This window comes from Simplicispira piscis, from assembly GCF_054783455.1.
In genome coordinates this window covers 63785-117787 of sequence record NZ_BAAGQN010000014.1, presented here as the reverse complement: position 1 = coordinate 117787, position 54003 = coordinate 63785, and the positions used below count along the sequence as shown (strand labels likewise).

General features: G+C 63.5%; 55 protein-coding genes (1 of these 55 running past the window's edge). 45 read left to right on the top strand and 10 right to left on the bottom strand.

Features of this window, described 5'->3' with window-relative positions:
• From ACYVOC_RS08990 to ACYVOC_RS08970, 5 genes are all read left to right on the top strand, one after another.
• A partial coding sequence (locus tag ACYVOC_RS08990; RefSeq protein ID WP_461161565.1) for a phage capsid family protein occupies positions 1 to 257 on the top strand: 257 nt, incomplete at its 5' end.
• Positions 258 to 348: 91 nt separating this feature from the next.
• A complete protein-coding gene (locus ACYVOC_RS08985) occupies positions 349 to 762 on the top strand; it encodes a hypothetical protein (RefSeq protein ID WP_461161564.1) in 414 nt (137 codons plus the stop codon).
• Positions 763 to 842: 80 nt separating this feature from the next.
• Positions 843 to 1205 carry a hypothetical protein gene (locus tag ACYVOC_RS08980; RefSeq protein ID WP_461161563.1) on the top strand — a complete coding sequence of 121 codons (363 nt, stop codon included), beginning with the start codon at positions 843 to 845 and terminating at the stop codon, positions 1203 to 1205.
• Positions 1206 to 1210: 5 nt separating this feature from the next.
• Positions 1211 to 1870 (top strand): phage adaptor protein, encoded by a 660-nt coding sequence (locus ACYVOC_RS08975; RefSeq protein WP_461161562.1) that lies wholly within the window; start codon positions 1211 to 1213, stop codon positions 1868 to 1870.
• Between the two features lie 12 nt (positions 1871 to 1882).
• Entirely contained in the window at positions 1883 to 3034 is a 1152-nt protein-coding gene (locus ACYVOC_RS08970) for a hypothetical protein (protein ID WP_461161561.1), read from the top strand.
• On the opposite strand, the gene ACYVOC_RS08965 is transcribed toward ACYVOC_RS08970, so the two are convergent.
• From ACYVOC_RS08965 to ACYVOC_RS08955, 3 genes are all read right to left on the bottom strand, one after another.
• The gene (locus ACYVOC_RS08965; RefSeq protein ID WP_461161560.1) at positions 3031 to 3384 is read right to left on the bottom strand and encodes a hypothetical protein; all 354 of its coding nucleotides are present in this window, start codon (positions 3382 to 3384) and stop codon (positions 3031 to 3033) included. The two genes, ACYVOC_RS08970 and ACYVOC_RS08965, sit on opposite strands and share 4 nt — an antisense overlap.
• A gap of 53 nt (positions 3385 to 3437) precedes the next feature.
• On the bottom strand, positions 3438 to 3890 hold the full coding sequence (locus ACYVOC_RS08960) for a hypothetical protein (RefSeq protein ID WP_461161559.1): 453 nt from the start codon (positions 3888 to 3890) through the stop codon (positions 3438 to 3440).
• Positions 3891 to 4418: 528 nt separating this feature from the next.
• Positions 4419 to 4967 (bottom strand): Arc family DNA-binding protein, encoded by a 549-nt coding sequence (locus tag ACYVOC_RS08955; protein WP_461161661.1) that lies wholly within the window; start codon positions 4965 to 4967, stop codon positions 4419 to 4421.
• Positions 4968 to 5115: 148 nt separating this feature from the next.
• Between ACYVOC_RS08955 and ACYVOC_RS08950 the strand changes: the two genes are divergently transcribed.
• From ACYVOC_RS08950 to ACYVOC_RS08935, 4 genes are all read left to right on the top strand, one after another.
• Entirely contained in the window at positions 5116 to 5283 is a 168-nt protein-coding gene (locus ACYVOC_RS08950; RefSeq protein ID WP_461161558.1) for an Arc family DNA-binding protein, read from the top strand.
• A complete protein-coding gene (locus tag ACYVOC_RS08945; protein ID WP_461161557.1) occupies positions 5280 to 5555 on the top strand; it encodes a hypothetical protein in 276 nt (91 codons plus the stop codon). Before ACYVOC_RS08950 ends, ACYVOC_RS08945 begins: the two co-directional genes overlap by 4 nt.
• Entirely contained in the window at positions 5552 to 6274 is a 723-nt protein-coding gene (locus ACYVOC_RS08940; protein WP_461161556.1) for a hypothetical protein, read from the top strand. Before ACYVOC_RS08945 ends, ACYVOC_RS08940 begins: the two co-directional genes overlap by 4 nt.
• 158 nt (positions 6275 to 6432) lie before the next feature.
• Positions 6433 to 6819 (top strand): hypothetical protein, encoded by a 387-nt coding sequence (locus tag ACYVOC_RS08935; RefSeq protein ID WP_461161555.1) that lies wholly within the window; start codon positions 6433 to 6435, stop codon positions 6817 to 6819.
• A gap of 14 nt (positions 6820 to 6833) precedes the next feature.
• Here the strand turns inward: ACYVOC_RS08935 and ACYVOC_RS08930 are convergent, their stop codons facing one another.
• A complete protein-coding gene (locus ACYVOC_RS08930; RefSeq protein ID WP_461161554.1) occupies positions 6834 to 7130 on the bottom strand; it encodes a hypothetical protein in 297 nt (98 codons plus the stop codon).
• Between the two features lie 158 nt (positions 7131 to 7288).
• On the opposite strand from ACYVOC_RS08930, the gene ACYVOC_RS08925 reads away from it, so the two are divergent.
• The 3 genes from ACYVOC_RS08925 to ACYVOC_RS08915 all read left to right on the top strand — a co-directional run bounded on the left by ACYVOC_RS08925 (position 7289) and on the right by ACYVOC_RS08915 (position 15104).
• Positions 7289 to 7585 carry an ADP-ribosyl-(dinitrogen reductase) hydrolase gene (locus ACYVOC_RS08925; protein WP_461161553.1) on the top strand — a complete coding sequence of 99 codons (297 nt, stop codon included), beginning with the start codon at positions 7289 to 7291 and terminating at the stop codon, positions 7583 to 7585.
• A 5-nt stretch (positions 7586 to 7590) separates the two neighbouring features.
• Positions 7591 to 7980: a hypothetical protein gene (locus ACYVOC_RS08920; RefSeq protein ID WP_461161552.1), complete on the top strand. Its 390-nt coding sequence runs from the start codon at positions 7591 to 7593 to the stop codon at positions 7978 to 7980.
• Between the two features lie 107 nt (positions 7981 to 8087).
• Positions 8088 to 15104, top strand: a complete 7017-nt coding sequence (locus tag ACYVOC_RS08915; RefSeq protein ID WP_461161551.1) for an LPD38 domain-containing protein — start codon at positions 8088 to 8090, stop codon at positions 15102 to 15104.
• Here the strand turns inward: ACYVOC_RS08915 and ACYVOC_RS08910 are convergent.
• Positions 15094 to 15264 carry a hypothetical protein gene (locus tag ACYVOC_RS08910; RefSeq protein ID WP_461161550.1) on the bottom strand — a complete coding sequence of 57 codons (171 nt, stop codon included), beginning with the start codon at positions 15262 to 15264 and terminating at the stop codon, positions 15094 to 15096. The genes ACYVOC_RS08915 and ACYVOC_RS08910 overlap by 11 nt on opposite strands.
• A gap of 104 nt (positions 15265 to 15368) precedes the next feature.
• On the opposite strand from ACYVOC_RS08910, the gene ACYVOC_RS08905 reads away from it, so the two are divergent.
• From ACYVOC_RS08905 to ACYVOC_RS08815, 19 genes are all read left to right on the top strand, one after another.
• Positions 15369 to 16325 (top strand): hypothetical protein, encoded by a 957-nt coding sequence (locus ACYVOC_RS08905; RefSeq protein ID WP_461161549.1) that lies wholly within the window; start codon positions 15369 to 15371, stop codon positions 16323 to 16325.
• Between the two features lie 2 nt (positions 16326 to 16327).
• A complete protein-coding gene (locus ACYVOC_RS08900) occupies positions 16328 to 16831 on the top strand; it encodes a hypothetical protein (protein WP_461161548.1) in 504 nt (167 codons plus the stop codon).
• Positions 16832 to 16843: 12 nt separating this feature from the next.
• Positions 16844 to 17296 (top strand): hypothetical protein, encoded by a 453-nt coding sequence (locus tag ACYVOC_RS08895; RefSeq protein ID WP_461161547.1) that lies wholly within the window; start codon positions 16844 to 16846, stop codon positions 17294 to 17296.
• A 4-nt stretch (positions 17297 to 17300) separates the two neighbouring features.
• Positions 17301 to 17828, top strand: a complete 528-nt coding sequence (locus tag ACYVOC_RS08890; protein ID WP_461161546.1) for a hypothetical protein — start codon at positions 17301 to 17303, stop codon at positions 17826 to 17828.
• Positions 17828 to 19876, top strand: a complete 2049-nt coding sequence (locus tag ACYVOC_RS08885; protein WP_461161545.1) for a sialidase family protein — start codon at positions 17828 to 17830, stop codon at positions 19874 to 19876. The genes ACYVOC_RS08890 and ACYVOC_RS08885 overlap by 1 nt, the downstream gene beginning before the upstream one ends.
• On the top strand, positions 19869 to 20177 hold the full coding sequence (locus ACYVOC_RS08880; protein WP_461161544.1) for a hypothetical protein: 309 nt from the start codon (positions 19869 to 19871) through the stop codon (positions 20175 to 20177). The genes ACYVOC_RS08885 and ACYVOC_RS08880 overlap by 8 nt, the downstream gene beginning before the upstream one ends.
• A gap of 13 nt (positions 20178 to 20190) precedes the next feature.
• On the top strand, positions 20191 to 22095 hold the full coding sequence (locus ACYVOC_RS08875) for a hypothetical protein (protein WP_461161543.1): 1905 nt from the start codon (positions 20191 to 20193) through the stop codon (positions 22093 to 22095).
• A 1-nt stretch (position 22096) separates the two neighbouring features.
• Positions 22097 to 23089: a hypothetical protein gene (locus tag ACYVOC_RS08870; protein WP_461161542.1), complete on the top strand. Its 993-nt coding sequence runs from the start codon at positions 22097 to 22099 to the stop codon at positions 23087 to 23089.
• Between the two features lie 5 nt (positions 23090 to 23094).
• The gene (locus tag ACYVOC_RS08865) at positions 23095 to 24144 is read left to right on the top strand and encodes a type IV pilus modification PilV family protein (protein WP_461161541.1); all 1050 of its coding nucleotides are present in this window, start codon (positions 23095 to 23097) and stop codon (positions 24142 to 24144) included.
• Positions 24145 to 24193: 49 nt separating this feature from the next.
• On the top strand, positions 24194 to 24553 hold the full coding sequence (locus tag ACYVOC_RS08860; RefSeq protein WP_461161540.1) for a hypothetical protein: 360 nt from the start codon (positions 24194 to 24196) through the stop codon (positions 24551 to 24553).
• Positions 24546 to 25046: a hypothetical protein gene (locus tag ACYVOC_RS08855; RefSeq protein ID WP_461161539.1), complete on the top strand. Its 501-nt coding sequence runs from the start codon at positions 24546 to 24548 to the stop codon at positions 25044 to 25046. The genes ACYVOC_RS08860 and ACYVOC_RS08855 overlap by 8 nt, the downstream gene beginning before the upstream one ends.
• A gap of 12 nt (positions 25047 to 25058) precedes the next feature.
• Entirely contained in the window at positions 25059 to 25568 is a 510-nt protein-coding gene (locus tag ACYVOC_RS08850) for a hypothetical protein (RefSeq protein ID WP_461161538.1), read from the top strand.
• 9 nt (positions 25569 to 25577) lie between these two features.
• Positions 25578 to 26585, top strand: a complete 1008-nt coding sequence (locus tag ACYVOC_RS08845) for a hypothetical protein (protein WP_461161537.1) — start codon at positions 25578 to 25580, stop codon at positions 26583 to 26585.
• Between the two features lie 216 nt (positions 26586 to 26801).
• Positions 26802 to 27041, top strand: a complete 240-nt coding sequence (locus ACYVOC_RS08840) for a hypothetical protein (protein ID WP_461161536.1) — start codon at positions 26802 to 26804, stop codon at positions 27039 to 27041.
• Between the two features lie 3 nt (positions 27042 to 27044).
• The gene (locus tag ACYVOC_RS08835) at positions 27045 to 27395 is read left to right on the top strand and encodes a hypothetical protein (RefSeq protein ID WP_461161535.1); all 351 of its coding nucleotides are present in this window, start codon (positions 27045 to 27047) and stop codon (positions 27393 to 27395) included.
• Positions 27396 to 27484: 89 nt separating this feature from the next.
• Complete coding sequence (locus ACYVOC_RS08830) at positions 27485 to 27757, top strand: holin (protein ID WP_461161534.1); 273 nt, start codon at positions 27485 to 27487, stop codon at positions 27755 to 27757.
• On the top strand, positions 27754 to 28374 hold the full coding sequence (locus ACYVOC_RS08825) for a glycoside hydrolase family 108 protein (RefSeq protein WP_461161533.1): 621 nt from the start codon (positions 27754 to 27756) through the stop codon (positions 28372 to 28374). The genes ACYVOC_RS08830 and ACYVOC_RS08825 overlap by 4 nt, the downstream gene beginning before the upstream one ends.
• Entirely contained in the window at positions 28371 to 28631 is a 261-nt protein-coding gene (locus ACYVOC_RS08820) for a hypothetical protein (protein ID WP_461161532.1), read from the top strand. The genes ACYVOC_RS08825 and ACYVOC_RS08820 overlap by 4 nt, the downstream gene beginning before the upstream one ends.
• A gap of 19 nt (positions 28632 to 28650) precedes the next feature.
• Complete coding sequence (locus ACYVOC_RS08815) at positions 28651 to 29190, top strand: hypothetical protein (protein ID WP_461161531.1); 540 nt, start codon at positions 28651 to 28653, stop codon at positions 29188 to 29190.
• Positions 29191 to 29192: 2 nt separating this feature from the next.
• Here ACYVOC_RS08815 and ACYVOC_RS08810 read toward each other — a convergent pair whose 3' ends face one another.
• Positions 29193 to 30299, bottom strand: coding sequence for a site-specific integrase (locus ACYVOC_RS08810; protein ID WP_461161530.1), 1107 nt, complete (start codon positions 30297 to 30299; stop codon positions 29193 to 29195).
• 99 nt (positions 30300 to 30398) lie between these two features.
• Here ACYVOC_RS08810 and ACYVOC_RS08805 point away from each other — a divergent pair, with 99 nt between their 5' ends.
• Entirely contained in the window at positions 30399 to 31148 is a 750-nt protein-coding gene (locus ACYVOC_RS08805; RefSeq protein WP_461161660.1) for a class I SAM-dependent methyltransferase, read from the top strand.
• Positions 31149 to 31164: 16 nt separating this feature from the next.
• A complete protein-coding gene (gene rnhA / locus ACYVOC_RS08800; protein WP_116003366.1) occupies positions 31165 to 31614 on the top strand; it encodes a ribonuclease HI in 450 nt (149 codons plus the stop codon).
• Between the two features lie 220 nt (positions 31615 to 31834).
• Here rnhA and ACYVOC_RS08795 read toward each other — a convergent pair whose 3' ends face one another.
• The gene (locus tag ACYVOC_RS08795; protein WP_461161529.1) at positions 31835 to 33616 is read right to left on the bottom strand and encodes a PHA/PHB synthase family protein; all 1782 of its coding nucleotides are present in this window, start codon (positions 33614 to 33616) and stop codon (positions 31835 to 31837) included.
• A 136-nt stretch (positions 33617 to 33752) separates the two neighbouring features.
• On the opposite strand from ACYVOC_RS08795, the gene ACYVOC_RS08790 reads away from it, so the two are divergent.
• Together ACYVOC_RS08790 and ACYVOC_RS08785 are read left to right on the top strand one after the other, a co-directional pair.
• Entirely contained in the window at positions 33753 to 34400 is a 648-nt protein-coding gene (locus ACYVOC_RS08790; RefSeq protein WP_116003368.1) for a SagB/ThcOx family dehydrogenase, read from the top strand.
• Complete coding sequence (locus ACYVOC_RS08785) at positions 34397 to 35797, top strand: phenylacetate--CoA ligase family protein (protein WP_461161528.1); 1401 nt, start codon at positions 34397 to 34399, stop codon at positions 35795 to 35797. The genes ACYVOC_RS08790 and ACYVOC_RS08785 overlap by 4 nt, the downstream gene beginning before the upstream one ends.
• A gap of 109 nt (positions 35798 to 35906) precedes the next feature.
• On the opposite strand, the gene ACYVOC_RS08780 is transcribed toward ACYVOC_RS08785, so the two are convergent.
• Positions 35907 to 36614 carry a Crp/Fnr family transcriptional regulator gene (locus ACYVOC_RS08780; protein ID WP_461161527.1) on the bottom strand — a complete coding sequence of 236 codons (708 nt, stop codon included), beginning with the start codon at positions 36612 to 36614 and terminating at the stop codon, positions 35907 to 35909.
• A 63-nt stretch (positions 36615 to 36677) separates the two neighbouring features.
• Here ACYVOC_RS08780 and ACYVOC_RS08775 point away from each other — a divergent pair, with 63 nt between their 5' ends.
• The 9 genes from ACYVOC_RS08775 (at position 36678) to ACYVOC_RS08735 (ending at position 49994) form a co-directional block, all read left to right on the top strand.
• Positions 36678 to 38804 carry a TonB-dependent receptor family protein gene (locus ACYVOC_RS08775; RefSeq protein ID WP_461161526.1) on the top strand — a complete coding sequence of 709 codons (2127 nt, stop codon included), beginning with the start codon at positions 36678 to 36680 and terminating at the stop codon, positions 38802 to 38804.
• Between the two features lie 9 nt (positions 38805 to 38813).
• A complete protein-coding gene (locus ACYVOC_RS08770; protein WP_461161525.1) occupies positions 38814 to 39830 on the top strand; it encodes an ABC transporter substrate-binding protein in 1017 nt (338 codons plus the stop codon).
• Between the two features lie 107 nt (positions 39831 to 39937).
• Complete coding sequence (locus tag ACYVOC_RS08765) at positions 39938 to 41974, top strand: TonB-dependent receptor plug domain-containing protein (RefSeq protein ID WP_461161524.1); 2037 nt, start codon at positions 39938 to 39940, stop codon at positions 41972 to 41974.
• A 135-nt stretch (positions 41975 to 42109) separates the two neighbouring features.
• Positions 42110 to 46234, top strand: coding sequence for a cobaltochelatase subunit CobN (gene cobN / locus ACYVOC_RS08760; protein ID WP_461161523.1), 4125 nt, complete (start codon positions 42110 to 42112; stop codon positions 46232 to 46234).
• On the top strand, positions 46231 to 46767 hold the full coding sequence (locus ACYVOC_RS08755) for a MotA/TolQ/ExbB proton channel family protein (RefSeq protein WP_461161522.1): 537 nt from the start codon (positions 46231 to 46233) through the stop codon (positions 46765 to 46767). Before cobN ends, ACYVOC_RS08755 begins: the two co-directional genes overlap by 4 nt.
• A complete protein-coding gene (locus ACYVOC_RS08750) occupies positions 46764 to 47114 on the top strand; it encodes a DUF2149 domain-containing protein (protein WP_116003376.1) in 351 nt (116 codons plus the stop codon). The genes ACYVOC_RS08755 and ACYVOC_RS08750 overlap by 4 nt, the downstream gene beginning before the upstream one ends.
• A complete protein-coding gene (locus ACYVOC_RS08745) occupies positions 47114 to 47908 on the top strand; it encodes an ABC transporter permease (protein ID WP_461161521.1) in 795 nt (264 codons plus the stop codon). The genes ACYVOC_RS08750 and ACYVOC_RS08745 overlap by 1 nt, the downstream gene beginning before the upstream one ends.
• On the top strand, positions 47905 to 48771 hold the full coding sequence (locus tag ACYVOC_RS08740; protein ID WP_461161520.1) for an ABC transporter ATP-binding protein: 867 nt from the start codon (positions 47905 to 47907) through the stop codon (positions 48769 to 48771). Before ACYVOC_RS08745 ends, ACYVOC_RS08740 begins: the two co-directional genes overlap by 4 nt.
• A complete protein-coding gene (locus ACYVOC_RS08735; RefSeq protein WP_461161519.1) occupies positions 48768 to 49994 on the top strand; it encodes an NnrS family protein in 1227 nt (408 codons plus the stop codon). Before ACYVOC_RS08740 ends, ACYVOC_RS08735 begins: the two co-directional genes overlap by 4 nt.
• 340 nt (positions 49995 to 50334) lie before the next feature.
• Here the strand turns inward: ACYVOC_RS08735 and ACYVOC_RS08730 are convergent, their stop codons facing one another.
• A complete protein-coding gene (locus ACYVOC_RS08730; protein WP_116005714.1) occupies positions 50335 to 52899 on the bottom strand; it encodes a midcut-by-XrtH protein in 2565 nt (854 codons plus the stop codon).
• Between the two features lie 698 nt (positions 52900 to 53597).
• Positions 53598 to 53816, bottom strand: a complete 219-nt coding sequence (locus ACYVOC_RS08725) for a hypothetical protein (RefSeq protein WP_461161518.1) — start codon at positions 53814 to 53816, stop codon at positions 53598 to 53600.
• On the opposite strand from ACYVOC_RS08725, the gene ACYVOC_RS08720 reads away from it, so the two are divergent.
• A protein-coding gene (locus ACYVOC_RS08720) for a hypothetical protein (protein WP_116003387.1) crosses the window boundary here: on the top strand, positions 53815 to 54003 show its 5' portion. The gene runs 33 nt beyond the window's last position; the window shows 189 of its 222 coding nt (coding positions 1-189); it begins with the start codon at positions 53815 to 53817; its stop codon lies beyond the right edge, outside the window. The two genes, ACYVOC_RS08725 and ACYVOC_RS08720, sit on opposite strands and share 2 nt — an antisense overlap.

Genomic DNA, 54003 nt, shown 5'->3' with positions numbered 1-54003 from the left:
AGGGCGCTGCTTCTGGCTCCAAGTGGGGCGCTGGTGGCCTGGTGAACGGAACGCGTTCTGTGTTGTGCGGTGCGCAGGCCTTGGCCATGGCCGACATCGGCCCCGCCGAGTGGGACGAGAAGACGTTCCAGTACGGCAGCCAGCAGGGTATCAACATCGACAAGATGTTCGGCCTGCTCAAGCCCAAGTTCTATTCGATCTACGACAAGTCGGTCGAGGACTTCAGCACCGTCACATTGGATCACTACATCCAGTGACGCCTGCAGCGGGGCCGCTGGTCCCGCTGCGTTCTCTCTTCCGGCAGCGCTCCGCTAGCCATCGTTTTCCCCTGTTGTTGAAGGAACCATCATGACCATTACCAAGAAACCCGGCCGTCAGGAAGTCATCGCGGCAACGGCCGACTTCACCTTTGCCGATGTGACCAGCGGCACCTATGCGGGCGCTGTCGATGTGCCTGCTGGCGCCATCGTCGTCGGCGGCCACCTGGCCATCACCACGATCTTCAATTCGGGCACGGACGACAAGTTCTCCATTGGCGATCAGGTCGGCGTGGCTGCAGCCTCCGCTGCCACCTACGCCGCCCAGTCTTCCGACATCACTGCGCCTAGCGCCGTGGAGATCGTGCCCACCGGAAAGAAGTACGCAGAACCCAGCACTGTGGGCGTTGTCTGGACCGGAACTGGCGCAGCGCCCAGCGCCGGGGTCGCCCGCTTGACCGTCCTTTACATCGTGGACGGCCGCGCCGCGTTCAGCCACGGCTGATCGATGTTCTCTGTGGTCCGGCCCTTCGGGGCCTTTTACCCGGCGACCCAGCGCTGCCGGGCCTTTTGAGGAAACCCATCATGAAGTTCTATTCCCCATCCGATGAGCCACTGCAGGTCGGCCTGACTTCTGGCCACATGGCCGTCATTCCACGCGAAGGCACCGAGCTGGCGCCCATGTTTCACCGTGAGGCCGTGGCCAATGGCGCGATCCCCGAGACGATCTTCAACGCGGACGGCGCGAGCACGCAAGGCGACGGTAAGCCCATGGTGCGCGAAGCCGAGATTCGCCTGGCCATCACTGCCATGCTCGACGGCGACGACGAAGGCGACTTCAACGAGGACGGCAAGCCGAACCTGAACCGGCTCAAGGCCAAGCTGGGCTTCAGCGTCACGCGCGAAGAAGCCGATGCGGCCTTCGAGGAACTCACCAAGGCAGATTGATCGCCATGAAGGTAGAAGACTTCATCTCCCGATTCCGGGCAGCGGTGTTCGATGTCGTCGTTCCACCGTTCTGGTCGGGAGAAGAAATCGTCTCCTACCTGAACGAGGCGGTGCAGGAAGCCTGCGAGCGGGCCCAGCTGATCGAGGACCGCTCCATGGCGCTCACGCTGGCGCCTGGCCAGGACACCTACGACCTGCACCCCAGTGTTTTCGAGATCAAGCGCCTGGCCTTCCGGGGCCGACCGCTTGATGAAACCAGCGTTGAAGCGCTGGACGCCGAATGCCAGGGCTGGGAAGCACGAACCGGTCTGCCGCGCTACTTCCTGTTTGAACAGGCCAGTGGCGTCCAGCCGCCCAAGGTTCGCCTGGTACCGACGCCGACCGTCGCAGAGGCAGCCTCGATCACGGTCTATCGCGGCGCCTTGAAGCCGCTCAGCGCCGATATCGACACCGCCCGCCCAGAGATACCCGAGCGCTTTCACGAGCGCCTGATGGACTGGGTGATGCACCGTGCGTACCTCAAGCAGGACGCAGACACCTTCGACCCCAACAAGGCAGCAGTGTCCCTGGGTTTGTTCGTTCAGGCGTTCGGCGACCGTCCCGATGCCAACGTGCAGCGCAAGCAGCGTGACAAGCGCCCGCCCGTCGTTCGCATGTCCTTTTGAAAGGAATCCACCGTGGCCTCCGCCGATCAGATTTTGAATACCTTGCAGCGGGCGCGTTCTGGGCAACCTGACGGGAGCACTGGCGCGCAGGATCTGGACCGTCAGATTGCAAACCGGCAGTCTGCCTTGACCATTCCTGAAACTCTGGCAGCGCCCTTTTCCAAGCCGAAGGCGCCCACCAACGCGCGGGCCGTACTCTCCGCTGTGCCGTCGAATCCAACGGATCAGCGTCTGGCGGCCGGCACGCAGACCACACCTCTCGCTGCGCCGGCCACGGGTCAGGAACCAGTATCAGCTGCTTCCACGCCAGACAGCAGCGGCAATGTGACCCGCGTGGGAAACAGCTATTCCGGCGGCAATATCTCTGGCGACATCACCGTCAATGGGAGGGCGCCAGGCGGTGGTTTTATGGTGGCCGATGGGCGGCCGCAAGGCCTCGCGGCTGCGGCTGGCATCGTGCCTGGCAGCGGAGTGGCGGGGGTGCAATCTCCCACAGTTCGCCACAGTGGGAACGACTGGCAGGCGCGCAATGATCTGCGCAATGCCATGGTCAGCGCATCGAGCATCATGAACGATGGCGGCAAGTGGGACAAGCACGGCAAAGGTGTTGTATCGCCCGAGCGCGCCTATGCTGCGCAGCTCGCAGGAGCAGATGCCCAACTCCGAGGCGCACAGCCTGGCGTGGATGTGGCCGTCATGCGCGAGAACGCTGGAATTCAACGCACTGGCATGCAGGAGACTGGTGCAAACCAGCGTTCTCTGGTGCAACGGATGCTGGAGCAGCAAAAGATCAACCAGGCGGGAGAGACGCAGGGAATCGCCAACCGGGGTGCAAGCCTCATCCAAGGGATGCGAGAACAGGTGGCAGCAGAGCAAGACCCCGCCAAGCGTAAGTCCCTTGTGCAGCGGCTGCGGGAGGCCCAGGGACAGACGGATCAGGCAGATCCCTACCTCGTAGTGCCAGGCGGCCAGCAGGTCGATGAAAACGGCAAGCCCTACAACATGCCCTCCAGCGTGTTCAACCGGCAGACTCAGCAGTTTGTGCAGCAGCCAAGGCAGGGCGGGGCGGCAGGGGCTACGGTCTCGTCGCCAGCGCAGCTGGCGGCATTACCTTCTGGGAGCGTGTACGTTGGCCCTGACGGGAAGCAATACCGGAAGAACTAGTTGATTGGGGTGGCGTTCTTCTTCCACCAGTCCGCCTCGTCATACAGCTTCCGACAAGCCACCCCGATCATGTGCGCCGCCTGGTTGCTCCGGGTGTCGCCCGCTTTCTTGGCTGTGCACTCGGCGCCGGACTTGAAGCTGAACATTCCGCGCCCTGAGCCTTGAGGCACGGAGTTGATGGTGCCTGGGTACTCGGACTTGCACATTTGGTACACGGCGGTGGCTGCCGTGTCGTTCGCCACGCCGGGCATCTTGTCGATGATGCACTCCGCGTAGTTCCCGGCAAAGGCTGGGGAGGCGAAGGCAAACGCCAGAGCCAAGCCCAGCGCTGATCTTGGAATCGGTCCCATGGTGTCCCTCCTGTCTCCACTGTAGCAGGTGGCTTACGCGCTTATGGGCGTGATCATGGCTTCGGAATCGTCAAAGGAACTGGCTGTTGCTGTGTGGCATTGATTGAATGGGGTTTAAACACTCCCCACGCTTCCTTGGCGATGAAGCCTGCGACTGCCAAAACACCTGCTGAAGCAACACCAACCATCCAAGCTACCACCTTTGCCGTGTGGCGAATTTGCTTGAATTCAGAAACATCCGAATCAATCTTGGATAGCTTGCTACCCAGCTTTTCTTCGAGTTTTTCTGTTTTGTCGCTCAGTTTTTCGTCCACCTTTTCAATCGCGGAGGTGTGTTGCTGCAGGGTCGCCTGAATGGCGCCAAGTGACTTCTGAATATCGGAAAGCTGCTGCCAAACGAAGCCAGCATCCAACCCGCTGCCTAGCCCTTGGTGTGCAGGTGGAGGCATCTGCGGCAGTGTCGCTTCTTCTTCAACTGCCGACCTACGGGGCTGACGGGTTGCCATCACGAGGCGCTTTCAAACCGAACTTTCAGCCACTCCCACACGTCTGAACTTGCCCGACCATAGTACGAGTTGACAGAGGTGATCAGAACTGACGTGAGAGTAGGAGCTCCACCTTCCGGAAAGCCTGTGATGCCAAGAAAGTTGGATAACTCAACACTGGTGCCGCGAAATGAAATAAGCCACCCACGACCATTCGGAAGAGCAAGGAAGTCCCCATGACCATCTCCGAGCCGGGCCTCAACAAGTGCCCGAGCTTGAACAATATTGTCTGATAGCGGGGTTAGGAGGTAGACGGCCATTTCGATTTCAGTATCTCACAGATGTACAGGATGGAGTATTGGCCAATTTGGGTGTTTTCCAGAAATACCAAGTTGCCTTTCAGCCAGCCGATGCCTGGTGGGCTGTCCCTGCCGTAGGTTTGCATGCATGCCCCCCAGCTTGAGCTGGGACGGCATTGACGCCGCGTAATTGTTTCGTCCCTGAGCCAAGCGGCTACATATTCGCAAGCACACCATCCTACGAAGAAATTCAGGGCGTAGTTTCTGCGCCCGGCTTCTTGGTGTCTCCCCACCGTGCCTGAACTTCAGCAGTGACTCTTTTCAGGTTCCTCGGATCAGGAATATTGGTCCCAGTTGCGCGAAGCATGTGCAGGTCGCTTAAGGCGGTCTGCTTCGCGTGCACTTCTTCCTTTGCTGCCTGAACTGCGCGCTGCGCAGACTTGAATTCCTTCTGCGCCTCGTGGCAGGCGGCTCTACGCACAGAGATGAAAGCATCGTCTTGGCCAGATTCTTCGGAGTCGCGCAGCTCCAATTCGCGTCGCGCTAAGTGCGCAGAGGCGCGGAATGCCTCGTCCTTTGCTTCACTGAACTGCATGGTGGCCTGCTGGAGTTCAATTTGGGCCACCGTGATCGCGTACAGCACCTGCAGTTCATCAGGCGCCGCCACGGTGCGCGCGTGGGACGTGCCGACAGAAGGCGCATCAAAGCTAGCTTGCAGACGGGCAACGATTTCAGCGTTCATGCTACGCCCGCTCGCTTTTGCAGCGGACTCGATCCGCTCCTTCAAGTCTGGGAGCATTCGCAGCCCAAACGGGGCGATTTGCCCGGTTGGAGCTGTGGTTGTGTTGGGAGACTTAGCCATTGCTACGCAGTGTAGCTACAAAACAACTTGCACGGAATGACTACGCAGCGTAATAATAACGCCGCGTAGTTAAAAAAGGAGTCCTATGCAAGGCAATGGAAAGTTGGCGCCGTCACCAGTCCGGCTACCTCCCGATTTGAAAGACTGGCTCAAGCATCAGGCAGCTTGCAACAAGCGCTCGATGAACAGCGAAGTAGTGCTGCGGCTGGAACAAAGCCGCGCGCAGCAGCAGCCCCAAGGAGCACAGCCGTGAGCAACATTACTCACTTGCGCCAAACCCGGAGAGTCACGATCCCAGCGCATCGTGTGACTTTCGACCTCGTGCCGCGTGCCGTGGTGGAAGAGTTGTTCTTTGCCGCTGTGGCTGTGGGGTTCGCGGCCGATGAGGGTGCTTACAGCGCCCACGATGCCAATGCGCAGGAGCGGCTGGACGGCCTTCACGCAGCTGCAACCAAAGCGGCCCAATACACCGTGCCTGTCGAGATCGAAGTCGATGAACCCATTCACTCGGGAGATATATCGTGACTGAACTTGTGACGTTGGCGGTGCAGCAGACCATGAACAGCAAAGACCTGCTGGACCTGATAAACGAGGAGCGCAAAGCCTTCGGTGAATCGGAAGTGCGACACAACCAGTTCGTGGAACGCTGCAAAGACGAGCTGGATGGGGAGCACTACAAAATTTTTGTAGTGACCAATCCAAACGCCACCACAAGCGAAGTCCTGGAACTGACTCAGGATCAATGCATGCTTGTCTCAATGCGTGAGAGCAAAGGCGTGCGGCGATCTGTTCAGGCCAAGCTCAAGTCCATCACGGCCCCGGCAGCTCTTTCTCGAATGCAAATTCTGGAAATCGCGATGGAGTCTGAAAAGGCGCGCGTAGCTGCGGAAGCCCAGCGCGACGAAGCCGTCCGCACCAAAGCCCTGATCGGTAGCAAGCGCGAAGCCACTGCAATGGCGACAGCCGCCAAGGCAGTGCGCGAGGTGAAGCGCCTGACCGAAGAGCTCGGCCGCAACGCCCGCCACGCAACCGTCATCGCTGTGGAGAAAGCCACTGGACGCAAGTTTGGCCCGCAAGACTGGCGCCCATTGCGTGAATTCTGCAAGACAAAAGGGCTGCCCACCGAAAAGGTTACCGACCCTCGCTGGGGAGAGGTGAAGGCATGGCCATCTGAGGCTTGGAGAGCCGTCTATGGGATTGACCTGCGCGCGCTGTTCCCTGAGCAGCAGGAGGGAGTGCATTGACCGCAACAAAGTCGAAAAGCGTCCGATTCGTGTGCTTTTCAGGGGTGTTTCAGGCTTTCGGACTTGCGAAACTACCACCATCAAAGGCGAAAGCCCCAGCGCTTGGACCCGCTGAGGCTTTCTTTGAACCCCGAACCTTCTACTGAACGGATTTCATAATGAAAGATACCACACGACCCAAGGCGGCGGCAAGCATGGCCGGGCTCCCATCCTTTCACCAGTTCGTGACCCTGGCCATTGCCAAGGCTGAATTTGACCTGGAGCACATCTGCCGCATCAGGTGCACCGATGAGCATTGGAGTGATGAGGACAACGAAGTTGACAATGCAGTCGATCTTGCATTGGACCAGGTCAGACGAATGAAGTGCTTGCAGTTTGAACAATTTGACCAATTCATCGGCGAATGGTTCAAGGTGTCGGCCGTGCTCCATTTGGGCGTCAAGTCCTTCAGCAGAAAGGACTGTGCATACATGCGATTCCTGGATGGTTCGTGCCACATGTTCTCCCATGCGGCAGAAATGGCGGAATTCATACTGCAAGGCTGATTGGCCCAGCGCTATCAGGTGGGCTTTCTCCCGAGCACTACTCGAATGCCTGCCATGACAACCGCTGCGACCATGATGAGTTGCACCCAGGCCACCAGGAGCATGAAATCGATCATCTGCCCGCCGCGCTCCAGGTCATCGGGTGCCACGGGCTCCAGGAAGGCCGCAGCGATGTTGAACGGCGGCAGCGTCATCTCCAGCAGCAGGTTGACGGCTGGTGTTGAGCCCATGACGGCTGAGACGTAGATGGTGGCCATCAGGCTGGTGCTGATGAGCAGGCCGAGCAGGATGGGCTTGAGGATGCGGTGCATGGGCGGAATGTAGCAGGGCAGGTTACGCGATGGCGGGGATGGTGAGGCTGCGCAACGATTGTTCCTCCTCTGTGGAGTCCTGCCACTATTCCACTACAGGTGTTGTGTATTACACAAAACGTCATCCAAACAAGTTCTGGTGTATATACAATCTACTTATGCTGAATTTGATTGTATCCCCGGCAATCCGAGAAAAACTTCTGACCAAGCACTCAGTCAAAGAGGGGGAAGTGACTGAATGCTTCTACAACAGGGTTGGCTCCTACCTTGAGGATGATGAGGAAGATCATCGCACTGACCCGCCCAGCTATTGGTTCATCTCTGAAACGAATTGTGGACGCCGCCTCAAGGTGGTGTTTGTCGCGAAGGATGGAAATGTTTACCTCAAAACTGCCTACGACGCCAATCAGAAGTCAGAGTCTATATATACAAAGTTAAGTCAACCACAGGAGTGATACAGATGGCAAAGCCCAAGAAGCCGGGAACCGACAATGCATGGGAAAGCGGCGAACTTGGTGAGAACATGGAGAGCGCGAAGGTTGTGTCCAGTGAGACTGAACGCGCCATCCAAGATGCACTTGGCATGCAGCTCATCTCGATCAGGCTGCCAAAGTCGGTAATCGAGGATTTCAAAGTGATAGCGCAGATTGAGGGGATTGGGTACCAACCCCTCATGAGAGAGGCATTGATTCGCTACGCAGAGTGTGAGTCGAAGCGGATCATGCGCGAGTATGCGTCGAAGGTCGCGTCGGACAAGGCGCAGATCGCCGCCGATGAAGGGAAGGCCAAGCCTTCGAGAAAGCATGCTGCAACTCGGAATCTGGATGAGCCGGATCGCAAGGTGGCGTAGCCTTAGCGCCACTGACAAAGCCCGCCCCTGAGCGGGCTTTGTCACGTCTGGGGCGCAGCACCCCCATAGGGTTTGCTGCTCGCAGGTAGGCAGGCGAACCTTGGGGGATGGCACAAGACAATGATTGGTGGAAGCAGGGCGCCACGGCGGTTGATTCCGCGCAGCCCGATGGCGATTGGTGGAAGCAAGGAGCTTCGCCTGTGGACGCCCCCGCCGCCCCTAAGCGCACCCTCGGTGGCACGGCCCGGGACATAGGCGTCACCGCCCTCAAAGGCGCCGTAGGCCTGCCACAAGCTGCAGTCGGCCTGCTCGACATCCCAACCGGCGGCCATGCTGGCAAGGCCATCGAGGGCGCTGGCGTGCGCTTCAAGGACGCCCAGGACACCCTTGACACCATGTATTCGCCTGCCCAGCAGGAGGCTAACCGCAAGGTCCGGGAAGCAGATGGCTTTCTGGGCACGGCCAAAGCGATGCTGGAGAACCCCAGCACCATCGCAACAGGGGTCGGCGAATCCATCCCGCAGATGCTTGGCGGCGCAGGAGCAGCGCGCGGCGCGATGGCGTTGGCGCCCAAGCTTGGGCCGGTGCTGGCCGGTGCGCTGGGCGAGGGATTGGTGGGCGCCGGATCGGCTGCAGAACAGGTGCGCGGGCAGACCCAGGACGGTTTGCTCACCGGAAAACAGGCCGCGCTCGCGGGCGCTTCTGGCCTTGCCACGGCCGGCCTGGGCGCACTGGGCGGCAAGGTCGCACAGCGCCTGGGCGTCGGCGACGTGGACACGATGCTGGCTGGCGGCACAACTCGCGCAGCCGGGCAGGGCTCCACCCGATCGACAGCGCGCCAGGTGCTGGAGGGCGCGGTGGCCGAAGGCGCGCTGGAAGAAATGCCGCAGTCGATGGCCGAGCAGGCGCTGCAGAACGTGGCGCTGGACAAGCCGATAGGCGAGGGCGTTGGCGCGGCAGCCGCGCAGGGCCTGATCACGGGGACTGCGATGGGCGGTGCCGGTGGCGGCATCGGTGCATCGGGAAACCGGACCCAGCAGCGCGCGCAGGAGCATGCCGACGCCCAGGCGACACAGAGCGCCGAGGAAGCCACAGCCAGCGCTGGAGCCTTGGCCGAGGAAGCACGCCAGCCGCCGACGATGGACACCATCGCCGGGGAGCCCATCAACCCGGTGGATCGCGGCGCACCTGCGACGTTTGAAGACCTGGTTACGCCACAGCCAAAGCCGGAGGTTGACCCGTACACGGCTTGGGATCAGGAGGCTGCAGCATCCGCGCCGCAAGCCGAGGCACCAGCGCCAGTCCGGCCATCCGAGGCCATGGGAATCGACCCAACGGCAGGGCCGCTTTCTAAGGGCGCCGCCCTGGCGGTGGATTCTGGCGTGACTGACCAGATGCTGCAGGCCGCCCAGGCTGTGCAAGCTGCCAAGGAATCCAGCAAGAAAGCACCAGCAGCGCAGGACAGTCAAGCGCAAGCAGCTACACAAAACGTAGCGCAATCGCTTGCTGAACTGCCGCCTCCCACGAATCTGCGCGAAGGCTTGGAACGCATCCGCGCCCGCCGCCAGGAGGCCGCAAGTGCCCAAACTGCCCCAACGCCAGTGGCCGCAGCCGCCGAATCCCTTCCCGCAGCCCGAGCCTTCGCCGTGGAAGCCGCTGGGCCTGCACCCGTTTCCACAACCACAGGAGTGACCGATGGCCCTCAAGCCGATCAAGCCCAGCAAACAGCGCCGCAACAGCCGCAAGCGCCAGCCGAGCCAGGACTGACCAATGCCGCCACGACTCAGAACGATGGAGCGCAAGGCCAGGCAGCGCCAGGCGCGCAAGGAGCGGCGCCAACGGCTCAAGCCGCGGTAGCGCGGCCCGACGGCTGGCGCAAGAGCATGCTGCGCGCTGTGCCGGTAGCCAAGAGCCTGGGCATTGACCACAAGGGCAAGCGCCTGGCTCAGATCGTGGCGGAGATTGATGCGGCAGACAGCCTGCCATCACCCATCGCGGCGACGCGCGCAGGCGACGGACGCTGGCTGCCATCGGTGAATGCCGGGCCGGCCGGTGGCAGGGCCATCAGCGGCGCGCCGACGTTCAGCGATGCAGGAAGTGCCGCCCATTGGTCCCAGCTGGAGCAACTCAAGAGCCGCAAAGGGGCGGATGTGGATTCGCTGGTGCGCCAGCAGGAGCGGCTGACGAACCCCCCAAGCAACGCTAAGAGCACGCCGATAACTCGTGCTGGCGACATTGCGCGCGGGCTGCGCGACCAGATCGACAACGTGTCTGCCGATGAAAAGCGTCCGGCTATGTACCGCCAGGAGGCACAGCGCTTGCGCCAGTCTGCCGATGGCATGACAGGTACCAGCGATGTGCGCGAGTCTTTTGCGGCGGCTGCCGACATGCTTGAGGCGTGGGCTGGGCAGGTGTCCAGTGCGCCAGAAATCAACACCCAAGGAACCCCCGATGCTGCAACCCCACGAAATCTACGGCTGGCAGATGAGCGCGTCCCGGGCGCTGGTGCTGCTGCGCAAGGCGGGGCAGGCCAATCGGCTCCAGTCTCGGCACCTGCTGTCGGTGCTGGACAGCGGCCGGGAGGTGGTGCCGGCAAGCTTGGCGCCGCTGTGCGAACTGGTGTACCTGCTGCAGGTGGCGCCAGCGAACAGGCTTCCGGCGTAGCGGCGCCAAAGGGCCGCGAAGTATCACGCGACGTTGGCAAGTACAAGGAAGGGATGAGCGAGTACCGGGCCAATCAGGTGCGGTCAGAGCTGGCGCGCAAGACCCATGGCGTGATCTACACGGTGGAAGAAGACGCGTCCCTGAAGAATGGCTATGCCGTGGTGGGCCGAGCGACGGCGCCCGGGAAGAAAGTGGACGCGGAGAAGGTGCGGACCACCGAGGAGCGCGCGCCAGCGATGCTCAGCCAGGCGCAGCCGCAAATGTCCCAGGAGCTGGCCCAGTCCATCCTGGCGCTGCGCCGCCCGCCGGAGACTGCCACCAAGGATTCCGTGCGCGCCGCGGTGCGGGAGATGGTCAACGGCCTGGGCATGCTGCCAAATCGCCTGGGCCGCGTGGTGGTGGCTACCTCTGACGAGATCAAGAAGGAATGGGAGCCGCTGATTGGTTCAGTGCAGATGCACACGGAGCAGGGCGGCAAAAATGGAAAGGAGGACAAGAATGGCGCTGCCCAGGGCTTCTACGACCCTGCGAGCAAGACAGTATTCCTGATCGCTGACAACATCAAAGCGGGTGACGAGCTGGGCGTGGTGGCCCACGAGCTGATGCACAAGCATGGCCCGGCTGTGCTGGGCCAGGAGGGCTGGGACAAGCTACACAGCGCCATCGGTGGATGGGCCAGCGCACCCAAAGAAAGCATGGAGCGCACGGTGTACGCCGAGGCGGCGCGGCGGGTGCGAAAGTCTCGCCCGGCCGATGCCGACGTGCAGGGCTATTCGTCACAGGAGCTCTTTCCATACGCCGTGCAGGTGGCTCTGGAGATGGGCGTGCGTCCGAACGCGCTGGCGCCGCAGGGCACGGTGGCGCGCTGGCTGGCCCAGGTGCGTAGCGCATTGCGAACTGTCTGGAACAAGATCGCCAGTAGCAAGGGCGACTTCAATTCCCTGGACTTGGTGAATCTGGCCTTTGGCATTGCCCAGCGCGAGAACCCGGCGCACAGCGGGGAGTTGGATGCTGCGGCGGTGGATGGCGCCGCGCGAGCGCAGAAGGCACTGAAGGAGATCAGCGACGCCGAGGACCTGTTCGCGCTGCCGAAGTCGGAGCAGAGCACGGTGGACGGGATCACGGCGGCACACGATCCTGAGATCAAAGTGACGACCACGGACCTGGGCGGCGAGACGATGTACACGCTGACCATGCCGGACGGAACGCGGGCCACGATCACCAGCCGCGAGCCGACGAAGGATGAAGTGTTTGGGATGGATGAGTCATCGGAGCGCTGGATTACGGAGCGGCCGGGCGAGAAAGCGCCGCCTGTTGGTTCGCGCTCGGATGTGTGGGTGGATGTGTCGGCGCTCAAGCCGGGGCAGAACGGGGCCCGTGTGTACAACATCGCGGCGACCTATGCCCACAACACGGGCCGCATCTTCATCGGCGACCCGTCCGGTCTGTCGGATGTGGCGTTGCGCCGCCGTGCCGAGCAGATGCTGTCCAGCGCGCTCAAGTTCGGCACCACAGACCACTTGGCACCGCATCCGCGCCAGGTGGCCGGTGATGCGGCCCTGGGCGTGCCGCCGCTGCGCTGGGTGTATGGTGATCACGCAGGCAATATCGACCGCCTTGTTGACGTGAACCAGAAGGCGCTGGAGAATGTATTCTCAGATGCCAAGAATCTCAGCTATGACCTCGACACCGGAAACTTCATCGACGACCGCACCGGCACAGTTCTCACCCGAGAGGCACTGGCTCGATCCGCTGACGCCAGAGGAAGAAGCCGCGGCGAAAGTGAGGCGGGAGCAGGGTGGAAAACGACTGCGCGAAGCGCTGTCTTCCGTGCCCTTCTACGCGAAGAACGCAGCGGCAGCGAGGGCGGCGGGCAGGGAGGACGATTTTTGGGTGGGCTTGTTTCTCAACGAGCCAAACTTGCATCGGCCACCGAAAGAGCCGACGAGCGCATCTTCTACAGCCGCTCTGCAAGCAGCGTAGCGGCAGACGACTACAGTCCGGCGCAGCAAGTCGCCGCAGAGCGCGCTTTCGGCACCATCACCAAACAGACGTGGGCCGAGCGCGCCCAGTCGTTCCGCGCCAACCTGGGCACCAAGCTGCGCCAGGGATTGGTGGACCAGTTCGCTCCCATCAAGGAAGTAAGCCAGGAAGCCTACATGCTGGCCCGCATGTCCAAGGGCAGCGATGGCGCTGTGGAAGCAGCGCTGCTGTACGGAAAACCGTTCCTGCGCGATGGCGTAACCGACGTGGATATGAAGGATGGCGGATTTGCCAAGGTGCTGGCCAGCCTCAAGGGAGAGCACGATCGGTTCTTCCAGTGGGTTGCGGCGCAGCGCGCCGAGCGACTCAAGGCCGAGGGCCGGGAGAACCTGCTGACGGACCAGGACATTTCGGCCCTGCGCAGCTTGAATGCCGGCAAGATGGCCGATGGCACGGTGCGCATGCCGCTCTACGCCAAGGCCTTGCAGGATCTAAACGCTTTCAACGAGGCGTCTTTGAAGGTGGCGCTGGAATCTGGCCTGATTGACCAGGCAGCGTACGACCTGATGAAGGATCAGCCCTACGTGCCCTTCTATCGCCTGATGGAAGACGGCGACATGAAGGGGCCGCGCTTCAGTTCTGGACTCGTGAACCAACAGGCATGGAAGAAGCTCAAGGGCGGCACTCAGCAGATCAGCGCCGACCTGCTGCAGAACACCTTGCTGAACTGGAGCCACCTGTACGCGGCCGCCGCGCGCAACCGCGCCTCGCTCGCCACGATGGCCGAAGCGGAGAAGCTGGGCATTGCCTACCAAGTACCAGCCGACACCAAGGGCGCCGTGAAGGTTATGCGGGACGGCGTGTCCGAGCACTGGGCTGTGGAAGACCCGTACCTGTTAGAGGCCATTGCAGCGCTGAACTATTCCCCTGGCGGCATCGTCAAGGCGCTTGCCCCATTCAAGCGGCTGCTGACCTTTGGCGTTACGGTAAATCCGACGTTCAAGATCCGCAATCTGATCCGCGACAGCCTGTCTGCCATCGCGCAAAGTGACCTGAGCTACAACCCGGCGGAGAACGTCGCCAAGGGATGGAAGGCGACCAGCAAGGCGAGCCAGACCTATGCGTCCATGCTGGCATCGGGCGGGATCATCAAGTTCGGCACGCAGGAAAACACCGACCACTTGCGCGGGCACATCGAACGCCTGGGCGGGACGATGCTCGACAAGCAAGGATGGGAAAAGCTCACCGGGCAGATGCGATCGCTGTGGGAGACGTACGAGGAATTTGGCGACCGCACGGAAAACGTGAACCGCGCCGCGCTGTACGAGCGCCTGCGCGCCAAGGGCCTTAGCCATGCCGAGGCAAGCTTTCAGGCGCGCGACCTGATGGACTTCAGCATGTCGGGCAAGTGGGAGGCGATTCGCTTCCTGACGCAGACGGTGCCGTTTCTCAACGCGCGGATGCAGGGTCTGTACAAGCTGGGCCGCGCGGCCAACCAAGACCCACGCCGGTTCGCCGCGATGGCGGGAGCTGTGTCTGCTGCCAGCCTGGCGCTGCTGGCAGCCTATGGCGATGACGACGACTGGAAGAAGCGCGAGGACTGGGACCGCGACAACTACTGGTGGTTCAAGATTGGCGAGACGGCGTTTCGCATTCCAAAGCCGTTCGAAGTGGGTGCCATCGGCACGCTGGCCGAGCGCACGGCCGAGTTGATGATGAGCGAGGAAATGACCGGCAAGCGCTTTGGTCAGCGCATCAGCGACATGGTGTTCAACACCTTCGCCATGGACCCGACGCCGCAGGCCATCAAGCCCTTCCTGGACGTGTACGCCAACAAGGACAGCTTCTCCGGGCGCGCCATCGAAGGCATGGCCGATGAGAGGCTGCGGCCCAAGGACCGCTACAACGAGCGCACATCAGAAGTGGCGCGGCTGCTGGGATCGTGGGGATTGCCAGACCCGGTTCGCTTGGTCAAAGGCGAGTACGCCGGGCTTAGCCCCAAGCAAGTTGACTTCCTGCTGCGCGGTTACTTCGGCTGGCTGGCCGTCGTGACCACGACCGCGACCGATACGGTATCGCGCCCGCTGCTTGACCGTGGCGAGCGCCCGGCGATGAGGATGCGCGACACGTTCTTTGCCGGCAACTTCGTGGAAGCGCTGCCCACCGGCAGCAGCCGCTACGTCAGCCAGATGTACGAGCAGGCCAGGAGCATCGAGCAGGCCTGGGCTAGCCACCAAGCGGCGATCAAATCGGGGGACACTGAGCTTGCCAGTAGCATCATGGAAGAGGACGGCGATAAGCTCAAGCGCCGCTTTGCCGTGAATAATGCCAAACGCCAGATCTCCGAGCTGGGCCAGCAAGTCAAGCGCATCGAGTCGAGTAAGCTGCTCTCAGCGGACGCCAAGCGCGTCCGGCTGGATGAAATAGAGGCCCGCAGGAACGCAATAGCCCAGAGAGTGGCGACGGTTATGCGCTGAAATGGCCCTGGCGCAGTAGCTGCCAGGCGAACCCTGCCACGCCAAGTAGGACGATGACGACCCAGTACGTCTCGATCATCTTGCGCCGCTCGGCCTTGGTCGTGAGCTTGTAGAAGATGATGAGGCCGATCACGACAAGCCAGAAGATGAGTGCAGGCATGGCGATAAATGTGCCGCCATTGCCCGCCCGTGTCAATCCGTCTCTAGCGGAGAGTCCCCCCTGTAGGGTTCGCGCATAACACCGAAGCCCGGAACACTTCGGGCATGGCAGAACCAAAGCGCATCGGCCCGTTTCCTCGCGGGATGGACAACCGCCGACCTGACTTCAAGCTCGCTTTGGGCCGTGAAGAAGGCGGCGGCCATCTGCTGCGCGACGCGCTGAATGTCGATGTGACCGCGCAGGGCACGGTGAAGACGCGCGCCGGGTATGCGTTGGCGCAGGCTGGCGGGGATTGCCACTCTCTCTGGGCGCCGGTCGAAGGCGACTATGCCCTCTATGTCGATGACGGCAATCTGTACCGTATCGACTCTACTAAAACACTTGTTGCTGGAGGTTTCGGCAACGTCACGCCAGTGCGCTACGCACAGGTCTATGAGGCGGTGTACTTCACCGACGGGCTGCGCGTTGGGTCATACCACCCGATCACTGGGCCAACCCCGAAATGGGCCAGCACCACAGCAACAGACATTGGCGATCAGGTGTTGGTGCCGATGCCAGCAGGCCAGCACATCGCACACCACGCAGGGCGCCTGCTGGTGGCCGTGGGTTCGGCCGTCATCTACAGCGAACCGTTCACCCCGCACCTGCGCGACGAGGCCAAAGGCTTCGAGCTGTTCCCGGCGCCCATCACCTGCCTTGTTGCGGTGGAGGGCGGAGTGTTCGTGGTGGCTGACAAGACCTATTTCATTGCCGGTGGATTCCCTGCCCAGGCTGTGCGTGCTGTTCTTGACTATGGCGCACCAGACCAGCAGCCCAGCTACCGCGACGACGGCGGCGCGCACTGGATGAGCGCACGCGGCGTCGTCTCCTGCACTGCGGTCGGCGAACTCTCCAATCTACAGGAGGCGCACGTTGCCATGTCGGTCGAAGGGTATGCGGCAACGCTGATGCGCGAGTCTGACGGCATGCGATCCATCGTGGCGGCGCTGACAGAACAAGGCAACTTGGGTGCAGGCGTAGGCAGCTACGCGCAGGCCCGTATTGGCAAAAAAGGAACCTGAATATGACTTCCACTATCCGACCCGGATTCACCTATGACCTGGTTTTCAAGTCCAAGGCGGACGGCAGTGTTTTGCACGTTGAGCGGGTGAAAAACCGCGTCCCTATCGAGGGGCTGAACGATATGGCGAACGTCTACCTCAAGGGCGGCACCGCCCCGGCAGCGTTCTACATCGGCCTTTGGAGCGGCGCGCATACCCCCGACGGCACCGAGACAGCAAAAACACTGGCGAGCATGGTCACGGAAGTAACGGAGTACAGCCAGACCGCACGCATGCCGCTGGTACTGGGCACGGTCACCGCTGGCGCATGCTCAAACGCCGCAGCCCTCGCCCGCTTCGACCTGACCGGAACCGGGACGGTAAACGGCATGTTTTTGAGCACCGTACAGCCCAAATCGGCTAGTACCGGGAAGCTCGTCTCCATTGTGCGTTTTGCCAACCCGCGCCCGTTCGACCCCACGGTCTATTGCGAAGTCCTGACGGGATTTCAATTCCTCTCACTCTAAGGAGATTTCACCATGGCACTCATGCCCTCTACTGGACTGCGCAATAAAGTTCTTGACACCGGCTCGCTCAAGGCCGCCTTGGCTGGCGGGTTTGTCCATGTCTATGCCTCGGCGCTCGCCGACATTCCCGCCACGGCCGACGCCGCAATTGACCCAGCAAAGCACACCAAGCTGCTCACGGTGTACGGTGACGGCGTATCCGCTGGTGTGAATCTGGGTACTGCGGATGGCGGGGCCATCGGCAAGGCTGCAGGTGAGACGTGGGCAGGCACGGTGCTGGTAGATGGGAACGCCGCGTTCTTCCGCTTCGTCGGCAGCGCTGACACCGGGGCAGCATCCACAACGCAACCGCGCTTTCAGGGGCGTTCTGGCACGGCAAATGCCGAAATGAACCTCGGCGCAGTGGCGATGGTCACTGGCACAACGCGAGAGATCAAGTTCGTCTCGATCGGCATCCCGGGGTAATCCAATGACCATGCCCGTTGAGCCAGGTGGGGCGTACTTCGGGTTCTATTCGGACTTCGATGATGTAAGCCGAGGTGAAATCATCACGTACAGCTCCGCAGTTGCTTCCGCAGCTGCTGCTGGGGCGCGTGATGTCGGTGATATTGCCATCCCCGGGGATCTTGGCAGCCCGAACATCCTGGGTGGTCACCCGAGGATCATCGTCGCCGAAGGGGACGCCAGTTCCATCTATGTCAACATGACCTACGACAACGGCACCTGGGATGACCCCGGCCCACCGTTCTACGCGAGCAATTTCCTGGTGGAGCTGCAAGGCCCTGATGCTTCGTTGTTCGAGGTAGGCGGGGGCGGAAATTACAACATCACCCACTACGTTTCTGCTGACGGCGGGCAGAGCATAGCTATCGGTGCGATCTCCGCCGGATTGACGCGCCTGAAAATCTGGCGCGCGGTGGTTTTCCCCGGCGACCCAGTACCAGAACCGGCGGGACCATTCTGGACCAATTTCATCGGCTCCCACGAGATCATCTGATGCTGATTTTCGATGACTCCAATGGCACTTCCGACGGCAAGGAGAAAGACCAGCTCCAGGCCATGGTGGCGGTCGGGTCGGAGTTCATCACCTTCCGTGATGCAGAAAGCACCGTGCAGAAATCTGGAGAGTTCGTGCGGATCGAGAAGGAGTCGGGCGAGTCGCAACCGCGCTTTGTTCTGCTGCATGAAACATCGCAGACCTACGCGGAGCAGACGCCCGGCCAGCTTTCCGACCTCACCGGCAACGAGCTGCTGAACCTGGCGCCGAACGTCAAGCTGCGCAAGCGCTCGCGCCTGTACGTGTCAGAAGTCGATCCGCTCAACGGTGATCTGCCGTTCCGCGAGATCGGTGGCTTCAAGGCACAGACTCGCGTTTCGCGGCACCGAGGGTTCACCACAGAGACATCGCCGCGTTCACTCGGCGCGATGCACGAGGCCAACTACACCGCGCAAGCTGGCAAGCGACGGTTGTTCGCGAAAGGCGACGGCAAGGTTCTGATGGTGCGCGAGGTCGTTATTCCGGGCGACCCACGATTCTTCAACGACTCCGCGCGCGAGATGCTGACCGACCCACAGCCACACACCAAGAAGCGCGGCCTGCGCGCTGCGCGGGTAGAGGTGGTGGAGGTCAACCCGGAAGTCGGCACGACGAAACCGCCCATCTTCTCGTTCGACATTCATAGCGGACTTAGCTTTGATCCTACGCCCCGGGCTTTTTCGTCCTCGGTCAGACTAACGACGGAGATGTACACGGAATCGACCGTGTACGCCGCGTTCTCTGGCGTGATGTTCGGCTCGTCCCTGGACTTACCCAGGGTGAGCAACGTACCCGCTGGCGGCGACGCCTCGGACACCTACGCCGTTGCAGAGCCAGCCATCGCCAAGGCACCGGACGGCAGGGAGTACACATCCGTCATTGCCGTGTACCCGGCATCCGACGATGTGTACGACAGCCGCAGCGCTGGCCCGTACCGGCTGACGTGCAAGCGCACGACTGTAGGGGGCGGTGTCGCACTGAGCAAAATAAACTTCCCTGCGATACCGCACTTGCCCCTGCACTACCTGGCGGCACGCGGCATGTCGCTGCACCGGCTTGGGCCGGACAGGGTTGTGCTGCGCGTGAATGTCCATGTGATGCAGTTCGGCGCTGGCGGATCAATGCAGTCTGTCAACAGCGACGCCTTCTTCATGTGGACGCAGAACAACGGCGAGACGTGGACCTACAGCCCCGTCACTGCAGGATTCCCGGGCGTGTTCCCCTACGGCGGGATGCTGGTCAAGGACAAGGACACGCTGCTGGCGTTTTCATGGTTTCAGGAGTCCGGCTCGCCCCAGGTGCAGGTGCACCGCATCACCAGCGCTGGGACGGCGCAGATCGCATCCATCAATGGATCAACATTCAGCACCGGATTGATGACCCCCGGAGTCGGGCAATTGTTTGTCCCGTACGTCCCGATAGGCTTCGGCGGCGCCGTGTACCGCGTGGACCCGCAGGACAAGAAGAAAAAGAAACGCCTGTGGATGCAGTTCGACCCGTACTGGGCCTACAAGGACGGCACCGCCCAGGTCGTCAGCTACCCCGGATCGCGGCCCATGCTGCTTGTCTCGGATGACGGCGGGCTGACGTGGGCGCGCAAGCTGCTCCCAGTGGTGTGGTCGTTTCGGGTCGGGTTCGTGGTGTCGATCAGCGAGAGCGTACTGGCCGTACCTGTGTATTCCGTGCGTAAAAAACAGAACGCCTCGTTACGCACCACGATCTATGTCTCCAGAAATGGCGGGGATACCTGGCGGGCATCAGACGCTGCCGTGAGCCTGCCGGGCGAGACGTACGTCGATGGTCAGGTAGTCGTCGGCGCCCAATACCGGAACTCAGTGACCGATCAGAACGTGTTCGAGCAGGACTTTTCTGATTCGGCCCTTCGCTACAACCGGGGCGAACTGCTCCCGCTGGTGGCCCTGCGCGACAGCGACGGCGCGGTGCTCCCAGCGAACCCAGCCCGCCCATGGATGGCGGACTACAGATTCAAGGAGCCTGACTATGGCTAACACACTCATAAAAAAACCACTGCCGACGGGTGGCGGCGGTGGCGGTGGCGGTGGCGGTGGCGGTGGCGGTGGAAACAGTGGTGGGCTGACGGAGGGCACGCCTTGTTTCTATGCGGTAGCAACGGCCATCGCACAGTTATTCCAGGGAAAAAACTCCGTCTACATCGCAGCAATCAATAAGTTCAAGGTGTACACAAGCAACCCGGCGCAATACTACTACGTCACAGGTTCATGCTCAGGCGGGTACGTGAGCCTGAGTTACGAATACGTCGATACGACGATGTACCCACGTTCGGACTGAACAGGAGCACACCATGCCAAGAGTCTGTGCGAATGTGTGGGTGAACAGCTTTGAGACGGGCGTACCGTCCAGGTACGAGTACACCTGCTGGGATGCCAGCGACGACATTGATCGCCCTCCAGGCGGCGGTGGGGGGAGCAGTGGCGGGGGCGGCAGTGGCGGCGGTGTTGGTTTTATCCAAGACCCATCTGGCCGGGGTACTGTTGTTGCCCCAGGTCCAGAGCCAGACTATGACGCCACACTCGACCTTAACCTGGGCTGGAACAGCGGAGCGCACAGCATCGAATCACTGCCGCCGGATTGGGTTGGCCGGATTTCATTCGACATCCCGGACGTGCTTAATGCGCGCCCGGGCGGCGTAGCTATTGGACTGGTGCCTGTTTCTGAGCTGCCAATACAAGGGCGCAACGGTTTTGAGCATCTGCACTACGGACTGGTGTTCACCGCCGAGACGGTGCGTGTTGTCCAAGGTAGCGCGATAGTGCTCTCCGTCCCCTACGCTCCAATACGAGCGAGCCGGGAGCCAGACGCGACCACCGATGTGGTCTACGCGCTAATGTACGGGCAGGGCATTAAGTGGATGGTCAACGGCGAGGCGCTGTTCGCCGGAGCTTTCACCATGCCAGAGGCCTATGCCCTGGACGCCACGCTCTACAGCGCTTACGACACGGTGGATAACCCATTGTTCACGGCAGGAGAATGGGACGGAGAGCTTGAAGACGGGTCACTTACCGGGTTGCTTCCGGGCTTTACATTTGAGGCCGACGCAACGTCCGACGACTCCCTGGGAGGCGCCATTGGTGCGTTCAATGGGAGGTTTTCGGAAGAGGATGTATGGGAACTGATAGGTGCCATGCCAGGGTTCGCCATGGAATGCGGCGACGGGGATGGCATCGCCGGAAGCCTCGGGCCGTTTACCGCTCGCATGGCGGAGACGGCAGATTTTGATTTGATCGAAGGGCGGTTCGGCCCATTCACGGCGTGGATCGCCATGAGCAGCCCGGACGACGACATAGTGCCGTTTTCTGCGCTGATCGGAAACATGCCGCGCTTTACCATGGTAGCGGAGGCTCCAGGGTATGACACGCTGGAGGCGGAAATGCCTGCCTTCACCCTGCGCATGGGTGACGATCCGACGAGCATGGAGATTGTCGCGGAGATGCCGGGGTTCCGCTTTGCCGCCTACGGTGGCGAGATGACTCCCCTGGTACAGGTGATAGAGACAGTCGGTCTATACGCCCCGGCACACCCCGTCTCCTACCTCATGGTGTCCTGTGTGGAGCGCGTGGACGGAAGCAGTACCGCCGAAGTCCACGCGGTCATGACGGTGGACGGGACTGAGCGGATCGACGTGCAGGATCAAGCCTCGATACTGCAGACTTTCCTGATCGACGCGATGGAGCAGATCGGCCTGGGTGACCGCGTTCGCGTGCTGATGCTGCGCGTAGAGGACGGCTCTGCGGTCGGCGGAGAAGCCTGGGTTGTCAACGCCGATAGCAATGCCAGCACGCGATACGACGGGTTTGGATTCAACAGTTTCGCCGCGTTCGGAGGGAAGCATTACGGGTGTCGGGCGGACGGCGTTTACCTGCTGGGTGGTGCGAACGACGCTGGTCGGCCCATCATCGGCGGAGTGAATTTCGGCCAGCACGACTTTGGCACCCAGTCTCTCAAGAGTATGGACGCGGTATACGTTGGCGTCTCGTCATCTGGAGCGCTGTTCCTGAAAGTGGGGGATGGGCAAAAAGAATACACCTACAGGGCGCGCCGCAACGACCCGCGCATGAAGACACAGCGCTTTGACACTGGGCGCGGACTGCGCAGTAACTTCTTCACTTTCGATCTGACGAGCGAAGGCGACGCTTTCGAGCTCGACTCGGTCGCATTTAACGTCATAGCTTCGAACCGGAGAATCTGATATGGCCAACGGACGCGCACTACCATCAGCTCTGCTCTTCGATTGGCTATTGGGACGGGCCTGGAACATGGCCTTGACCAGCTACGCCAACGCGGAGCGGTTCGGCTCCAAGAACATTGGTGGCGGCGGAAACTCAGAGTCCGGCGTGAGCACTGGCGGCGCCACATCCATCGAGGGCTTCATGACCAGGTACGCAGGCGACGAGCCAGCAGCCCTGGTGGTGAATCATGACCGCGAGTTGGAGGGCCAGATGAAGGAGGTGGCCGACAAATGGGCGGCGGAGTTCCAGGGCATCATCGCCCTGACGGCGGGTGTCGGGCCAGGCTTCACGGCTGCTGTGGAATGGCTGCGCAAGGTCACCAATGGCGGCGACGGCTTAGGGTATGTCGGCTACACACACCGGGCAGGGCAGGTGGATTCGTTTGCCGCCCAGATACTGACCGTCAACCAGCGGAACCTGCCCGTCCCGAATGGTGCGGGAGCCGCCCTGCGAGGGGTCGCGCAGCGCGAGGCTGGTTTGCTGGTGGCGCGATCAAAAGCCCAGATGCAGGCCGACCGGCAGGCCGAGGAACACAAGCTGCGCATCGACGCGGTGGAAGCGCTCATTAAGGCGCGCAACGACGCACTCGAAGCGGCGATGGATCACGTCTTCACGCAGATGCACCTGATGTTTGATGTGTTCGGGCGCAATAACGACTACCTCACCTGCCTGCAGCGAGAAGAGCAGTCCATCAAGGCGCGCATGGACATTCGCACAGCCGAACTGGCCGGGTGGGCCGAACGCATCCAGACAACCGACGACTCGCACGCTGCAGCCATCCAGAAGATCAAGGCCATCACGGCCAGGGCGAACACGATGGACGAAATGTCGGTGGATGCCCACATCAAACTGCTGCGCCGGTACTCGTCGCGGGCAGCCGCAGCACTCAACAGCGCGGGGGTGAGTGTCAACTCCACGGCCAGTGAGTCCAACAACATCAACGCGGAGGGCTGACACACATGGCAACGTCCACAGGCACAGCGATGCAGGGTATCTCTGCAGCCATCGTCTATACCGCCATCGACCGTATCTCGGAGATGATCAACACCGCAGATACAGCCATGGGCCGAAGCATTGATAAGGAAATCAATGCGGCGCTGAGGGGCATCCCTGGCAAGCCGGATGCGGCCGATGCAAACTATCGGCAGGAGTACAACGCATCCAGCGGCGCACTGAAAAACGCCACCCTGGACGGCAAGACGCCCGACATAGACCGCATGCCCCTGTTCCTTGAGAACGTGGTGGGCTCGTTCTTCGAGGACTACATCGACAAGATGGACGCGCTGTTTCCGGGGCTGGGGCAGGCGGGGGCAGACGCCGATGCGTTCGTGCGCGCGGCGCTGGCGTCTGCGGTCGGTGTCTCGTATAACGAGGTGGTGGACAGCACGCCAGCGAATACCGCGTTCTTGCTGGCGCGGCGCCAGGCATACGCCCAGGAGCGGCAAGCGTTGGACGCAGCCGCTGCTGCAGGGCACAGGTTTGCCCACGGCCAAGTGCTGGAGGGACTGGCCCGCATGCACGGCGCAAGCGTGAGCGCTGCGACTGAGGCAGTGACCCAAGCGCACGCAGAGCGTCTTGCGCAGGAGCGCGCGGAGAAGATGCGCCTTGCCCGCGTGTCACTGGACGCCAGCATGAGCCGTATCCGCAAGATCCATGAGCAGGTGGCCGAGGCGTTCAAGCTCAAGCTGCGCGCACGGGGGATGTGGATCAACGACCAGAACCAGGTCGTTGACACATACAACAACGTCACGGCAATGAACGAGCGGTTCTACAACCAGACCGCCGGACTGATGCGCGCTGTTGCAACGCGCAGGTTTGGTCTGGATTTTGACGAGCGCGCGGCCAAAGACCGGGCGGAAGTCATTGGTAAGCTCAAGATGGCCAACGCCAATGAGGTGGTTGATCTGTTTGGAAACGCCGTTACGACCTTGATGAACCAGGTACATGCCAAAGGCTCCTACAGCGGAACCGAGCGCGACGTGACGGATTGGGACTCAATACTGGCCTGACCCCGTATAGGGTTGGACGCCCACCCCTGCAGTCGGAACACTGCAGGGCATGACTACCCCGGCCAAGCTCAAGCTCACCATTTATCAGGGCGCCACGTTTCGAAAGCGCCTGACGTGGAGTGCTGGCACGCCTGCTGTGCCCGTCGATCTGACCGGCTGCGAGGCGCGCATGCAAGTGCGCGCAGAAGTGGAATCCGCCGACGTTCTGCTGTCCCTGACCGATGCCAACGGCGGCATTGTGCTGGGCGGCGCCACGGGTGTCATTGACCTGTATGTGAGTGACGAGGACACCGGGGCCATTGATTGGGATGGCGGTGTCTGGGATTTGGAAATCGTGCACCCTAGCGGTGAAGTGACAAGACTGGCCCAGGGTTCGGTGAGCGTGTCGCCGGAGGTTACCCGTGTCTGACCTGGTGACGGTCGAGGAAATCCAGATCCTCACGCAGGGCAGTGAGACACACATCCTTGCGGAAGAGGTGTCCACCACGGCCGTGGTGACGGCGGCAGAGCAGGGGCCGCCTGGCATTCAAGGTATCCCCGGCCCCGCTGGTGGCGCAACCGTCGTCACTGTGGGTGCGACCCCGCTGAGTGGACACACCGCCGTGGCCATGGACGCTGACGGCCTTCTGATTTACGCGGACTGCACAAACCCGGCGCATATAGGTGCTGTGCAGGGTGTCATTGCAAACGCCTACGGCGCGGGCGATCTCGCAGTGGTGCAGACAGATTTCGACCTGGCGCATGCCGGTTGGACGTTCGCTACCGGCCCTGTTTTTGTCGGTGCGACTGGCGCTCTGGTGCAGGCCTTGCCCATGGGCGCTGTCTTTGCGCAGGTGGTGGGGTACGCCCTGGCGCCGACGCGCATCCGTATTGATGTTCAACCCCCCATCGTTTTGACCTAAAGGAGCCACACCATGGCAGCAAAGAAACTTCTCCGCCTGATCGGCGGCGTCATCACAGAAGTGTTCGGTGTGCAGACCAGCGCTGGCGCAGGCAACGCTGGCGACATTGTTGCGCTGGATGACACCGGCCGCCTCGACAACAGCATGATGCCTGTGGGCATCGGTGCAGATACTGCCGTCATCAACGCCAGTGAGGGCCTCGCAGCGGGTGACTGGATCAACGTCTGGAACGACATCGGCACAGCCAAGGTGCGCAAGGCTGACGCCACCACGGCAGGCAAAGAGGCCAACGGGTTCGTCCTAGCCGCTGTGACCAGCGGCAACCCGGCCACGGTTTACTTCGAGGGCACGAACACACAGGTGACTGGGCAGACCCCTGGCGCCGTGTACCTGCAGACCACTGCGGGCGCTGGCGGCACCACGATCCCAAGCGCGTCGGGCAACGTAGTGCAACAGGTAGGCGTGGCCGTGAGCGCCACCGCTGTGAACTTCGAGCGCGGCACAGCCGTAGTGCTGGCGTAAGGGGCTGACATGGCAGAGCGCAAGCCTGTAGTTTTGGTGAGCGGGCAGCTCAAAGAGATGCCCTCCACGGACTTTCTACCGGCAGCCAACATCCCGGAGGTGACGGCTGCTCACATCCACGCCGCCACCAGCAAAGCCACCCCGGTCGATGCCGACGAACTCGGGCTGTCTGACAGCGCTGCATCGTGGGGATTAAAGAAGCTGACTTTTGCGAATCTGAAAGCTGTACTGCTCGCTTACTTCAAGGGTCAGTTCCGCGAAAAGCTGACTGCTGCGCGCACTTACTACGTGCGGGCTGACGGCAGCGATAGCAACAACGGGCTGACGGACTCAAGCGGCGGGGCGTTTTTGACTGTTCAGAAAGCAGTTGACACAGCGGCGTCCATCGACCTGGGCATCTACGACGTCACGATCTACGTTGGCTCCGGAACATGGACAGCACCCACGACACTTAAAACTCTGGTCGGCGCTGGAAAGGTCATTATTCGTGGGGTAAACGCGGATATGACCAGCACCGTCGTGCATACAACGGGGGATAGTTGCTTTTCCGGTTCTTATAGCGGGCGCTATCGATTTGATTGGCTGCGCATGCAAACAACGACGGCGGGCTACTGCCTCATCGCGTACGGAGGTGGCGCAGCGGTGGAATGGGCAAATGTTGACTTTGGGAGCACAGCCACCACACACGTCGCCTGCGTATCTGGCGCAAGAGCAGAGTCGGTTGGGCCTTACAAGATTTCGGGCAATGGGTCTTCCCACGTTGCGGCTTATGACAACGCGACCCTACAGCTCGCGGCTCACACGGTGACGATCACGGGCACTCCTGCAATGAGCACCGGGTTTGTTGTATCGGCTCGCGGAGCAAGCGTTGTTGCTGTCGGCCCATCTTTCTCCGGTACCACCGCTGGGCCTCGTTATAACGCCTCGCTCAATGGGACCATCATCACGGCGGCGGGAGAGACATTCCTGCCTGGCGACACCACTGGGACTAAAGATTCAGGGGGGCAATACGCATGACAACCTACAAACTCACCCATGAAGGCTACGTCATCAAGGATGGCGAAACCAAGGTGCCCATTGCGAACACCCCAGAGTTCCCCAACACGAACCCCGATTACCTCGCGTACAAGGCGTGGCTTGCTGCGGGCGGGGTGCCTGAGCCTGCGCCGCCACCGTCGCAGTTCGACCTTGACCAAGCCCGCTACACCAAGCGCGCAGTCGTTAAAGACAGCCATGATTGCATGGATGGCCGCAGACAACATGGGCCGCGTGCGTGCGGGCGCATGGTCTGTCCCCGAACTGACAAGTCTGATGAGCGATCCGGCTGTGGCGGCGGCCAACGCATACATGAGCACGCTCAGTTTCGAGTTGGCAGCGCAATCCATCCTTGCAGCAACGTCACCCCTGCTGACACCAGAAATCAAGGCGACATGGGTCAGCAAGCTGCAAGAGCATTTCTATCTGGAGGGCTGACCGATGGCATTATGGCAACTGATGCGTGCATGGGGTGAACAGGTGTTCCTCGCGCTCGACCAACTAGCGAATGTCTTGCCACCGCCCCTTGACGGCACGGTGGGCTACGCCGATGAAACCCTTAGTGCCCGCTGCTACCGCGCACACAGGGATGGAAAGATTTTCGGGCGCATGTTCATGCCGCCAATCGACTGGCTCTTCGGGCTGTGGCAAGGCCCGAACCACTGCCGCAACGCATACATCAAGGAATTCGAGCGCAAGAACTACCCTGATGAGTACCGCACGGGAACGCCTACTTTCGAGTCGCGCACGAAGGCTGCGAATGGAAAAAACGGAGAGGGATCGCGAGCATGATCCAGGACGCCACTGAAATCGATCGGTTTCAGAAGATCACCCCCGTATAGGGTTGGACGGTTTTTGCATGGCCCGGAATCATCAAGGCCATGAAATCCGAAGCCATCGACATCACCATTGCCGCAGCGGGCAGCAAGACCACCTATATCGGCGCGGGTGTGACGGGCTTAGGGTGGTTCCTCTCAAACGAGTTCTTCGGGCTTGTCGGCGTGCTGATCGGGGTCATTGGCCTCTCAGTCAACATCTATTTCAAGCTTCACGCCAATCGGCGGGCCAAAGTCGAGCATCAGGCCCGCATGGCGCGGCTGCTGCGAGGGCAGCACACTGATACCGGCATTGGTGGCCTGGAGCTGGACGAATGACCTTCCCCCAGGTGCCCGGCAAAGTGTGGGCCTCTGCGGGCGCGGCCGTCCTTGCCATCGTGGCAGGCGTGTTTGCGGTGGAGGGGGGCTACGTCAACAACCCGGCAGACCCCGGCGGCGAAACAAACCACGGCGTCACCGTGGCAGTGGCGCGCGAGCACGGCTACCAAGGCCCCATGCGTGAACTGCCCAAGGCAACCGCGCAGCGCATCTACACGCAGGACTACATCGAGCGACCGGGCTTTCATAGTGTGATTTTTCTGTCACCGGCCCTGGGTGAGAAGCTGGTGGACGCCGGGGTGAACGCCGGGCCTGGACGATCGGCGCGCTGGCTCCAGGAGGCGCTCAACCAACTGAGCCGAGGTGGCGCCGACTTTCCCCTTGTGGCGGTGGATGGACACATTGGCTTCCAGACCCTGGCCGCGTACCAGGCGCTGGAGCGAAAGCGCGGGCGCGTGAAGGCTTGTGAGCTGACGTTGAAGCTGATGGATGTGCAGCAGGGCGCGCACTACATGCGCCAGAACAAGCCCATGTTCATCGTGGGCTGGGCCGATCACCGGCTTGGCAATGTGCCGCTGGCACGCTGCGCCGAGTCTGTCCAAGGAGGTGCCCCGTGAAATCCATCTTGACCCTGGCCGTAGCCGCGCTGGCGGGCTGCACCATCGTCCCGGCAGGGACCGCGCACTTGAGCTGCGAGCTGCTGCAAACCGCAGCCATCGAGGCCGATCTGGCGCCTGCCTGGTATCTGGAGGCCGGCGTGGTCCTGGAGCGCTGCGGCCATGAGGGTGCCATTGCTGCTGGCAAGGTGCGCGCCTGCTTTGCGGAAGCCCGCAACGGCTACCGCGACAGCGCGGAATGCGAGGCGATGCAGTGAATCCGATTCTGATTGCCATGTGGCTCAACTGGTGGAGGTGGTGGGAATGACAGCGCTACTTTCCCTGATCCCCCGCTGGGTCTATGCCGCCCTGATCGCCATGCTCGCCGCCACGTCATGCAAGTTCAAGCTCGACAAAGACGGCCTGACGCTGGAAGTCGAAAAGCACAAAGTCGCCGCTGCCCAGCTTGAGGCATCGCAACAGGCGGCGCTTGCCCAGGCCACCGCAAAGGCACGCGACACAGAACAAGCCCTTGTCGCCAAGGTCGAAACCATCCAGGAGGAATCGAATGCGCAAATCACTGCCCTTGCTCGCCAGCGTGATGATCTTCGCCAGCGGTTGCGCGCAGCAGCCACGGCAGCCGTCACCGCCCGTAGCCTGTCCGGCCCCGCCAGCGTTGCCGCCATTGCAGCGACTGCCGCAGGAAGTGACCGGGCCGAGCTTTCTGGACCGGCTGGATATGATCTTGTTTCAGAAGCCCACCGCGCCGACACCATCCGCCTACAGCTTGCAACCTGCGAGCGGCAGTATGAAGCTGCGAGGGATGCGCTGAAGTAGGGCTACTTCCGCCCCAGCTTCTCCAGCACATGCCTTGGCTGAATGTGCGTGTACCGCTTGAGCGACTCCCAGCTTGTGTGGCCGGAAATCAGCGACACCTCTGGGATTGTCAGACCAGCCTCGAACAGCCTACTGATGCCCTCATGCCGCAGGTCGTGCAGCGTGATGTCCTCAAGCTCCAAGAGCTTGGCTGCGCGCTGGAATGACGCACTGACCGATGCCCCTCGATACGGGAATATTTTGCCATTGGTGCGCGGCAGGCCTTCAAGTATCACTTGCGCCATCGGCGGCACTGGAACCACCTCATCTCGTGGCATTGTCGGGTGCTTCGTGTCGCGCAGCAACAGTGTATGGGTCTTCGGATCGTAGTCAGGCCACATGGCGTTCATGACTTCCTCGCGGCGCCGGGGCAGGGCCACCAGAAACCTCAGTATGGTTGGTAGCGGTATGGTGGTTCCATCCAGCTTGCGCCACCATACCTCAATCCGGCTCAACTCGTCGTCAGACACCCGGCGGTCGCGGCGCTGGCTGGGGGCGACTACCTGCATGCGTCGCAGATGGTCCATGGCGTTCGTGACAACAGCCATGTCCAGCGCAATGCCGTGGGCAACCGGAGCGGCCCGATACGCAGCGCGCACGGCCATCATGTGGTTCAGTAGAGTGGCTGGGGATCGCCCAGGCGCATGCCGCACCGCCCAGTCGATGAAGTCGGTCGAGGTGATCGACTCCGCAGGCTTTTCGGTGAATGGGTAGGCTTTGATATTTTTGAACCGGTGCTCGATGGCTAAATACTCACGCCCGATCTTCTTGAGCATCTTGACATGCGTGTCCATAAGGTCGGCCAGTGACACTTGTCCTTGTTTACGCGCAGCCACGCCGGTCTTTGCGATGCGCTTTTCCAGGGCCACGCCCCAGGCGCTGGCCTGTGCGCGGGTGTCGAACGTGGCGCTCTCTTGGTGGACAATGCGACCATCTTCCTTGATGCGTACTTGCGCCTGGAAGCGGCCATTGCGTTGGCGGATTGTTGGCATGGCGGTGTGACAGATGGATTTTGGCACACCGATTGTCACACCAAGAGGTGCTTTAGTGTGCCAAATAGTGCTTTGCATTCAAGTTGTCACACCGTTAATTGGACGTAATATGTTGATATATAACGGAAAGTGCTCTTATATGCCGAATGGTTCCGCGCTGTCATGGAAATTATAGGTTTGCACCATTGGTTCGATTCACCGGCAGGGCGCTACGTGCTGGGATGGGAGCAGGCGCGCTTTGACGAGGCCGTTGCCGATGTCTTTGGTTACCACAGTCTGCAGCTGGGAATGCCGCTGCTCGATGGCCTGCGCGCCAACCGCATGCCGCACCGCTGGCTGGCGCTGGACGAGGCCTCGGCCCCGGGTGCGGGCCCCATTCCCGACCTGCTGAGCCATGCCGTTGCGCTGCCATTTCCGGACAATAGCCTCGATCTGGTGCTGCTGCCCCATGCGCTGGAACTGAGCCACGACCCGCACACGGCATTGCGTGAGGTGGCGCGGGTGCTCGTGCCCGAAGGGCGTGTAGTCATCACCGGGTTGAACCCGGCCAGCCTGTGGGGGCTGCGCCAGCGCCGCATTCGCTTGTATCAACGTTTGAGCGGCCGGCGAGGGCGTTCGTTTTTGCCCGATGTGAACGAGTTCATTGGCTACTGGCGCTTGCGCGACTGGCTGCGCCTGCTCAACTTCGAAGTGGACGACGCCCAGTTTGGCTGCTACCGCCCGGCGGTGCGCACCGAGCAGTGGTTGGAAAAATTTTCATGGATGGACGCGGTGGGCGACCGCTGCTGGCCCATACTGGGCGCCGTCTATTTCGTGGTGGGCATCAAGCGGGTGCACGGCATGCGTTTGCTGGAACCCGCGTGGCGCGCCAGCCCACAGCGCGCTACGGCCACCATGCCGATTGCACGGCGCCACGGAAAACATTGACCGACAGGAACATTGAGTGAACCAGGTACAGATTTATACCGACGGGGCCTGCAAGGGCAACCCTGGCCCCGGCGGCTGGGGCGTCTTGATGCGCTCGGGCTCGACTGAAAAAGAGCTTTTCGGCGGCGAACTGGGCACCACCAACAACCGCATGGAATTGCTGGCGGTGATTGAGGCGCTCACCGCCCTCAAGCGCCCCTGTGCTGTCACGCTGTTTCTCGACAGCGAATACGTGCGCAAGGGCATTACGGAGTGGATCCACGGCTGGAAAGCCCGGGGCTGGCGCACCGCCGCCAAGCAGCCCGTCAAAAACGTGGAACTGTGGCAGCGCCTTGATGCACTGGTGGCACAGGGCGGCCACCAGATCGACTGGCGCTGGGTGAAGGGGCATTCGGGCGACCCCGGCAACGAGCGGGCCGATGCCCTGGCCAACTATGGTGTGGAACAGGCGTTGGGCCAGCGTTGAAGCGCTTCGGTATTTTGTAAGGGCAGGCTACAGACTGGAGCCTTTCCAGGTGTGTTGAGCCGGTTCAGGGAGTACCTACAGGTGCGCAAGGCCATGCCCGGTGCCCGCACCACCGTGGCGCACGACCAAGTGGAACGCCCTCCTATTGGTGCATAGCTAAATGCTATATAAATAATAGCTGTTGGCGCTTTGCAGTATTGCGTTATAGCCATTTTTCATATTATTCCTGATAGCGCTGGAGTACATAGCTGCCGGGCGCGTCGCCCAGGGTGTGGGCCGTGCCCAGCGGCTTGGCGGGCCGTGGAGCGGACGAATGGGCCGCCAACCAGCCATGCCAGGCTGGCCACCAGGAACCCTCGGTTTGGGGCGCGGTGGCGGCCCAAGTGTCGGGTTCTACCCAGGTGCCGTACGCCGGGCGGGTATCCATCTGGTAGCTGCGGCGTGGGTGGCCAGGCTCGGAGATGATGCCGGCGTTGTGTCCGCCGCTGGTCAGCACGAAGGTGATTTCCGCATCGCAAAGACGGTGCAGCTTGTAGACCGAGCGCCAGGGCGACACATGGTCGCGCTGTGTGCCCACCACGAACAGGGGCAGCCGGATGTCTCCCAGTGACACCGCACGCCCTTCCACGCGGTAAGTGTGTGCCGCCAGGGCGTTTTTCAGGTACAGCGCCACCAGGTATTCGTGGTGCATGCGGGCGGGCATGCGCGTGGTGTCGGCGTTCCAGGCCATCAGATCGTTGGGCTGGTCGCGCTCGCCCAGCAGGTATTCGCGCATGCGCCGCGCCCATACCAGGTCGCGTGAGTGCAGAAACTGGAAGGACCCCGCCATCTGCTTGCCCGACAGGTAGCCCTGACCGCGCGTGATGTGGTCCAGCAGGGCGATCTGGCCTTCGTCGATGAACAGGCCCAGCTCGCCCGGCTCGGAGAAGTCGGTCTGCGCCGCCAGCAGCGTGAGTGACTGCAGGGGCGGGAATTCTTCCTGGCCCTGCACGCCGCCCTTGCGCGCCATCGCGGCGGCGGCAATGGCCAGCAGCGTGCCGCCCAGACAGTAGCCCATGGCGTGCACCGGCGTGTTGGGGGTGCTTTGTGCTCCCACGGCCTGCAGCGCATCGAACACGCCCAGGCGCAGGTAGTCATCCATGCAAAGTTCTGCATCGGCGGCGTCGGGGTTGCGCCATGACAGCATGTAGACGGTATGGCCCTGGCCCACCAGATAGCGCACCAGCGAGTTGTGGGGCGAGAGGTCGAGGATGTAGTACTTCATGATCCACGACGGCACGATCAGCACCGGCTCGGGGTGGACCCGAGGGGTTTGCGGCGCGTAGCGGATCAGCTCGATCAGTGCATTGCGAAACACCACCTTGCCCGGCGTGACGGCCACGTCGTGCCCTACGCGAAAACGCTCGGCTTGTTCCTCCTTGTCCGGCGTGGGCATGCCCGTGGCATCTGCCAGCCAGTGCTGCAACCCCTTGCGCAGGTGCGCACCGCCTGATTCGAGCACGTCGCGCTGCACCACCGGGTTGGTGGTGGGCATGTTGGCCGGTGAAAGCATGTCCAGCCACTGCCGCGCAAAGAACTGGGTCAGGTCGGTGTGGTGCGCCGTCATGCCGGGCACCTGGGCAGCTTCGCGCCAAAACGCTTCGGTGTTGTGAAAACCTGTGCGCATTTGGTTGAAGGGCCATTGGGACCAGGCGGGGTGCCGAAAGCGCGGGTCTTCGTCGGGCGGGGCTACCTCGTCGGTGGTGCTGGTCACGGCCGAGCGCAGGGTGTCACCAGCGAGCCGGGTGGCCAGCGCTGCCAGCTCCAGCTGACGGCCTGGTGACAGCGCCAGATGCCAGGCCCAGTCCGCCGTGGCCAGGCCCAGCGATACCGGCGACAGCCCGCCTGTGAGGGGAGCGATGGCCGCCTGCGTCAGCCGGTCGAGTTTTTGGGCCGGGGTCTCCGTGGCAGGCGCGGTGTACAGGCCGGGGAGGGGGGGCGTGGGAGTAGTGCGTTGGGCCATGGTGTGTCGTGATGGGTTGAGTCCTGTCTCCATGATAGGCCGTGGCCCCTCCATTTATGCGATACGTGACTTGCCGCAAGGGGTGCGGAATGAGGGCTTCTATGATGGCCCTATCGTTGTTGCGCAAGGAGGGCCCATGAATACGCTCACCAAGATGGCCCTGGGCCTGATCGGGCAGTTGCGCCCCGAGGCCCCCACCGGCGATGGCAGCCCGGCTTTGCTGCTGCCGCCACCCGACAGGGCGGGCGGCGTGCCGCTGATGCAGGCGCTGGCACGGCGCCAGTCGGCGCGCACTTTTGACCCGGCTGCGTTGCCGCTGCAAACCCTCTCCGACCTGCTGTGGGCCGCGGCCGGCATCAACCGCGCCGACCACGCAGGCCGCACCACCCCCAGCGCCCTGAACGCCCAGGAGATCGATGTGTACGTCGCCCTGCCCGAGGGTCTGTACCGCTACGACCCCGTGGCCCACACCCTGCAGCGAGTGGTGGCGGCCGACGTGCGGCGTGTGACGGGCTACCAGGACTTTGTGGACACCGCGCCGCTTGACCTGGTGTATGTGGCTGACCATGCGCGCATGAAACTCGTGCCTGCGGCGCAGCGTGAATCCTATGCCTCGGTGGCGGCCGGTGCCATGGCGCAAAACGTCTACCTGTATTGCGCAAGCGCGGGCCTGTCCACCGTGATCCGGGCCTGGATCGACCGCCAGGCACTGGCCCAGGCCATGTCCCTGGGTACCGACCAGCAGATATTGCTGTCGCAGACCGTGGGGGCCAGCGCACCATGAGCGCCGTGTTCGATCTGCTGCGCCTGTCCACCGTGTCGCTCGACGTGGCGGCGGCCCACCGGGGCACGGCCCAGGGCATTGCCCAGCGGCAGCAACGGCGCCTGGCGCAGTTGCTCGACGTGGCACTGCGCGAATCGCGCCTGTACCAGGAACTGCTGCCCCCGGGCTGCAGCGCCCGCACGCCGCTGCAGCAACTGCCCGTGGTCACGCGCGGCCAGCTCATGGAGCGCTTTGACGACTGGGTGACCGATCCGCGCCTCAAGCTCGACGAACTGCGCGCCTTTACCGCCGACCCCGAACGCATTGCCGAACCCTGGCTGGGCCGCTACATGGTGTGGGAAAGCTCGGGCACCACCGGCCAGCCCGGCATGTTTGTGCAAGACGCGCAGGCCATGGCCGTATACGACGCGCTGGAAGCCCTGCGCCGCAGCGCACCGCGTCCGCTGGCGCACTGGATGGACCCGCTGCAACTGGCCGAGCGCTATGCCTTTGTGGGCGCCACGGGCGGGCATTTCGCCAGCCTGGTCTCGCTGCGGCGCCTGTGCGGTATCAACCCCTGGCTGGCTGCCAGCACGCGCAGTTTTTCCATCCAGGCGCCCACGGCCGAACTGGTGCAGTCCCTCAACGACTTTGCGCCCAGCGTGCTCATCACCTACCCGACCGTGGCGGCCTTGCTGGCCGATGAAGCGTGCGCCGGTCGCCTGCGCATTGCCCCGCGCGAGGTCTGGACCGGTGGCGAAACCCTGGGACCCACCGTGCGCGCCCACATCGAGCGCAGCCTGGACTGTGCGCTGCGCAACAGCTATGGGGCCTCGGAGTTCCTGGCCATGGGCTGGGAGTGCCAGATCGGCCACATGCACCTCAATGCCGACTGGGTCATCCTGGAGCCCGTGGACGAACGCTACCGGCCGGTGCCACCGGGCGAGCCGCCTTACGCCGTGCTGCTGACCAACCTGGCCAACACGGTGCAGCCCCTGATCCGCTACGAACTGGGCGACCATGTCACCGTGCACGCCGAACCGTGCACCTGCGGCTCGCCCTTGCCCATGATCACGGTGCGCGGTCGCCAGGACGATCCGCTGCACATGGCGGGACGGCACGGCGGCACGGTCACGCTGCTGCCCCTCGCGCTGACGGCTGTGCTGGAAGATGTTGCGGGGGTTTTCGACTTTCATCTGCGCCAGCTGGACGACCACAGCCTGGTGCTGCGCCTGCCCCTGCACGGCGAGGAAGGCCGCGCCGCCATGGCGCGCTGCCGTGCCGCCCTCAAGGCCTTTGCGCTCGCCCAAGGGCTGGCGCCCTTGCAGGTAAAGGCCGAACTGGGCCAGCCCGTGCCGCGTGGGCGCAGCGGCAAAGCCTGCCGCATCGTGGCCTGCACGGCCCCCGGCACCCCGTAATTCTGTTTCCAAATCATTCGTGTCTAGGCGCGAAGCCGCAGACAGTGCTGTAGCACGGCAAGGCGAAGCAACAACGACACGGATGATTTAGAAATGGAATAAGCAGGTTCTAAAAGGCCCGCGCCAATGCGCCCGTCAGGCTCTCCAGGGCGGCCGGGTTCAGCACCGTCCAGTGGCGGCGCTCGCCCTGCACCCAGCGGCGTGACTGCCATTGCGACAGCAGACGGCTGAGGGTTTCCGCACGAATGCCCAGGTGGGCGGCCACCTGCCGCTGGGTGCCCGGCAGCTCCAGCCGGGTGCCCTGGTCGGCCGACAGGCGCAGCAGGCAGGCGGCCAACCTTTGCGGCGCACTGCTGACCGTAAGCCATTCCACCTCATTGATGTAGTGGTAGAGCCTGCGGCTCAGGTCCTGCAGCAGGCACAAACCCAGGGCAGAGTGGGTTTCGCAGGCGCGCTGCAGGGCGCAGCGGCACAGGCGCCAGGCAGCGGTGGTGCCCACGCTGCGCGCCTGCATGGGGTAGCGCCCATGGGCCATGAACATGGCCGCCTCGGCCACGCACTGGCCCGGCCCAAAGCGGTGAAACACCCGCTCATCGCCATCGCAGCCAAAGCGCACCACCTCCACATGGCCCTGCACCACGAGAAACCAGTGGCGGGCAGCGTCGCCTTCGTGGAAAACCACTTCACCCGGGTGGAATGAATGCAAGTCGGCTTGCTGGCACATGGCTTGCAGCACAGCGGCTGGCAGGTCTTGGAACAAGGGGTGCGCCGCCAGGATGGATTGGGGCGTGGCGGGAGAAACGTTGATAAATGTCATTGCCGGATACCGATGGTTTCAAGGATGATATTGCAAATGCGAATGAATCCCAATAAGTTTTGTATGAATCCTAAAACCCATCGTTTCCCTTTGCGAGCCACTGCCAGCGCTGTGATGGTCGCCGCCCTCGGCACGCCTGCTCTGGCGCAAGAGGGCATGGCGCTGCCATCCGTCACCGTGCAGTCCACCCGCGCCAGCGCCACGGTGCCTCTGCGCAGCACCGTGCAGGCCGAACGCGAAAAACTGGACAAAGTGCCCGGCGGCACCAACCTGGCCGAGCCGCAGAAAGAAGCGCGCCTGGCCACACTGCGCGACGCGCTGGACTACCAGCCCGGCATCGTGCTGCAGGACTTTTTTGGTGGCACCGACCAGCCGCGCCTGGGCATTCGTGGCTCGGGCATCCAGAGCAACCCGGTGAACCGGGGCGTGCTGCTGCTGCAGGACGGCTTGCCGCTCAACGAGGCCGATGGCTCCTTCATCATCGGCCTGATCGAACCGCGCAACGCGGCCCTGGTCAGCGCGCGGCGCGGCGCCAACGCCACGTCGCCCAGCGCCACCATGCTGGGTGGCGAGCTGGACTTTGTGTCGATGACCGGTGCCGACGAGCGCGGCCGGGTGCGTGCTGAATACGGTAGCTTTGGCCGCCAGGGCTTACAGGCTGCGGTGGGAGGTGTGGGCGAGCGCCTGGATGGCCGGATGTCGGTCAGCAGTGACCGCTACGAAGGCTACCGCCACCACTCGGCCTCGCGGCGCGACAGCGTGCAGGCCAATGTGGGTTTTCAGGGCGACGGGGGGTTCGAGAACCGCACCTACCTGGGTTGGACCGACCTGGCCTTCCAGATCCCCAACGTGGTGCCCAAGGACCGTATCCAGTCGGACCCGCGCGGCGTGATGGGCGATGGCGCCACCCCGCAGGACCAGTTGCTCAACGTCTACAAGCGCGACCCGCGCCGCGCTGCCACGCAGCTGCGCCTGGCCAACCGCTCGCGCTGGGGCAGCGACACCCTGCGCCACGAGGTGGGCGTGTACTGGCAGGACACGGACGACCTGTTCAACAACATGACCAGCCACACCGTCACCCACAGCCGCACCGCTGGCGCGCAGTGGCAGGCCAGCGGGCGCCCGGCGGGCGCGGATGGCGCCTGGGGCTGGCGCACGGCCTTGTCGTGGGCCGACAGTGCCATGGAGCGCGACCTGTACGCCACCAACCCGGCCAATGGCCAGCAAATGCAGCGCTTTGGCAGCTATGACCTGGGTGCCCAAAACCTGCAGGCCCTGGCGGCGGCCGACTGGCGCCTGGCGCCGGGCTGGACGCTGCTGGGCAGCGTGCAATGGAGCCATCTCACGCGCGACGCGCAAAGCCGCAGCAGCGCCGCGCTGCTCGACCAGGACTGGAGCTTTGCCACGCCCAAGATCGGTGTGAACTGGGCTGCCACGCCCACCACGCGCCTGTGGGCCAACCTGAGCCGCAGCCACGAGGCGCCCACTTTCTGGGAGATCGTCAGCGCCACCGTGGCACCCAATAGCCCGGCCACGGCCCAGGCCGAACTGGTGCGCCTGAAGATGCAGCGCGCCACCACCATCGAGCTGGGCGGTGCCGGTCGCTGGGGTGAGGGTGCCCATGCCGTGCACTGGACGGCCGCTGTGTACCGCAGCGTGCTGGCCGACGAGTTGATCTCGACGACCGACGCCAACGGCATCAAGGTGGGCACGTACAACTATGCGGGCGGCACGCGCCACCAGGGCGTGGAGCTGGGCCTCTCGGGCAGCCAGCGCGTGGGAATGGGCGCGCTCGACGTCCGTGCCAGCTGGACCTACAGCGACTTCCGCTTTCGCGGCGGTGAATACGCGGGCAAGCAGATTGCCGGTGTGCCGCGCCAGCTCATCAATGCCGAAGTGCTGTACCGCATGGGCGCCTGGCGCTTCGGCCCCCATGTGCGCTGGATGCCCGTCAGCACGCCCACTGACCATGCCAACACGCCCGGTGCCGAGCAAGACGCTTACGCGCTGCTGGGCCTCAAGCTCGAATGGCGCGATGGACCCTTGGCGCTGTATGTGCAGGCCGACAACGTGACCGACCGGCGCTATGCCAGCGCCTACGCCATCCGCAACCAGGCCACCGCAGCGCAGCCGGGCTACTTGCAGGGCCTGGGCCGCAGCTTCACGGCAGGCCTGAGCTACCAGTTCTGAGGGCCCGCCATGCTGCCATCCCTGCCTGTGCCGACCCTCTCACGCCGCCAGGTGCTGGCGGCGCTGGCCGCCTCCGGCCTGCCCGCTGTGGCGTGTTCTGCCCCGCGCCTGCCGCGCATCACCCTGTCGGGCCCTCCGGCGATTGTGTCGGCGCCCTTGATCCACATGGCCGAGACCCATGCGTTGGCGGGTGTGGCGGGCGAAACCGCTTTTGTGTCGTGGCGCGACCCCGACCAACTGCGCATGAGGGCCATGGGCGGCAAGGCCGACGTGCTGGCCATGCCCAGCAACGTGGCCGCCAACCTGTTCAACCGGGGCGCGGGCGTCACGCTGCTCAACATCTCGACCTGGGGCGCGCTGTGGCTTGTGACGCGCGATGCCCACCGCAAGGCGCTGGCCGACTACCGGGGCGAGGAAATTGCCGTGCCCTTCCGGGGCGACATGCCCGACATCGTGCTGCAGCTGCTGGCCGCGAAGCAGGGGCTGGATCTGCACAAGGATTTTCGCGTGCGCTACGTGCCCACGCCCATGGAGGCCATGCAGTTGCTCATCACGCGCCGTGTCTCGCATGCGCTGTTGGCCGAGCCCGCTGTATCGCTGGCGCTGCGTAAAACCAAGTCTTTCCCCATCGGCCTGATCGCGCCCGAGTTGCACCGGGGTGCTGACCTGCAGCAGGAGTGGGGGCGTCTTTTTGAGCGCAAACCCCGCTTGCCGCAGGCGGGTATCGCTGCCGTGGGCACGGTGCGCCAGCTGCCCGAGGTTCTGGCTGCCGTGGCCAACGCCTATGCCCAGTCGCTCGCCTGGTGCCGCGCACACCCCCTGGAGTGCGGCGCCATGATGGCCAAACACATTGACCTGCTCACCTCCGAGGCCGTGGCCGACGCCATTGCCGTGAGCCAGCTCGATGCGGTGCCTGCCGCCGCAGCGCGCCCCGAGCTGGAGTTCTTCTTCGGCCAGTTGATGGTGCGCAACCCGGCGCTGGTGGGCGGCAAGCTGCCTGCCAGCGCGTTCTACGGGATGACCTAGCTGCGGCGGGCACACCTTCGTATTCCTTTTCGTTGTTTTTCATTGCTTGTCCCCGGCAGCCGCCGCCACCTGGGTCTTTATTTTTTTGATTCCAGGAGTTTGCAGTCATGACGTATTCCCCCGAGGCCCACGGCGCGCCCAGCGCAGCCCTGAACTTTTCGCACTCCTTGCGTCCCCGTCCCGCGGCATGGGCCGCAATGCTGTTGTTTGCGGGCGCGGGCGTTCAGGCCCAGGGCGTCAGCCCGACGGGTGCGGGTGCCCAGGAAGCACCATCCCAGCAGGTGGCGCAGGCCGCTGCGGCCCTGCCTGCGGTCACCGTCACGGCCACGCTGACCGAGCAGGACGCGCGCACCGCGCCCGCCAGCGTCACCGTCATCAACCGCGACGAACTGGCGGCGCGCAATGCGTCCGATGTGCTCGACGCCGTGCGTGGTGCCCCTGGCCTGACGCTCTCGCCACGCCAGGTGGGCGGGCGCAAGACGCTGGCGTTGCGGGGGCTGGAAGGCAAGCACACACTCACTCTCATCGACGGGCGGCGCATCAGCGCCACGGACGATGTGGTAGGCCATTCCGACTACCAATACGGCTGGCTGCCCATGTCGGCGGTCGAGCGCATCGAGATCATCCGGGGGCCCATGTCGGCGCTGTATGGCTCCGAGGCGCTAGGCGGTGTCATCAACCTCATTACCCGCCAGCCCAAGGACCGTTGGATCGGCTCGGTGGGCGTCTCGGCCAGCACCCCTACCCGCTCCAGCGAAGGCGAACCCACGGGCACCACCTCGGTGTTTGCCGCCGGCCCGGTGGGCGAACGCCTGAGCTTGCGTGTGAACGCCGAGCTGGCGCACAGCGCACCCGTGGCCGATCGGCAGAGTCCGCTGCTGTCGGAAATCGAAGGCAGCCACGCCAAGAACGGTGGCCTGGCTGCCCGCTATGCGCTGACGCCGGAACAAACCCTGGAGGCGGGGTGGAGTGGCGGCAAAGAGCAGCGTGTGTACGACACCAGCTCCACCTCCAAGGGTGTGTACCGCAGCACCTACGACATCGACCGCTCTCAGGCCCATGTTGGCTGGGAGGGCCAGTTTGACAACTGGCGCGGCAAGCTGCGCGCCTACCGCAGCGAGATCGACATTGCCAACCGCGCCAGCAACGGCGCTACGCCCACGCGGCCGCAGAACATGGTGGACGACGTGCTGGACGGCCATGCCAGTTTTGCCCTGGGCGCGCACAAGGTCACCGTGGGCGGCGAATGGCGCCGCGAGACGCTGGAGAACGCCGGCCTGAAAAACGGCGTGGACGATGCGGCGCACAAGGCCCTGTTTGCGCAAGACGAAATCGCCCTGACCGACACGCTGATGCTCACCGCCGGTCTGCGTGCCGACCACCACGAACTGTTTGGCAGCGAAGTCAGTCCGCGCGCCTACCTGGTCTGGGAGCCCACCCCGGCGCTGGTGGTCAAGGGCGGTTTTGGCCATGCCTTTAAGGCGCCCACGCTCAAGCAGATCTCGCCCAACTACGTGGGGGCCGAAGGGCCGCACACCTTTGCAGGCAACGGCAACATCCAGCCCGAGTCGTCCAACTCGTTTGAAGTGGGTGCCGACTGGCAGGTGGCGCCCGCCTGGTCGCTGCGCGCCACGGTGTTCAACACCGAGGTCAAAGACCTCATCACCTACCGCCTGCTGCGCCAGGAGGGCGTGCGGCGCTTCTACCAGTACGACAACGTGGACGCCGCACGCATCCAGGGGCTGGAGGCGGGCATGACCTGGGACATGACGCGCCAGCTTGCCTGGAGCAACGACCTGACGCTGCTGCACACGCGCGACAAAAGCACCGGCCAGAAGCTGGCCGACCGGCCATCGAGCAGCCTGACCTCGCGCCTGGAATGGAAAGGCGCCGAGGGCTGGAGCGCGCGCCTGACCGGCGAATTCACCGGCAGCCAGACCGGCACCGACGGTGCTGCGCTGCCCTCGTACGCACTGTGGAGCGCCAGCGTAGGCAAGCAGTTTGCACTGGACGCCCACCGCAAGCTGGTGCTGCGCGCCGGGCTGGAAAACATCGGCAACGTGAACCTGGCCGAGAAGTCGGAGAGCTTTGGCTATGCCGAGCGCGCGCGCCGTGTGTTCGTGACCGCAAGGGTTGATTTCTGACAACAAGGACTCTTTGAACCTCCCCTGGCCCCCTCTCTGGTGGGGAAGTGTGGGCCAGGGGCCGGTTGTATCAATATTCAAATACTACTATTTTGATAGCTGTTACCGTTTGATAGATAAGCGCTAGAGGCCAATTTGACTCATAAAACTATTGCAAACACCATCGCCTGCGTGCGGCGCTGGCTGGCCTTGTGCCTGCTGGCGCTGGCGCCCTTTGGCGCTGCGCAGGCGGCGCAGGTGTTGTTCATCGCAACGTCCAATGTGCCCGCAGGCAAGTTCCGCCAGTTGGCCGACATCGCCCGGCCCCACGGCATCGAGCTGCAGGTGCGCTACCTGGAAAGGCTGCCCGCCGACACCGACGAGGGCCTGTTCAAGGGCTTTGATGCCGTGTTCTTTGACAGCTACTTGCAGGATGTGGTCAGTGACCGACTGGCGCGGGCCCTGCCGGGCCTGCACGCGCCCAACGCCTGGCTGTACGACGCCAAACCCGCCTGGGGCGGCGGCTTGCCCGAGCCCGTGGCGCGGCGGCTCATCACCTACTACAGCAATGGCGGCAAGCAGAACTTCGAGGGCTTCTTCGCCACACTGGCCGCGCAGCTGCAGGGGCGCCAGGCCCAGGGCGTGCCCGAGCCCGTGGTGTTCCCCAAAACCGCCGTCTACCACCCGCGTGCGCCGGGCCTGGTCATGGCAGACCCTGTGGCGTGGCTGCGTTCGCAAGGCGTCGATCCAGCTGCCACCAACCGCCGCCCCGTGGTGGCGCTGGCGCTGCACCAGCAGTACATCGCCGCGATGCAGACCGCTTTCATCGACGACCTGATTGCGCGCATCGAAGCCGGGGGCGCCGTGGCGCTGCCGTTCTACAGCCCCATGCTGGAGGCGGGCGCGCTGGAGCAAATGCTCAAGCCCGCGGGCATGCGGTTGGCCGACGTGCTCATCAACACCCAGATCATGCTGAACGCCGAGGAGCGACGTGCCGAGTTCGAGCGGCTGGGCATCCCCGTGCTGCAGGCCATGCCGTACCGGCGCGGCGACGAGGCCGCCTGGGCCGCCAACCCGCAGGGCGTGGCGCTGATGGATGTGCCGTTCTACCTGGCGCAGGCCGAATACGCGGGCGTCACCGACATCCAGGTGGCGGCCGCCACACGCAAGGCCGATGAGCAGATCGTGCCCATTGCCGCGCAGGCCGACGCCGTGGTGGGCAAGGCGCTCAACCTGGCTAGCTTGCAGCGCAAGCAGAACGCCGACAAGCGCCTGTCCATCTTCTTCTGGAACTACCCACCGGGCGAGAAGAACCTGTCTGCCTCGTTTTTGAACGTGCCGCGCAGCCTGCAAACCACGCTGGCCGCGCTGCAGGCAGCGGGCTACGACACCGAGTCGCCTGCCGAGCCCCTGTTGATCGGCAACCTGCAGCGCCTGCTGGCACCGTCGTACCGCCAGGGCGAGTTGGAACCCCTGCTGCGCGACGGCCTGGCCGCCACCCTGCCCGTGGCGCAGTACCGCCAGTGGCTGGCCACGCTGCCTGCGGCCACGCAAGAAGCCCTGCGCGAGCGCTGGGGCGCGCCCGAAGCATCGAGCATGGTGCTGCGGCGCGGCGGCGAAGCCGTGTTCGTGGTGCCGCGCCTGATGCTGGGCAAGGTCGCCATCCTGCCGCAGCCGCCGCGCGGCGAGCAATGGGACGACAAGGAAAAAGCGCTGTACCACTCGCCCAGCGCCCTGCCGTCGCACTACTACCTGGCCGCCTACCTGTGGGCGCGCGAGCGGCACAAAAGCGACGCATTGGTGCACTTTGGCACCCACGGCAGCCAGGAATGGCTGCCCGGCAAGGAGCGTGGCCTGTCGGTGTTCGACCCCGGCATGCTCGCCGTGGGCAACGTGCCGGTGGCCTACCCGTACATTGCCGACAACATCGGCGAGGCACAGCAGGCCAAGCGCCGGGGCCGCGCGGTCATCGTCAGCCACCAGACGCCGCCGTTCAAACCGGCAGGCCTGCACCAGGCACTCACCCACATGCACGATCTGCTGCACGCCTGGCTGGCGCAGGACGATGGTGTGGTCAGAGAAAAAATCAAGACCGACCTGCTGGCCGCCGTGCAGAAAGAGCACATCGACCGCGACATGGGCTGGATGCCCGAACGCACGCGCAGCGAATTCCCGGCCTTTGTGGACCTGCTGCACAACCACCTGCACGAGCTGGCCGAAACCGCCCAGCCGCTGGGCCTGCACACCCTGGGCCGTGCGCCCGAAGAGCAGCACCGCCTGGCCACCGTGCTGCTGATGCTGGGGCGCCCGTTCTGGGAGGCTGCGGCACTGCACGCCGGAGCACCGGCTGCCGATGTGGACGAGGCCCTGATTGGCGACTACAGCCGCTTGGCGCAGACGGCGCCCTACCAGTTGCTGCAGCGCCATGTGATCGAGGACCAGAGCCTTGAGGCCCTGCCAGCGGCGTTGCAAACCGGCATCGCCAAGGCCCGCACCGCCTACGCCCACATTGGCGCCGACCAGGAGTTGCCTGCCTTGCTGCAGGTGCTGGCCGGGCGGCACCTGCCCACGTCGTATGGCGGCGACCCCATCAAGAACCCCGACGCCTACCCTACAGGCCGCAACCTGTATGGTTTTGACCCCTCGCGCGTGCCCACGCCCCAGGCCTGGGCGGCCGGCAAGGACGCTGCCGAGCAACTCATTGCCGAGCACCAACGCCTGACCGGCAAGGCGCCCACCAAGCTGGCCGTCTCGCTGTGGTCGGTGGAGACCATGCGCCACCAGGGTTTGCTCGAAGCACAGGCGCTGTGGCTGCTGGGCGTGGAACCGGTGTGGGACGACGGCGGGCGCGTGACCGGTGTGAAGCTGGTGCCCCGCGCAGCGCTGGGGCGCGAGCGGGTGGACGTGGTGCTGTCGGCCACCGGCCTGTACCGCGACCATTTCCCCAACGCCATGAAGCAACTGGCGCGCGCCGTGCAACTGGCTGCGCAGGCCGAGGGGCCGGGCGAAGAGGCCAACCCCGTGGCGGCGCACACGCGCGGCATGGCCGCCAAGCTGCGCGCCCAGGGCATGGGCGAGCAGGCCGCGCTGGCGGCGGCGCAAACGCGCATCTTCTCGTCCGAATCGGGCAACTACGGCACGGGTCTGGACAACGCCACGCTGGCCACCGACAGCTGGCAGGGCAAGCAAGAGGGCGACCGCAAGCTCGCGCAGCTGTACCTGTCGCGCATGCAGTACGCCTATGGGCCGGACGAATCCACCTGGGGCAGCCTGCCGGGGGCAGCGCAGGGACAAGGCGGCAAGGCACTCAACCTGTATGCCGAGCACCTGCGCGGCACCGAGGGCGCGGTGCTCTCGCGCAGCTCCAACCTCTACGGCATGTTGACCACCGACGACCCGTTCCAGTACCTGGGCGGCATTGCGCTGGCCGTGCGGCACCTGGACGGCAAGGCGCCGCAGCTCTACATCAGCAACCTGCGCGGGGCAGGAAGTGGCAAGGTCGAAGGCGCGGCGCAGTTCCTGGCCAAGGAGCTGGCCACGCGCCAGTTCCACCCCGGCTACATCAAAGGCCTGATGGCCGAGGGCTACGCCGGCACGCTGCAGGTGCTGGACGCCACCAACAACTTCTGGGGCTGGACAGCGGTGGCGCGCGAGATCGTGCGCGACGACCAGTGGCAAGAGATGGCCGACGTGTACGTGCGCGACAAGCACCAACTGGGCCTCAAACGCTGGTTCGAGGCGCACAACCCGCATGCGCTGGCGCAGACCATGGAGCGCATGCTCGAAGCCGCCCGCCAGGGCTACTGGAAGGCCGACCCGAAAACCGTGGCCGAGCTGAAAGCGCGCTGGCGCGACCTGACGGAGCGCTTTGATGTGCGCACCGATAACGCACGCTTTCAAGCGTATGTAGGCAAAGCGCCTGCGGCCCACAACCCGGCGGCGCCCGCTGCACCGGGGTTCGGCCTCGATGCCCCGTTGGCGCAGGCTGCACCGCCTGCCGTCGCACAGGCCGCTGCGCCAGCGCCGCCGCCCGCCGAGCCATCGCAGTCCACCACACCGCCGCAATCCGCCGAGCCCGCCGCTGCAGAGCCCCCGGTGGTCAGCGGCCTCTTGATGGCGCCCGTGCCGCAAGCCCAGCCGGTCAGCGTGGGCCCCACGCAGGCCGTGCTGCTGGCGCTGATGTTGGCGGGCATCACCGGCGCCGGTGCCCTGCGGCAGGCGCGCCGCAGCAGCGTGGTGCGCCCCCACCGAATTCATTCACTTTCTGGAGTTTTCAAATGAGCAATCCCCTTGAATCGATGATGTATGGCGTCAGCCAGTTCTTCCTGTTCCCCGTGCTGCTGGCCATTGCCGCGCTGTTCGTGCATGCCTTCTACGCGGCAGGTGCCTTTGCCTGGCAGGCCTGGCAGCGCCGCAGCGGCAAGGCCGCAGGTTTTGAAATGCTGGCCGCACGCCGCGCCAACCCCGCCATCACCCTGCTCGACCTGGAAGTGCTGGCGGCCGAGCGGCTCGAATTTGCCCGCATCGCCACCCGCGTGGCGCCCATGCTGGGCCTGGTGGCCACGATGATCCCCATGGGCCCGGCGCTGATGGCACTGGCCGATGGCAATCTGGCCGATGTGTCGCGCAGCCTGATGGTGGCGTTCTCCGCCGTGATTTTGGCGCTGCTGGCCGCCGCCATCAGCTACAGCGTGGTCAACGTGCGCAAGCGCTGGTACGCCACCGACCTGGCCGCCATCGAGCAAGGCGTGGCTCCGCTGGAGTCGCCCGCACAAGACATGCTGGGCCACCTGGTGAGTGAGGTGCCCGCATGAAGCTGCGTTTGATGGACGACATGGAGGCGGACGACCCCATCCAGTCGGTGGTGAACCTGATCGACGTGTTCCTGGTCATCATCGCTGCGCTGCTGCTGGCGGTGGCCAACAACCCGGTGAACCCGTTCAGCACAGAGTCGGTCACCGTCATCAAAAACCCTGGCAAGCCCAACATGGAAGTCGTGATCAAGGACGGCCAGAAGATCGAGCGCTACAAGGCCAGCGGCGAAATTGGCGAAGGCCAGGGCAACAAGGCGGGTGTGGCCTATCGCCTCAAAGATGGCTCCATGGTGTATGTGCCCGAAGCAGGTGCAGAGCAGTCTGCAGCGGCAGGGGTGGTGCAGTAATGCTGCGGCTGCTGGCGCGTGTTTTGCGGGGGCTGCCCGGCTACTTGTGGAGCGGCTGGGGTGCGTGCGCCAGCCTGTTTTTGCTGCTGGCCGCCTGGGAGGCAGTGGCTGCTTTCTACGACCCGCTCATCCTGCCCGACCCGCTCACCGCCTTTGCCGCGCTGTGGGGCCTGGTAGAGCAGGGCAGTGCCTGGCCCGCGCTGGCCGCCACCGCACGGCGTGCACTCATGGGGCTGGCGCTGGCCGTTTCGGTGGGCAGCCTGCTGGGGCTGGCCGCAGGCCTGTCGGTCACCGCGTCCGTCCTTTCGCGCCCCTTGGTGACCGTGTTGCTGGGTACGCCGCCCATCGCCTGGCTGGTGCTGGCCATGCTGTGGTTCGGCATGAGCGACGGCACGCCCGTGTTCACTGTGTTCATCGCCTGCTTCCCCGTGGTGTTTGCCAGCGCCCTGCAGGGCACGCGCACGCTCGATTTGCAGCTGCGCGACATGGCGCGCGCCTACCGCCTGCCCATGGGCATGGCACTGCGTGAGGTGTACGGCCCGCATGTGCTGTCGTACCTGTTCCCGGCCTGGGTGACGGCGCTGGGCAGCGCCTGGAAAGTGACCGTCATGGCCGAGTTGCTGGCCAGCACCGACGGCGTGGGCGCCGCGTTGGCGGCCAGCCGCTCGCAACTGGACACCGCCACCACCCTGGGCTGGATCACCGCCGTGGTGGGCTGCCTGCTGGTGGTCGAGTATGGATTTTTGGAACCGCTCAAGCGCGAAGTCGAGCGCTGGCGGGAGGCACCGCGATGAATCTTGTTTTGAAAGACGTGCGCCACAGCTACGCGCTGACCGAAGTGCTGGGCGGCGTGGGCCTGGCCTTGCCGCCCGGTGGTGTGGTGGCGCTGGTCGGCCCCTCGGGCTGTGGCAAAACCACGCTGCTGCACCTGTGCGCGGGCCTGCTCGACCTGCAGGAGGGCCGCCTGGACAACTCCTTTGTGAACCCCGCGTTGATGTTCCAACAGCCGCGCCTGCTGCCCTGGCAGACCACGGCTGACAACATCGCCCTGGGCCTGCGCGCACGGGGCATGGCCCGTGCCGACGCCCGCGCAAAAGCCCACGCCATGGGCGCCGCGCTGGGGCTGGATGCCGAGGCGCTGGCCGCCTACCCGCACCAGCTTTCGGGCGGCATGCAAAGCCGCGCCGCGCTGGCGCGCGCCCTGGTGCTCGAACCCGATCTGCTGCTGATGGACGAGCCCTTCGCCGCGCTCGACATCGGCCTCAAGGCGCAGCTGCACCGCCTGCTGCTGCGCCACCAGGCCGAGAAGGGCACCGCCGTGCTGATGATCACGCACGACCTGATGGAGGCCGTGCGCCTGGCCGACACCGTGCTCGTCATGGCCGCAGGGCCGGGCCGCATCGTGCACGGGCACACGCCTGCCGCGCCCGCGCTGGCGCGCACCGACGCCATGGTCTACCACGAGACCGCCGAGCTGCTGCGCGTGCCCGCCGTGCGTGCGGCCTTCGGGCTCGATGCGCTGCTGGACGCAAAAGCCTGTGGCGCCGATGAATTCGCCGAAACTCTGCCGCCCCCCAATGCGCGCGTGCTGCCCCTGCCACTGGCGCTGCAGGCGGGCGACGCCACCCCCGCCGCGCGGAGGATGCGATGCGGATGACCGCCCCCGTGATGACCCCGCCCGGCCTGCTGTCGCCCCAGCACCCGGTGTGGATGTGCGCCATGCGCCCCTTCTTTCTGCTCACCATGGCTTCGGCCGTGCTGCTCATCGCGCTATGGAGCGCCGTGCTGGCGCTGGGCCTGCCGCCGCCGCCCGTGGCGGGCGGCGCGCTGGTGTGGCACGCGCACGAACTGTTGCTGGGCTTTGGCTTGGCGGCGGTGGCGGGCTTTGTGCTGACTGCGGTGCCCGAGTTCACGGCCACCGCCAGTGCCAACCCGCGCACGGCGCGCCAGCTGGTGGCGCTCTGGCTGCTGGGCCGCGCGGGCTTTTGGCTCTCAGGCGTGGCCGGGTGGCCCGCACTGGCCGTGGCGGGTGCGGCGCAGCTCGCCTTGCTGGGTACCCTCATCGCACTGCTGTGGCCCGCCTTGCGCACGCCCGCAGGCCAGCGCCACCACGCCTTTGGCTGGGCGCTGGCAGGCATGGCATTGCTGGTGGCGGGTTTTTACCTTGATGCGCTGCGCGGCGCCTACCCCATGCGCTGGCTGCACGCCTTTCTGGGCCTGCTGATGGTGCTCATCGTCATCGCCATGAGCCGCATCTCCATGCGCATCGTCAACCGCGCCATCGACCAGGCAGGCACCGGCGCCGAGCCCTATCTGGCCCGCCCACCCCGGCGCAACCTGGCCGTGCTGTGCATTGCCTTGTTCACCCTGGCCGAGTTTGTGCACGAAGGCAGCGCTACCTCCGGCTGGCTGGCCTGCGCCAGTGCCGCCGCCCTGTTCAACCTGCTGGGCGACTGGCACGTGGGCCGCCCGCTGCTGCGGCGTTGGCCGCTCATGCTCTACACCGTGTACCTGTGCATGGCGCTGGGCTATGGGCTCATGGGCTGGGCCCTGCTGGCCGGTGGCCCAGGCGTGACGGCGGGGCGCCACCTGCTCACTGTGGGCGCCATGGGCCTGGCCATCTACGCTGTCATCTGCATCGCCGGGCGCGCGCACTGCGGCCTGGCGATGGATGAGCGTGCGTGGGGTGTGTGGGGCGCTGGCCTGATCGCCATGGCCGCGCTGCTGCGCGCAGGGGCGGCGTGGGCGGGGGACTCTTCAGTGGCCTGGATGGCGCTGGCCGGGCTGTGCTGGGTGGCAGCGTTTGGACTGCTGTGCGTGTTCATCGCGCCGGTGCTGTGGCGGGTGCGGGCGGATGGGTTGTGGGGGTGCGAGGGGTAGGGCGGGAGTGGCGTGGCGGTTTGGTGCGGGAGCGATGGGGCGAATTTGATTGGTTTTGACCCACGGCGGTTTTTGATCCTGACGTTTGGTCGGCTGCTTTGCAGCGGTTGCTGCCGTTCATTCACCCACTGCAAACACCCGCTTTAATTTGTAAAGCGGTCGTTGAGTCCTGTCGATTCGTGAGGCCAGGTCTTTGCCGGATCTTTACTCAACAGAAACTGGGCGACCGCAACAGATCAAACTCCTGGGTGATCTTTGGTGAACCAGCCAGTACACAGACCAGCTCCCGCTGCAGCCGATGAAATTGCTTTCTACGGGACGTGTTCTCCGCTGCCAAACGCTAGTCCACGATCAGCTTGTTGTTGTTCAGCAGCTGCGTGATGATCTGCGCGTCAGTCGTTGCCCCCGAATACAGCGACTGCAGATTGACACCCACCAGGACGATGCGCTGGGTTTCGGCCGCAGTGCTGTACGCTGCACCTACCGCATGCGAGTCGCTAGCAAAGCCGCCCGTATGGCTGATGTGGATGAGCGTATCCCCTCCAGAGATCACGAAGTGCAGGTAGTTGGCCAGGTTGCCAGCACCGTTGGACGGCCCCACACGCTCACCTTGCAGAAGATCACGCAGGTTCAACACATCGCCGCCCGCAAGGAGGTTCCCTGCCGCTGCAGTGGCAAAGTTCAAGATGGTGTCGATGGCCGGTGTAGCTGGTGCGCCTTGATCACCAAAATTCCAGACGAACACGTCCACGACATTTTCGCCCGCACCGGCGCCACCCTGCATGTTGTCGTTGCCAGGGCCGCCCACCAGCACATCTGAGCCGAATCCTCCAATCAGAGTGTCATCCCCGTCTTCACCATAGAGCATGTCGGAACCGATACTCGCCGAGATATTGTCATCGCCTGCGCCGCCTCGGACGATGTTGTTGCCACTGGAGGCGTTGATCGTGTTATTGCCGCTACCGCCCTGGATGTACTCATTGTCCGAATTCCCGGTGGCGTTGCCATTTTCCGTAGTGGAGAGGTTCACAGTCGTGTAGTCGGCCTTCATGGCGACTACGCTGGATACGCTGGCGGTAGCACTTCCATTTGCCTCCGTTGAGGTGACCAGCACAGTAATGAAGGTGTTGGTGGTTGTATAGCTGCCCGGCAACAAGATCATCAGGTTGGGCAGATCTGCCTCGGTGAACTGCCATACGCCGCCGCCCAGGTTGGTGCCCGCGTTGAAGGCAATGCCCGAGGGAACACCGCTCAATCTGATGGTCAGTGTTTCAGAGCCATCTGTGTCCACCAGCGCAGTGGTAATCGGGAACTTGGCGCTCACCCCTCCTGTGCCCTGCGCATTGACGACCAAGGCTTTCTGCACCACCACAGACGGTGCCTGCGCGGAACCCACTGTGACATTGACCGTGGCGGTACTGGTGCCCCCGTTTCCATCTGAGATGGTGTAGGTAAAGCTGGCGTTGCCCTCAAAGCCTGTTGCAGGCGTGAATACTAAGTTGCCTCCCGCGACGCTTAGCGTACCCTGAAGGGCCGAGTGCACCGTAGTGACGATCAGCGTATCCCCGTCCGGGTCGGTGTCGTTAAGGAGCAGTACGGATAGAGGCATAGGAATGGTGAGTGCCACATTCATGCCGGTCATGAAAGAATCGTTGTTTGCAACAGGTGGCCGATTGCCGACGGCGTTCACGGTCACCGTGACGGTGGCAGTGGCCGAGCCGCCTTTGCCATCGCTGATGGTGTAGGTGAACGTGTCATTGCCCACAAAGCCAGCGTTGGGTGTGTAGATGGGATTTTTGGAGACGGCATCAATCAACACAGAGCCATTGGCGCCCTGGGTCACACCAGTCACCAAGAGCGAATCACCGTCGACGTCTGTGTCATTGCCCAGGACAGCAACGGTTACAGCGATGCCTTTATCGGTCGTCGTAGTGTCGTTGTTGGCTACGGGAGCATTGTTGACCGGCGGGGTGCTCACGGTGATGCTGAGCGTGCTGGATGCTCCCGTTTGCACTACGTACGTCCAGACCATCGGGATCGCACCGACAAAGGGCGATGCGGCTGTGAAGGTGTAGTCCCCGTTACTCTGGATGGATAGGGTGCCGTACCCTGCTATGGGCACCGTGGCGCCAGCCGCATACGTCATGCCCTGGTACTTGAAGCTCGCCACGGTCAGCGGGCCATCAGCGTCCGAATCGTTGGTGAGCACGTTGCCAGAGGTCTGGGCCCCGGCAGTGACGGAATCCGAGTCCGCCTGGAGTTGGCTGGGATGACTGCCTTGTGCTGCAGCTGCGGCATCAGTGCACAGCTGGGCCACATCCACCCAGCAGGCGGTGCCAGCGCCCAACGTGGTGCCCACCGCACACTGTGTGCCTGGCCGTGCTGGGGTCACCGGGAGCGGGGAAGGAACACCCAACGGAAAGCAGGTGCTCAATGCGGGCGCCGTGATGCTTGCGATGCGCAGGCTGGAAGCTGTCTGGTTGGTATGCACCACCGGTAAAAAACCCTGAGGACTACCGCTGGGGGTTGTGCCTGTCGTTTGCACAGGTATGGTCAGCGTCTGACCGCCGGCCTGGGTGAATGCCTGATGAAGCTCCTGCAACTGGGCTTGCACTTTGTCACCCCAAAACACCATCGTGCCTAACGCCAACGCAGCGAGGCTGGCGCCCACAGCACGCACTCGGTGGGGCGACAAAATACCCTTGCGCAGCATCCAGGGCACAGATGCCGCGATGGCAAGAGCCAAGAGCAGCAGCGCGCCTGGATGGTCCACGGGGATCGAGGCTGGCGAAAAGGGGGCTACGGTAATGGTCTGCGCCTGCGCCAGGGGAGTCATCAGAAGCAGCGCACTGGAAAAGAGAGCGCGAAAAATAGAAAAATCGTGGCAAGGCAGCTGGCGCAACATCGGTGATTCTTTCAGGGGGTTGGTCGCGGGCAGATCAAGGGGTGATGCCGCACAGATCACACATCGCCACTGATTGCCAAGCGGGGTGGCTGCGAGCAAGGTGATTTTCTAAACACGGATGATAAAAATTATTAACACAGCAAGGGTGAACCGAGCTGCTGCGTTGAAGGAACGAGTGAGCGGGACAAATTTTTGGCAAGAGGCGAACTGAACCGTCGAAGCAATTGCGTGAAACGCGAGCTACACAATCTGCGGAAGTGGCGGGCGAACTTGTGCTTGACTCTAGAGCGGCTGCAACAATTTGCACATCCCTGAAATCAGGTAATTCAGGGAGAGAACACGAGTAAATGACTCATGAACGTCCGCTTTGGAGCCACGTGAGCGGGCTACTGAAGGGTCGATTGCTGCCAGCCGATCAGCTCGCCCCGGAAGACCGTTCACAGCCTGAACCAGACGTATCCCCGTGAAATGTGAATAGCTGTATCTGGCCGATGCAGGTTGTTGCCCCAATCGTGATGTACGGGATAGGACGCCTATTGCGCCTACTTATTTCCCGTGCGGTGCCGGGCCACAGGTATGGGGTCCAACCTTACCCGCACACCAATGACTTGCCCGCAATATGGGCGATGGCGCTTTCCCAGAAATGTAGAACTATCAAATCAATAGCTGCTACCGCTTATTGAATAAGCGCTACAGCCCTATTTGACCCCGATTTTTGCCCGTATACCCTGCCACGGCCATTCCGCCCGCAGCGGCGCTCCCTCGGCTACCGCATCGATCCCATAGAAGCGCTTCAAGCAGGTCTTGCCTGTTCCCGTCTCAATCGGCAGCGTTCGTGCTTCAATGGGCGCAATGGCACCAGCTTTTGCGTCCTCGACGCCAGGGTATTGATGCTGAACGCAGGAGTCTTTCACCATGAACTCAATCAAAATCGTAGCGCTCGCGCTGATCGTGGCCGGTATCCTTGGTCTTGCCTATGGGGGCTTTAGCTATACCAAAGACACCACGGTGGTCAAGATTGGCACGTTCGAGATCTCCGCGAAGGAGAAGGAGACGGTCAATATTCCACTGTGGGCTGGTATCGGGGCCATTGTGGTGGGTGGG

Coding starts and splice junctions, on each gene's coding strand:
- ACYVOC_RS08985 (WP_461161564.1), top strand. CDS start 349: ATGACCATTACCAAGAAACCCGGCCGTCAGGAAGTCATCGCGGCAACG.
- ACYVOC_RS08980 (WP_461161563.1), top strand. CDS start 843: ATGAAGTTCTATTCCCCATCCGATGAGCCACTGCAGGTCGGCCTGACT.
- ACYVOC_RS08975 (WP_461161562.1), top strand. CDS start 1,211: ATGAAGGTAGAAGACTTCATCTCCCGATTCCGGGCAGCGGTGTTCGAT.
- ACYVOC_RS08965 (WP_461161560.1), bottom strand. CDS start 3,384: ATGGGACCGATTCCAAGATCAGCGCTGGGCTTGGCTCTGGCGTTTGCC.
- ACYVOC_RS08960 (WP_461161559.1), bottom strand. CDS start 3,890: ATGGCAACCCGTCAGCCCCGTAGGTCGGCAGTTGAAGAAGAAGCGACA.
- ACYVOC_RS08955 (WP_461161661.1), bottom strand. CDS start 4,967: ATGCTCCCAGACTTGAAGGAGCGGATCGAGTCCGCTGCAAAAGCGAGC.
- ACYVOC_RS08950 (WP_461161558.1), top strand. CDS start 5,116: ATGCAAGGCAATGGAAAGTTGGCGCCGTCACCAGTCCGGCTACCTCCC.
- ACYVOC_RS08935 (WP_461161555.1), top strand. CDS start 6,433: ATGAAAGATACCACACGACCCAAGGCGGCGGCAAGCATGGCCGGGCTC.
- ACYVOC_RS08930 (WP_461161554.1), bottom strand. CDS start 7,130: ATGCACCGCATCCTCAAGCCCATCCTGCTCGGCCTGCTCATCAGCACC.
- ACYVOC_RS08925 (WP_461161553.1), top strand. CDS start 7,289: ATGCTGAATTTGATTGTATCCCCGGCAATCCGAGAAAAACTTCTGACC.
- ACYVOC_RS08920 (WP_461161552.1), top strand. CDS start 7,591: ATGGCAAAGCCCAAGAAGCCGGGAACCGACAATGCATGGGAAAGCGGC.
- ACYVOC_RS08915 (WP_461161551.1), top strand. CDS start 8,088: ATGGCACAAGACAATGATTGGTGGAAGCAGGGCGCCACGGCGGTTGAT.
- ACYVOC_RS08910 (WP_461161550.1), bottom strand. CDS start 15,264: ATGCCTGCACTCATCTTCTGGCTTGTCGTGATCGGCCTCATCATCTTC.
- ACYVOC_RS08905 (WP_461161549.1), top strand. CDS start 15,369: ATGGCAGAACCAAAGCGCATCGGCCCGTTTCCTCGCGGGATGGACAAC.
- ACYVOC_RS08900 (WP_461161548.1), top strand. CDS start 16,328: ATGACTTCCACTATCCGACCCGGATTCACCTATGACCTGGTTTTCAAG.
- ACYVOC_RS08895 (WP_461161547.1), top strand. CDS start 16,844: ATGGCACTCATGCCCTCTACTGGACTGCGCAATAAAGTTCTTGACACC.
- ACYVOC_RS08890 (WP_461161546.1), top strand. CDS start 17,301: ATGACCATGCCCGTTGAGCCAGGTGGGGCGTACTTCGGGTTCTATTCG.
- ACYVOC_RS08885 (WP_461161545.1), top strand. CDS start 17,828: ATGCTGATTTTCGATGACTCCAATGGCACTTCCGACGGCAAGGAGAAA.
- ACYVOC_RS08880 (WP_461161544.1), top strand. CDS start 19,869: ATGGCTAACACACTCATAAAAAAACCACTGCCGACGGGTGGCGGCGGT.
- ACYVOC_RS08875 (WP_461161543.1), top strand. CDS start 20,191: ATGCCAAGAGTCTGTGCGAATGTGTGGGTGAACAGCTTTGAGACGGGC.
- ACYVOC_RS08870 (WP_461161542.1), top strand. CDS start 22,097: ATGGCCAACGGACGCGCACTACCATCAGCTCTGCTCTTCGATTGGCTA.
- ACYVOC_RS08865 (WP_461161541.1), top strand. CDS start 23,095: ATGGCAACGTCCACAGGCACAGCGATGCAGGGTATCTCTGCAGCCATC.
- ACYVOC_RS08860 (WP_461161540.1), top strand. CDS start 24,194: ATGACTACCCCGGCCAAGCTCAAGCTCACCATTTATCAGGGCGCCACG.
- ACYVOC_RS08850 (WP_461161538.1), top strand. CDS start 25,059: ATGGCAGCAAAGAAACTTCTCCGCCTGATCGGCGGCGTCATCACAGAA.
- ACYVOC_RS08845 (WP_461161537.1), top strand. CDS start 25,578: ATGGCAGAGCGCAAGCCTGTAGTTTTGGTGAGCGGGCAGCTCAAAGAG.
- ACYVOC_RS08840 (WP_461161536.1), top strand. CDS start 26,802: ATGATTGCATGGATGGCCGCAGACAACATGGGCCGCGTGCGTGCGGGC.
- ACYVOC_RS08835 (WP_461161535.1), top strand. CDS start 27,045: ATGGCATTATGGCAACTGATGCGTGCATGGGGTGAACAGGTGTTCCTC.
- ACYVOC_RS08830 (WP_461161534.1), top strand. CDS start 27,485: ATGAAATCCGAAGCCATCGACATCACCATTGCCGCAGCGGGCAGCAAG.
- ACYVOC_RS08825 (WP_461161533.1), top strand. CDS start 27,754: ATGACCTTCCCCCAGGTGCCCGGCAAAGTGTGGGCCTCTGCGGGCGCG.
- ACYVOC_RS08810 (WP_461161530.1), bottom strand. CDS start 30,299: ATGCAAAGCACTATTTGGCACACTAAAGCACCTCTTGGTGTGACAATC.
- ACYVOC_RS08795 (WP_461161529.1), bottom strand. CDS start 33,616: ATGGCCCAACGCACTACTCCCACGCCCCCCCTCCCCGGCCTGTACACC.
- ACYVOC_RS08790 (WP_116003368.1), top strand. CDS start 33,753: ATGAATACGCTCACCAAGATGGCCCTGGGCCTGATCGGGCAGTTGCGC.
- ACYVOC_RS08785 (WP_461161528.1), top strand. CDS start 34,397: ATGAGCGCCGTGTTCGATCTGCTGCGCCTGTCCACCGTGTCGCTCGAC.
- ACYVOC_RS08780 (WP_461161527.1), bottom strand. CDS start 36,614: ATGACATTTATCAACGTTTCTCCCGCCACGCCCCAATCCATCCTGGCG.
- ACYVOC_RS08775 (WP_461161526.1), top strand. CDS start 36,678: ATGAATCCTAAAACCCATCGTTTCCCTTTGCGAGCCACTGCCAGCGCT.
- ACYVOC_RS08770 (WP_461161525.1), top strand. CDS start 38,814: ATGCTGCCATCCCTGCCTGTGCCGACCCTCTCACGCCGCCAGGTGCTG.
- ACYVOC_RS08765 (WP_461161524.1), top strand. CDS start 39,938: ATGACGTATTCCCCCGAGGCCCACGGCGCGCCCAGCGCAGCCCTGAAC.
- ACYVOC_RS08755 (WP_461161522.1), top strand. CDS start 46,231: ATGAGCAATCCCCTTGAATCGATGATGTATGGCGTCAGCCAGTTCTTC.
- ACYVOC_RS08750 (WP_116003376.1), top strand. CDS start 46,764: ATGAAGCTGCGTTTGATGGACGACATGGAGGCGGACGACCCCATCCAG.
- ACYVOC_RS08745 (WP_461161521.1), top strand. CDS start 47,114: ATGCTGCGGCTGCTGGCGCGTGTTTTGCGGGGGCTGCCCGGCTACTTG.
- ACYVOC_RS08740 (WP_461161520.1), top strand. CDS start 47,905: ATGAATCTTGTTTTGAAAGACGTGCGCCACAGCTACGCGCTGACCGAA.
- ACYVOC_RS08735 (WP_461161519.1), top strand. CDS start 48,768: ATGACCGCCCCCGTGATGACCCCGCCCGGCCTGCTGTCGCCCCAGCAC.
- ACYVOC_RS08730 (WP_116005714.1), bottom strand. CDS start 52,899: ATGTTGCGCCAGCTGCCTTGCCACGATTTTTCTATTTTTCGCGCTCTC.
- ACYVOC_RS08725 (WP_461161518.1), bottom strand. CDS start 53,816: ATGGTGAAAGACTCCTGCGTTCAGCATCAATACCCTGGCGTCGAGGAC.